We start from the raw sequence: 44,647 nt of genomic DNA, 5'->3' as shown, positions 1-44,647 counted from the left end.
TGCGAACGTGGTCAGCACGCTGACCGACGGAAGCTATACCGTAACGGCTTCTGTGAAAGATGCCGCAGGCAACGACGGTTCTGTTACACACGACGTCACGGTTGATACCGTTGCGCCGGTTCTGACTATCAATACCGTGGCTGCTGATGACGTGATTAACGCCATCGAGAAAGGCGAAGCCCTGACCGTCAGCGGCACCAGCAATGGCGCGGAAGGCAGCACCGTGACGCTGAACCTCAACGGCCAGAACTACACCGCAACGGTTACTAACGGCGCGTGGACGCTGAACGTTCCGGCATCCGACGTTGCGAAACTCGGCGAAGCGGATTATACCCTGACCGCCAGCAGCACCGACGCGGCAGGTAACACCGGCAGCACCACGCACGATGTTCTGGTCGACAGTTCTCTGCCGTCCGTCAGCATCAGCCCGGTGGCGACAGACAACATCGTCAACGCCACTGAAATCAACGCCGATCAGACCATAAGCGGCAAGGTTACCAACGCGGCGGCGGGCGACACCGTCACCCTTACGCTGGGCGGGAAGACTTACACCACGACCGTTCAGGACGATCTGAGCTGGAGCGTCAGCGTGCCTTCTGCGGATCTGAAAGGGTTCGGCGACGGCGACCTGACTATCAGTGCATCCGTGACCAATCAGCATGGCAACACAGGCAGTGCAGATCGCGAGATCAACATCGACGCCGGTCTGCCGGGTCTGCGCATCAATACGGTGGCGGGCGACGATGTGGTCAACAGCATCGAGATCCAGCAGAACCAGATCGTCAGCGGCACCAGCACCGATATCGCGGCGGGAAGTTCAGTCACCGTGACCATCAACGGCGTCGATTATCAGGCGACCGTTGGCGCGAATGGCGCGTGGTCTGCTGCGGTTCCGGCAGCGGACGTGGCGAACTGGCCAGCGGGTGCGTTGAATATCAGCGTGACCGGCACCGACGTGTCCGGCAACAGCGTAACCATCTCGAACAACGTCACCGTGGATCTGAGCAGCGTGGCAATCACCGTCGATACCATCGCGGTGGACGACATGATCAATGCGGCTGAAAAAGCGGCAGACCTGACGCTGACGGGGTCGACGCAAAATGTCGAAGCCGGTCAGACCGTGACCGTGAATTTTGCGGGTCACACCTATACCGCGACCGTCGGCACCGACGGCAGCTGGAGCGTGAAAGTTCCGGCAGGCGATATGACCAGCCTGAAAGACGGCGACGTCACCGCAACCGCCAGCGTTACCAACGTAGCGGGCAATAGCGCCAGCGCAGCGAATACGGCGGAAGTGGATGCGTCGGCACCGACCATCACCATCAACACCATCGCCGGTGACAACGTGCTGAACAGCGCGGAAGCAGGCGCAGATGTGGTGCTGAGCGGCACGTCTACCGCCGAAGCCGGTCAGGTGGTAACCATCACCCTGAACGGCAACGAGTACACCGCGACCGTCGGCACCGACGGCAGCTGGAGCACTTCAGTTCCGGCGGCGGACGCCTCAGCGCTGACTGACGGCACCTATTCTGTGAACGCGACGGTAAAAGACGTGGCGGGCAACAGCTCTTCTGTCAGCGGTTCCATTCTGGTGGATATCACTGCGCCGATCGTCAGCGTGAATACGGTGGCGGGCGACGATGTGATCAACGCGGCGGAACACTCGCAGGCACAGGTGATTACCGGCGGCAGCACCGGCACCCAGCCGGGCAACCTGGTCACGCTGGTGATTGGCGGAGTCACCTATTCCACGGTGGTGGATGCCAGCGGTAACTGGAGTGTCGGCGTTCCGGCAAGTGTGATTAAGGGGCTGGCCTCCGGCGAGAACACGATTTCTGTCAGCATCACCGACAGTGCGGGGAACACCGGCAGCAGCGATCACCTGATCACCGTGAATGCCAGTGCGGTCAGCCTGAGCATCGACACGATTGCGCAGGACGACATTATCAATGCGGCGGAAAAGGGCACCAGCCTGACGATTTCTGGCGGCAGCGACATGCTGGCGACGGGTACTGAAGTGACTGTGGTGCTGAACGGGAAAAGTTATACCGCAGAAGTCGGCGCGAACGGTGCATGGACGCTGAGCGTTCCGTCAACCGATCTGGCGGCGATTGCGGACGGTAATTACACCGTGAGCGCCAGTGCCAGCGATGCGGCGGGCAATACTGCCAGCACGACGCACAACGTGGTGGTTGATGCTACCGCGCCTGCGCTGCTGATCAATCCGGTCACCGCCGATGGCATGCTGAATGCCGCCGAACTGGGCCAGCCGCTGACGCTCAGCGGCACGTCTACCGCGCAGGCGGGTCAGACGGTCAGCGTGACGCTCAACAATGAAACCTACACCACCACCGTGAATACCAACGGCACCTGGTCGGTGAATGTTCCGGCGGACGACGTGGCAGCCCTGAAAGACGGCACGCTGACGGTCACCGCCAGCACCACCGACGTGGCGGGGAATCCGGCATCTGCCAATACCTCAGTGATTGTCGATACGGTTGCGCCAACGCTGACCATCAGCACCATCGCCGGTGATGACATCATCAACACAACCGAGCAGCTGGCGGGTCAGACCATCAGCGGCACCACGTCGGCGGAAGCGGGACAGATTGTCACCGTGACCTTTAACAATCGCGAATACCACGCCACCGTCACTACCGGCGGCACGTGGAGCGTGAATGTGCCTGCGGCGGATTTCAACGGCGCGGCAGACGGCAGTTATACCGTCACTGCATCCGTGAAAGATGTGGCGGGTAATCCGGCGGCGACAGATTCTTCTGTAAGCCTCAGCGGTGCCGTACCTGAAATCACCATCAACACCTTCGCGCAGGACGATGTGGTCAGCGCGGCGGAACACAGTGGTCCGCTGGCGATCACCGGTACCTCAACCGCAGCGGCCGGTTCGACCGTGACCGTGACCCTGAACGGCGTGACGTACACCACGCAGGTGGCAAACGATCAGACCTGGACGCTGAACCTGAGCGCCAATGCCGTGAACGCGCTGGCGGATGGTGAGAATTACAGCATCACCGCGTCGGTCACCAACAGCATCGGTAACAGCGGTTCGGCCAGCCACGACATTGCGGTCGATACCACCGCGCCATCGATGACCATCAGCATTGATTCGGTCAGCGATGACACCGGTCGCAGCACCAGCGATTTCGTGACCAGCGATAACACCATCACGCTCAAAGGCGCGTTGTCTGCGGCTCTGGGTAACAACGAGTCCGCGCAAATCAGCCTGGATGGCGGGGTGACCTGGACCACGCTGACCGTGACCGGAACCACCTGGAGCTACGCGCAGGGAAGCGCGCTGGCGGATGGCAGTTACACCTATAACGTGCGGGTGATTGACGCGGCGGGTAACGTCGGGTCAACGGCGTCGCAGACGGTGGTGATTGACACCGTGGCACCGGACGCCAGCCAGACCATCAGTATCGATGCGATTTCGCAGGATACCGGCCTGAGCAGCAGCGACTTTATCACCAGCGACACCACCATCAATCTGCGCGGCACGCTCGGTGCGGCGCTGGGGGCGGATGAGTACGCACAAATCAGCCTCGACGGTGGCACGACCTGGAATGACGTCAGTATCAGCGGCCTGACCTGGACGTACATCGACGGGCGCACGCTGACCGACGGGGATTACAACTACCAGATGCGGGTGGTGGATCTGGCCGGTAACGTCGGCGCGACCGCCAGTCAGGTGGTCACGATTGATACTACCGCACCGGACAGCAGCAAAACGGTCAGCGTTGATGCCATCAGCACGGATACCGGCCTGAGCAGCACTGACTTCGTGACCAGCGACACCTCGCTGACCGTCACCGGTTCGCTTGGCGCAACGCTGGCTGCCGATGAAGTGGTGCAGGTGAGTGTCGACGGCGGTCTGACGTGGGCGAACGCGACGACGATCGGCACCGGCTGGACATTTACCGATGGCCGCACGCTGACTGACGGTGATTACACCTACAACGTCCGCGTGGTCGATGCGGCGGGTAACGTCGGCGACGTGACCTCGAAAGTGGTTACCGTCGATACCACTGCGCCGGACAGCAGCAAAACCGTGACCATCGACAGCATCACGACGGACACCGGTTCTTCTGCCAGCGATTTTGTCACCAGCGATACCTCGCTGACGGTCAAAGGGTCAATTGGCGCGGAACTGAGTCCGGGTGAAGTGGTGCAGATCAGTATCGATAACGGCGCAACCTGGACCACCGTGACGCTTCAGGGCAGCACCTGGACTTACGTTGACGGCCGCACGCTGACTGACGGGCAGACGCTGTATCAGGTTCGCGTGGTGGATCAGGCCGGGAACGTCGGTCAGACCGCGCAGCAGGTGGTGACGATTGACACCACCGCGCCGACGCAAGTCATCACCATTGAAGCGATCAGCAATGATACCGGCGATTCCGCCAGTGACTTCATCACCAGCGACAATACGCTGACGATGACCGGTTCACTGAGCGCGGCACTCGCGACCGATGAAAGGGCGCAAATCAGCCTCGACGGCGGTAAAACCTGGTCTGACGTGGTGGTGAACGGTCTGGGCTGGAGCTATGACGCAACCGGCACCGTGCTGGCGGACGGCAATTACAACGTGCAGGTTCGGGTTATCGATCAGGCGGGCAACATCGGCACCATCGGCAGCCAGACCGTGGTTATTGACACGCTGAACCCTGAAGCCGTGGCGACCATCGTTCAGTATTCCGATGACGAAGGCGATCGCACGGGTTCGTTCGGTTCCGGCACGTACACCGATGAAACCGCACCGACGCTGAGCGGCACGCTGAGCAAGGCGCTGGCCGATGGCGAAGTGCTGAAAATCTACCGTAACGGCGTGTATGTCGGCGTCGCCACGGTGGTCGGTCTGGCGTGGACCTTCTCCGATTCAGCGCTGGCGGACGGCACGTATATCTATGTGGCGAAATCGCAGGATCTGGCGGGAAACACCACGTCATCCACTGATTTCACCCTGACGGTAGATACGTCGATTCCGACCACGATTGCCACCGTGACGCCGGAATCCACGCAGGATACGACGCCGATCATCAGCGGTACCTTGTCCGAAGCGCTGGGCGAAGGGATGTATGTGCAGGTGGTGGTGAACGGCGTGACCTACACGTCGGAAACCGGCGGCGCCGTGGTGGTCGATCCGCTGAACAACACCTGGTATCTGCAGGTGCCGGGCGCGCTCGGACTGGCAAGTTATGACGTGACCGCGCAGGTCAGAAGCAGCGCAGGTAACGGTAACGATGCCGGCATCAGCACCAGCGCGATAGTGATTTATGCAGAAACGGCGGTGGACACCAGCTGGGCAACCACTGCGGGTGCCACATCGACCAATGCCATGGCTTTCAGCCTGAACAGCGGCGGTTTGTGGAACATTGTCACCGGTATTTCCGATTACACCAGTTCTGGCCTGAACAGTTATACCGGCACCACGCTGACCAACTCACGCGGCAATATCGTGGTGAGCTACACGCTGGCCGATACCGACCGTAACGGCACGTCAGACATTTATGCAACGGAAACCAACTACGGTGGCTATATTCAGGGCAAATGGACGGCGAATACGGATGGCACTTATACCTACGGGCAGCAGGCGATCGGCACGCTGATCTGGTACGGCGGCGTGATTGCTTACGACAAAACCGGTGACGGCTGGGTTGATCTGGCTTACGGCGATGCGGGCGGTGACTCCCGTACTTATCTGGTCAACAACAATGGCGTGGTGACCCCAGACGGCACCAACGGTGCGGCGGGCCTTGCCGGAGTTTCTTATCGTGAAATCTCCGGTGTGGATATCAATAACGACGGTACCGTGGACATCGTTCAGCACACCAACCGCAACGGCGTGTACGCCCTGACGGTGGTGAACAATAACGGGACCGGCACATTGTCGGAAACGCAGAGCATTGCCAACGTGTTTGTGCCAAATGCCGCAAACACCACCACGGCCGTGTCTATGACCTGGGCGGATTTCAACGGCGACGGCCTGATGGACTTGTACATTTCCTCCGGCCTGAATCCGAACGGAACGTACAACTATGGTGGCGCGATTTACTACAACAGCGGGCAGGGAACGTTGCTGACTACGCCAACGGCGGTGGAAACATCGACCACGAACGCAGCGTCAGCCGGTTATCTGTCAGCCGCTGTGGACTGGGACGGTGACGGTGATATGGACATCATCAAGTTCAGCACCTATTCCGGCAGCCAGACCGCCACGTTGTATCTGAACGACGGCACCGGCAAAGGCTGGACAAACAGCGCGCTGGCGTCATCGCTGGTCAACGTAACGGGGATTGCGACCCTCGATTACGACTGGAACGGGACGCAGGATCTGCTGGTATCGCAGGCCAACGGCAAAGTGGTGTACATCGCTAACAACAGCACTATTGCTGACGGCACGGCGATCCACCTGCGCATTCTCGACGGCGAAGGGATGAACGTGTTCTACGGCAACACCGTGCAGCTTTATAACTCTGCCGGTGAACTGGTGGCCTCACAGATCATCAACGCCCAGTCAGGTATCGGTATTAACGATGCCTCGGCGCTGGTGAATTTCTACGGGCTGGATCCGAATGAAACCTATTCGGCAGTGCTGGTACGCAACATCAACGGCGTGTCATCCAATGCGACCTGGAATGACCTGACCGCAGGCGATGGCACCAGCAGCTACTCGTTAACTGCAGATGCGGCAACCGGCGGTAACAGCGGGACGATCACCGGTACCGGCTACAACGACACGTTTATCGCGGAAAGCGGCACCTATGTGTACAACGGCTCCGGCGGCTGGAGCACCACGTCAGACCATGCGACATGGAGCGCCACCGGCGGTCAGGACATCGTCGATTTCCGCAATGCCACCAGCGGCGTCACGGTGGATCTGAGCAGCAGTAACGCGCAGAACACCGGGTTCAACACGTCAACCTTCAAGGATATCGAGGGAATTGCCGGATCGAACTATGACGATGTGTTCACCGGCAGTGCGGGCGATAACGTGTTCGAAGGGCGCGGCGGCAACGATACCTTCAACTTAGGCAACGGCGGGCACGACACGCTGCTGTACAAGTTGCTGGACAGCGCTGACGCCACCGGCGGTAACGGCTCGGATACCATCAACGGCTTTACGGTCGGCACATGGGAAGGCACGGCGAACTCAGACCGTCTGGATCTGAGCGAACTGTTGCAGTCCGGCGGTTATACCGGCACGGGCTCGGCCAGCTACGTCAATGGCGTGGCGACGCTCGATGCCTCGGCGGGCAACATCACCGATTACCTGTCGGTGACCACAGAAGGCAACAATACCGTCATCAAGGTGGATATGGATGGCAGTGGTTCAGCGCAGTCGATGACGACCATCGCCACGCTGAATAACGTGCATACCGATCTGGCGACGTTGCTGGCGAACCATCAGCTGATTGTCGGTTAATCAGTCGCAGAGCGGAGCAGGGAATTACCCTGTTCCGCTTCTGCGGATGGCCTGTTCATGTTCCGGAATGAGCGTGAAGGAAGAATGAATTAGGGAAGAATGAAGATGAAAAAAGAGACCATGTTAGATAAAGGCTACACCGCCTGGCTGAAAGCCATGCTCGATATCGCGAAACACTACCGTCTGGATTATTCAGAAGAACACGTTAAAGCCACCATCGCGTGGGAAATGGGTTCACCGGCTGACGTCGTGCTTGATGAAATGGCAAAAAAGCTCGGGCTGGGACGCGTGACCCGTGATTTGCATCCGCGTGATTTGGATCCGGTCAGTGTGCCGTTTGTGGTCACGCTCGATAACGGCCGGCTGGGTGTGGTGACACATCTGGACGCCAGCGGCCAGTGCGCCGTGCAATTTACTGAAGATAACGGGCTGGAAACCACCCTGACGTCTGAACAACTTTCCGAGCGGGCGCAGAGCATCACGCTGCTGCGACCGCTGCATACCATTCCTGATGCGCGCGTTGATAACTACATCAAACCGTACAAGAAAAACTGGTTCTGGGATCTGGCACTGAAAGACTGGCGTCGTTACAGCGACATCATGCTGGCGTCGATGATTGCCAACTTGCTGGCGCTGGCGGGCATGCTGTTTTCCATGCAGGTGTATGACCGCGTGGTGCCGTCGCAATCTATCCCGACACTGTGGGTGTTATTTGCCGGTGTGATGCTGGCGATCACCTTTGAATTTGTGATGCGCATGGTGCGCGTGCATATTTCGGATGTGGTGGGTAAGCGCGCTGATTTGCGTATTTCCGACCGCGTTTTTGGCCGCGCGCTGCGCATTAAAAACGGTGCCCGTTCCAAATCCACCGGCTCCTTTATTTCGCAAATCCGCGAGCTGGAATCGGTACGTGAACTGATCACCTCGACCACCATCAGCGTGATGGCCGACCTGCCGTTCTTCCTGCTGTTCACGGTGATTTTGTGGATGATTGGCGGTCCGCTGGTGTTTGTCGTGTTACTGGCGCTGCCGCTGTTGCTGATCCCCGGATTACTGATCCAGAAACCACTGGCGAAACTGGCCAGTGAAGGGATGCGCGAATCGGCGGTGCGTAATGCCTCGCTGGTGGAAGCGGTGGAATCTCTGGAAGACATCAAACTCATGCGCGCCGAACAACGTTTTCAGAACCAGTGGAATCACTGCAATGAAGTGTCGGCGGATATCAGTATGCGTCAGCGTTTTCTGACCAGCATGCTGATGACCTGGACGCAGGAAGTGCAGTCCATCGTCTACGCCGTGGTGCTGCTGGTCGGGTGTTATCTGGTGATGAGCGGCGATATGACCACCGGTGCGCTGGTCGGCACCACGATTCTGGCTTCGCGTACCATTGCGCCGCTGGCGCAGATTTCCGGTGTGCTTTCCCGCTGGCAGCAGGCGAAAGTTGCGCGTAAAGGGCTGGATGAACTGATGCAGCGCCCGATTGATCAGGAAGACGGTCAGAAGATGGTCCACAAGGCGCAAATCACCGGCGACTACGCGCTGCATGACGCGGTGTTTTATTACGATGAGGAAGAGAAAGTCGCCAATCTGACCGTTGCAAAACTGCACATCAAACCGGGTGAGAAAATCGCCGTGCTGGGCAAAAACGGGGCGGGCAAATCGACGCTGTTGCAGGTGCTGGCGGGTATGCAGCAGGTTCAGCAAGGGCAGGTGGTGCTCGATAACGTCAATATTAAACAGATTGATCCGGCGGATTTACGCCGTGACGTCGCGCTGCATAACCAGAATGCCAGCCTGTTCTTCGGGTCGGTGCGCGACAACATCACTATGGGACGCCCGCAGGCCACCGATGAAGAAATTCATCAGGCGCTGGTTATCAGCGGTGCGCTGACGTTTGTGCAGCAAAAAGAGAACGGCCTGAATTTCCTCATTCATGAAGGCGGTGTCGGACTTTCGGGCGGTCAGCGTCAGGCACTGTTGCTGGCGCGTAATATCATCACCCAGCCGCAGGTTCTGTTGCTCGATGAACCGACCGCATGGCTGGATGAGATTTCTGAATGGAATCTGATCAATCAGCTCTCCGGCTGGGCAAAAGACAAAACGCTGGTCGTCGCCACGCACCGTCTGGCGCTGTTACAGCTGGTGGATCGCATCATCGTCATGGATAACGGGCGCATTTCTCTCGACGGCAACAAAGACGAAATCCTCAACAAGCATTTCAGGCAAAAAGGACAGGCACCGGCAGCGGCGCAACAGCCCGTGAAACCGCCGGTTAAACAGGAGGCATCATGATGAACGGACGCACATCATTCCAGCGCCAGCAGGCAGAAAAAGCGCTGCCACGCTCCACCCTTCTGGTGTGGGCCTTATCGCTGATGCTGCTGTGTTTTTTCCTGTGGGCGAATTTCTACACCCTGGATGAAGTCACCACCGGCACCGGTAAAGTCATTCCTTCTTCTCACGAGCAGATCGTGCAGTCGCTGGAAGGCGGGATTGTTCACAGCATCGACGTGCAGGAAGGTGAAGTGGTGGAACGCGGGCAGCGTCTGGCGCAGCTCGACCGGACCAAAACCGAATCCGGCGTCCAGGAAAGCGTGGCGCGTTTACATGCCGCGCTGGCGACGGCGGCGCGTTTGACGGCGCAGATCAACAACACGCCGCTGGTGTTCCCGCAAGAGCTGGATGACGAGCCGGAGCTGGTGAAATCGGAAACTGAACTGTATAACTCCAGCCGCAACAGTCTGGAAAAGCAGTTAACAGGCCTGAAACAGGGCGTGACCCTGATCCGTCGTGAGCTGTCGATGACCGTGCCGCTGGTCAAACAGGGCGCGGCCAGTGACGTGGAAGTGCTGCGTCTGCAACGCCAGATTAATGAAATGGAAAGTAAGGCGACCGATCTCGAAACGCAGTATCACGTGCGCGCCGGTGAAGAGCTGGCAAAAGCCAACGCTGAGATTGAAGCGCAGCGCTCGGTGATTTTAGGGCGTAAAGATTCACTGAATCGTCTGGAATTCTTCTCGCCGGTCAAAGGGATTGTGAAGAATATCGACGTCAATACCGTCGGAGGCGTAATCCCGCCGAATGGCAAGCTGATGACGCTGGTTCCGATCGACGATCAGATGCTGGTGGAAGCGCAGATTTCCCCGCGCGATGTGGCATTTATTCATCCGGGGCAAAAAGCCAAAGTGAAGATTACCGCCTATGACTATTCTATCTACGGCAGTTTCGACGGCGAAGTGACCACCATTTCTCCGGACACGATCCAGGATGAAGTCCGCCGTGATGTTTACTATTACCGGGTGAATATCAAAACCAGCGCTAATTATCTGGAAAATAAACACCACGAGAAGTTTTATATTTTCCCCGGCATGATCGCGACGGTAGATATCAAAACCGGCAACAAAAGCATTCTTGATTATCTGCTGAAGCCGCTCAACAAAATGAACGAAGCGCTCAGGGAGCGTTAATCTTCCTTCCCGCCTTCTGAAAAACTGCAGCCTGAGTGCTGCAGTTTTTTTTCATTACTGCGCCATTTCAGCTTCGGCAAGAAACATAAAAACGCGGTCGTCGTTTTACAAAATCCTTTCAACGGGCGTAATTACATGGGTCATGATCTGCTGCTGAAAATGGCGATGGCTGATGATTATCGTGAAAAATGCGCAGGGCGGGAAAATTCCTATAAATAGAAATGAGATCCTGACGGTTAATAATGTTTAACGCAGATAAATCATTGCGTTGGTTTATTTTTATATTAAGATTTACATATTAAATACTTTTTATTTTCAATGTTAAATATAGAATGCCGCCACGTAATTTTAAAATATCAGATCCTGAAGATTATTGTATGACAAGTGTTATGCAATATTATCCGTTTTGTAAAACTTAACTCTTTCAAGGAACCTTATGTCCCTCTCCCGCAAAAAAGGAATTTACCTGTTCAGTGCCCTGATGATGTCAGGAATGACGCTATCTGCCAGCGCAACTGAACCGGCCGCGGCGCCAGTGACGCCATCAGTGACGCCATCAGCGACGGCACCGGTTGTGGCTCCTGCTCCGGCACCCACACCCGCCGTAGATCCTGCATCAGCACCTGTTCCCGCACCAGAACAGACGCCTGAGCCAGTAACCACCAAAGCACCGGCTGCTGAAACAACGTTGCCAACCACTCCGGCAGACACCACGCCTCCGGCACCGGAACCGGCAAAAAATGTCATCCCGGAAGAGGTCACCGCTGAAAGCATTAACGCCGCCGGAATAGCCCCTGCACCGGCGCAGATGCCCGACAGTGAAGAGCAGAAGCGTGCGTATGCCAGCGGTGTCATGCTGGCGCACTTTATCGAAGAGCAGCTCGCTAACCAGAAAAGCCTGCATATCACGCTGAACAAAAATATCCTGCTGGCGGGTATCGCCGATACGTTCGCCCATCAGGGGAAAATGACCGACGAAGATATCCGGGCGACGATGTCCGCGTTTGATGAGCAGGTTAAAGTGCTGACGCAGGCGCAAAACGAGAAGAAACAGGCGGAAGATAAGGCCTACGTTGATGCGTTTGCCAAACGTGAAGGCGTCAAAAAGACCAGGCAGGGTCTGCTGTATTTCATTGACAATAAAGGGGAAGGCGCTGCGCTGAAAGACACCGATACCGTACAGGTGAACTACAAAGGGGTGCTGGTCGATGGCACGGTAGTGGACGCGCCGAAAATCGATAATGCCTACGAGGTTTTCCGCGTGGCCACTATGCCGCCGGTGCTGCGCGACAGTGTGAAACTGATCCGCAAAGGGGGACAGATTACCGTGGTGATCCCACCGGCGACGCTGGAAAAAACCAAAGACGCCAGGGGTGAATCGCCGCTGAATAACGTCGTGATTTACACCATTTCCGTGGTTGATGTGAATCAGTCTAAATAAAATTTTCGTTCTTTAAGCAACGGGACCCGCAGGCCCCGTTGCTGGTGTTCAGCCAGCAGAATCAGTGATGCACAGCAATATACCGTTCGTACTTCGCCGGTTTTAGCTGGCTGAGATCCACCAGCACCAGACCATCAATACAGTTGTTGAATTCCGGATCACTGCCGAAATCAATGAACTGCACGCCGCCGCTTTCACATAGTTCTGAATACTGCTTATACAGCGCCGGAATACTGCATCCGAGATTGGTCAGTAAGCGCTTCAGACGTAGCAAATCTTCCTGATAATCGTCGCCGCAAAACTGTGCCAGCACATCGGGCAGCGAAGCCGGATACGGGCGGCGCGAAGTTGCCAGCGGTAACGCCGGTGCGAAATACAAACGATAAAATGCCACCAGCAAATCGCGTGCAGGCAGCGGCATGCCGCCGGAAATCGACACCGGACCAAACAGATAACGCGTCTGCGGATATTTCGCCAGATACGCGCCAATGCCAAGCCACAGGTAATCCAGCCCGCGTTTGCCCCAGTAAGCGGGCTGAATAAAGCTGCGTCCGAGTTCGATGCCCTGCGCCAGAATCGGGTCCATCTGATGGCCGTACTGGAACAGACTCTGACTGTAAATTCCGTTCAGTCCTTTGCTGGCGACCTGATCGGCGGTCGGGATAAACCGGTAAGCGCCGACGATTTCCAGCGCCTGCGGATCCCATAAGACCAGATGATAATAATCGTCGTCGTAGCCATCGAGATCACGGCGGCGACCGCTGCCTTCACCGACGGCGCGGAATGCAATTTCCCGCAGACGCCCCAGCTCGCGCAGAACGGGGACGTAATCCTCGCCGTGACGACGATAGAGATAAATCATTTTGCCGTCCGGCGTTTTGCCCAGCACTTCACTGGCTTCCAGCGCGTGTTTCAGTACGGCGCGATCTTCCGCACGGGCAATTGAGGTTTCAGTGTGGAACAGCCCCGGTTTGCCTGCGCCGAGGCGGTAAAGATGTTTACGAAAACGCGCCGCCAGATCGCCCGCCTGCATTTGTCCGTCGTGCCAGCTGGAATACGGAATGCGTGCGCCGATTTTCAGCGTCAGACTGTTGCCGCGCTGGCCGAACATTTCATGCACCAGCAACAGCGTACTGAGCGGGCGGTAAATCATCGACGTAAGATAAAACAGCGCGCTGTTGCTGCCGCTGATATGTACCGGGACCACCGGCGCACGGGCTTTGGCGGCCAGACGGATAAAACCGGTGTGCCATTTGCCGTCGCGCACGCCTTTGGAACTCATGCGGGAGACTTCACCCGCCGGGAACACAATCAGCACGCCCTGATTTTCCAGATGTTCCTGCATCTGTGTCACCTGATTGCGCCGCGTGCGGTTGCCCATATTGTCCACCGGGATCATCAGGCTGCCGAGCGAGGACACCAGCGACAACAGCTGATTCGCCACCACTTTGACATCCGGACGCACCGACGCCACCGCGTGCAGCAGCGCCAGACCGTCGAGCGTACCAATCGGATGGTTGGCGACAATCACCACCGGGCCGTAACTCGGGATTTGCTCGCGGTCACGTTCCGTCAGTTCACAGCGAATAGTAAAATGCTCCAGCACCTGCTCGGCCATATCAATCCCTTTCAGGTGCTGATACTGACCGGCAAAGCGGTGAAATTCTTTTTCGCGGAATAAGATTTTTAACAGACGGCGTTGCCAGGAAGGGGTTTTGTGCTGCGGGTCGAGATCCTGAAACAGGGTATCCATGCTGAACATAGGATGTCCTCCGGTTGAAGTCTCCCGACCATAATCAGGGCGCATGACAGTGATGTGTCACTTTGATGGCAGTACGGGGAAGCGTGAATAAAACAGCGGTTCAATTTGTTGCGAAAGTCATCAATTGCTAATAAAGTCAAAGACTCATTTACGGCTTCGCAACATGCCTGAACCTTCTTCGTGAGACACGAATTTCCATGCCTGAACCTGCTTCGCCCGACCTTGCTGCGGTCAGCCCGTCTAAGACCACGCTGCGAATTCTCTCCATTCTGGTGTTCAACTTTGCCAACTATCTGACCATCGGCCTGCCGCTGGCGATTTTGCCGGGTTACGTCCACGAACATCTTGGTTACAGCGCGTTCTGGGCCGGGCTGGTGATCAGCCTGCAATATTTCGCCACGCTGCTGAGCCGTCCGTATGCCGGGCGTTATGCCGATAAAATCGGGCCGAAGAGGGTGGTGATGTTCGGGCTGAGCGGTTGTCTGCTCAGCGGCGTGTTTTATCTGCTGGCGCTGGGATTTGATGCGTCACCGGCGGTCAGCCTGGCGTTGTTGTGTGCCGGAAGGATATTACTGGGCGCAGGGCAAAGTTTTGCCGGAACCGGCTCAACGCTGTGGGGCATCAGCGTGGTAGGTTCGCTGCATATCGGCAAAGTGATTTCGTGGAGCGGCGTGGTGACGTATGGCGCGATGGCCATTGGCGCACCGCTCGGCGTGCTGATTTTTAGTCTCGGCGGCCTGACGCTGCTGTCGGCCTGCATCATTCTGGTGGCGCTGGCGGCGTTAATCACCGCATGGCGCAAACCGCCGGTAACCGGCACTGCGTCTGCGCAAATTCCGTTCCGTCAGGTGCTGGGCAAAATTCTGCCGTACGGCATGATGCTGGCGCTGGCGTCCACCGGCTTTGGTGTGATCGCCACCTTCATCACCCTGTTTTACGCCGCCAAAGGCTGGTCGGGCGCGGCGTTCTCGCTGACTTTCTTCAGCGTGGCGTTTGTCGGCATGCGGTTGTTACTGCCCAACAGCATTACGCGTTTTGGCGGATTGCAGGTGGCGCTGGCCTGTTTTGTGGTGGAAATCGCCGGGCTGATGATGGTGTTTTTCGCCCCGACCGCGTGGGCTGCGATGGCCGGTGCGTTTATTACCGGCGTGGGATTCTCGCTGGTGTATCCGGCGCTGGGCGTGGTGGCGGTGAAGAAATTGCCGCAGGAAAATCAGGGCAGCGCGCTGGCGACCTATTCGGCGTTTCTGGATTTATCTCTGGGAATTACCGGCCCGCTGGCCGGTGTGCTGATGGCGCAGGCCGGGATTGATGCGATCTATCCCGGCTCGGCTTTGCTGGTGTTTATCGCGATGGCGCTGGGTCTGCGGTTGCTGTTACGTCAGCCCTCGCCGGAAACCAGCGCCTCTGTCAGTACCGATTAAACCGCCTGCCGGAGGCCTCGGATGCGCCCCATATGCAGCGTATCCACCAGCTCGCCGTCACGCAGGGCGTAGCACGGGCTGAGGCCTTCAACGCTGAAACCGAACTTTTTGTACAGCCCGATAGCAGCCTCGTTATCGGCATAGACCGTCAGTTCGACGCGGGTCACGTGCAGCCATTTGTCGCATAACTCAAGGGCAGCTTCGATAAGCTTGCTGCCGACGCCTCGCCCCTGAAATTGCGTATCCACACCAATCCCGAACGTTGCCACATGGCGGCGTCGCCACGGCTGCTCGACCATTAAGGTCAGATTGCCGACCAGTTTACCGTCGATGCACGCCACCAGCGCGAACCGGCCGGGCGCGGCATTAGCAAGCCGGTCTTCCCAGAGCGTGGCGGGCGGATAAGGTAGTTGTAGTGTGTCGCTGTAAACAGGAACCTGAGCGTATAGGTGCTGAAGCGCCTCTGCATCTGCGGCTTCAGCGTGACGAATGACTATTTCGCTCATGGCGACACTCCTCTTTTTGTGGTTACTGTTTGAATATCCTCTACATTTATCAGGAATAGGAAAACTGTCAATTGAATGTTTGGTGAAAAAAAATGCTTTACAAGTGCGAATGATAATGATTATTATTGCCATGCGTTCCGGGGATGGCCTCACACCAAGGTCAAACGGGTCCCCATGAATGCACGACATTGCTCACATTGCTTCCAGTATTACTTAGCCAGCCTTATGCTGGCTTTTTTTTTCTTCATATTTTGAGCTGTGGATGCGTTGGCTGCGCTCGCTTGCGCGTTGCTGCGACTCAAACTATCTCGAAAAACTCCTTAGTTCCTCAGGCTATTAGCCGTCAGGCAAGGATCATATTCTGCTGCCATATCACCCGATCTCCGGCGGGTGGTTGGGCGATGACGGTGCTGCCGGATAAGCGGTTATTGAGGAACATCAGTGAGCTGGCCGGTTGTGCAGTGACGTCGGTGAAATCGAACGTTGCCTGCGTCAGGGTTGAGGAAAGAATATCGATTTGCTTTGGCGCAGTGCCGGAAAGCGTGAAGCCGACCTGATTAAATTGCGAAGCCTGAACCGACAGCGTGGAAGATTTCAGGATCACCGGGGCAGACTGTGTGGCGGCGTTAAACGTGCAGCGCACAAAATTTACAGGCGCGGTGCTGTCGAATGCGTGTCCGCTAATAGCGTTGAACACCGTATCGGTAAAGGTAATAGCAGCCGTCACGTTGTTTCGCACCACCGGCGCACCGTCTTCCAGAAATGAAAACTGGCACTGACGAATGACGTTCGGGCGCGCAGCGCGTTGCGAGGCCTGACTGATAATCAGCGTGCCATCGGCGGTGCAGCCGGTCATCTGCAAACCGTCGGCATTGACCCACAACATCCCGGACTGCGGGATGGCCTCGTTGGTGATCACCACCAGATCTTCCAGTGTCAGTTCACTCACGCCGGAGCGGGCGACAAACCACGGGCAGACGTGCTTACGCACATTGATACGTTTGGCGCTGCCTCCCCAGGTGACGCCGGAATTGGCAAAGGTCATCAGGCCGGAATTACCGGTATAAGTGAGATCGTGTTCGTACTGACCGTGGGTGACGAACGGGCCTTTTTCCGCGCTTTGTCCGCTGGCATGACAATTCTCGACCAGGCAATACGCCGACGCCGTGAAATCATTTAAATGCCGTGCATTTGCTACGCTGCAATCACTGACATGGCCGTACAGACAATAGATTTGCTGTGTCAGATATCCGGCACCGCCAAAGGCCGTATTCGGCGGATTGATGAGAGAGCATTGCTGCGTCAGATAATGGGTATTCCAGCGGCGCATCACCACCGGCCAGAAAGAACCCGTTGAGTGGATCCCCTTCACGTTGGCATATACCGCGTATTCAAACGCCACCGGATGACTGCCGGTGATCTGATCATCTCCCGCCCCGGAGAACTGCATATTTTTAACAGTAACGAATTCAACTGGCTCGACTTTTTGCCAGCTGATCACCCTGCCAGCCAGAAGTTCCCAGCCGTTGTAATAGCCAATCTGGATATGTGTGCTGTCAGGAATAGCGATGATTTCCACCAGCTTTTGCAGCTCGCGTTCCGCCGCGCCTTTCACCGGCGTAACCTCCACCGCGTACCAGTCGCCCACGCTGAACAGTGATGAATCGGCAACAGGGAAGATATCGGTCTGTTCCTGCAACGTTTCTGTCAGCGTGAAGGTGACAGGCGTGCCGGTGACAGTGCCCTGGAAAAACAGCACGGCGGCAAACGGGTCATTGACCGGTGCGCTGGCAATGCCGGTGGTGAAAACGCGGTTGTTCTGGAAATCCAGGGTGATGTCAGAACGTGTGAAATGATGGCGGCGCTGAAAGAGCAAATCCGTAAACGCCAGAATCTGGCTGATTTGCGGATCATTCACTAACGCATCCAGCGCATCGTCAGCGGGTTGATCAGCATTAAGAATGCCGAAAGTGCGGAAATCGCCCACGCCCTGATGGATCAGACGCCAGCGGCCATTGGCCGAATGGTCAGAACTGATCACTGTGCCGTTATTGGCGGGCAGAACGCAGTTTTTGTCCCAGTGATAATGACCGCCGCCGCCGTCACCGGCCTGAAAATAACCATTAACGAAGACATTATGATCCAGACGTATTTTATGATTCTTCAGTGCGGATACAGAATTGAACGTTTTCATGGAGGATTCCTTATGAGGCTCAGGGGTGAGCCACTTTATTTTGTTATACCTCCGTGTTTTCAACCACAATATGCGGCCCTGTACTGGCTGGCACAACAGAGGTGGTATTTATCAGGATGTTATTCTGTTCGATAAAATAAGAGGGGCGGGAGAATGCCTTATCTGAAAATAACCGTCTGCCGTGCGTGAATGTCACGTGATGTGCCTGATAATGATTAATACCGCTGGCGACCTCAATATGAAGCTGCTCGTCACCCGTCACTTCAGTTTGCAATGGCCTAGCCGCCAGGTCACGGGATGGTCGCCGGTGCGCGAAAGTAAAGGCCGGGACATGTGATCGCCGGCCAGCGTGGAATCGCCATTAATCACGATTTTCTGCGGTCCATCTGCGGTTAAAATAAGGGAAACATTTTCAAGACGGCAGGCGTTAAAGTTAATTTCTTTATTTTTAATTAACAGCGAAACATCTTTGTCCGTTCCTTTGAACTGGCAATGGGAAAAATAGACCAATGAACGACCATTAATGGAATTACGGGCTTCAGCCGCCGCATGAGAAACAATAAACGGATCGTCCGGTGCCAGATTACTGATCGTGGAATCATGACGCGGATCCAGCACAAATCCGCAGTTTTCAAACACGTTCATTTTGATACTGCGCCGGCTGTTTTGCAGTAATGTCAGCTCTCCGCTGACACTGCAGTTTTGCACCGTCAGGCCGTCACAGTTGAGGCGCAATATACCGAGATTATCCTGTTCCGCATTCCGGTGAATGCAGACATCCGTTAAGGTCAGATCCGTGACATGCGTGTCTGCGGTCAGCATGGAACAGCGGTGTTGGTTGATGACAATCCGTGCTGCCGACTGGCCCCAGGCTTTGCCGGAATTGGCCAGCGTCAGGATGCCGGAGTTGGCCGTGAAGTGCAGATCATGTTCATACTGACCGTGTGTCACGAAAGCACCGGAACTGTCACCGTTGCTGTGACAGTTCTTTACCACGCAGGAAGAGCTGGCGGTCAGATCGTTAAGATGTCGGGCATTAGACGTTGTACAGTCGCTAATCACGCCATACTGGCAGTAAATTTGTTGGGTCAGATACCCTGCGCCACCCCAGGAAACCGAAGGCGGGTTGGTCAGCGAACAGTGTTCTGTGCGAAAGAAGGTATTCCAGCGGCGGAAAATAACCGACCAGAAGGTGCCCTGCGCGTGAACGTTAATGACATCGCAATAAATGGCATATACCAGCGCGACGGGCTGGGAACTGTTATTAGCCAGCTGCCCCTCTTCGACATATTGCATATTCCGGATACAGACATTTTCAACCGGCGTGACTTTTCGCCAGTGCAGATGACTTTGTTCCTCCAGCACCCAGCCGCTTCTGTAATTAAGCCGGATATGTGTTTCATCAATCTGTTCTGTCACCTGCACCAGCCGTTGTATTTTTCGCTCTCAGTGGCCGGTTAGCCTGGCCGATTCCAGGCAATACCACTGGCCGACAGGATATAAGTCGCTGTCCTCTACCGGATAGATTTCTGATAATAAAGGCAAAGGCTCCCGGAGAACGGATACAGTGGTTTGCTCTTCAGCCAGACCTGTGAAAGAAAAAATAGCGGCAAGATAATTATTTTTGGGGTCAGCCAGTATTTCCAGCCCCGACGCTGTCACTGTGTGGTTATTAAAATCAAGGGTGATATTCGAGCGATTAAAGCGGTGGCGTGACATGAAGTTCAGCGAGGTATGGGCTTCAATCCGGTGAATAAGCGGATCATTGACCATCGCATTCAGTGCCGCATCTGCCGCGTTCTGTCCGTTAAATATGCCGAACTGGCGAAAGTCCATGACGCCGTTATGTAATTGCAGCCAGCGGCCTTTAGCAGATTTAAGCGAAGAAATGACGGTGCCCTGATTGGCTGTCTTCTCGCTACCTGCATCCCAGTAAACCAGCTTTGGCGCGCCATCCCCGGCAAAGTGATATCCCAACACCACGGCGCAGGTCCGGTCAGCAGGCGCAGAGAAGTTTCTTAACGCCATAATGTTGCTCGCGCTAATTATATTATCCGAATTAATTTCAACGGATTTAAATAATCCGGCCGAGACGACCCCACCGGTTATTCCCGCGATCAACTCGCGGCGGTTAATCATGATAATTCCCGGAAAACAGACGTCACATCAGCGTTCCTGAATATGTTCAATATTTGAGTATTGTACTGATGAGTCATTAAGCAACTTACGGGAGAACAATTTGCCTTAATTTTCTTCAAATCCTTTGGAATCCGTTGCCTGCAATTGTTCATATTTTTTGAACAGAGGAGTGAAGTTTTTACGCTTTCTTATTCTCAGCCGTTGACTAGACTAGAGAAAACATTGAGGAGAGTTGAACATGATCTACTTACGTAAAGCACAAGAACGCGGTCACGCAAGTCACGGCTGGCTGGAAAGCTGGCATACCTTCTCTTTTGCCGATTATTACGATGCGAACTTTATGGGATTCTCCGCGCTGCGGGTAATCAATGAAGATTTCATCGATGCGGGGCAGGGTTTTGGTAAGCATCCGCATAAAGACATGGAAATTCTGACCTACGTGCTCGACGGCACCGTGGAACACCAGGACAGCATGGGCAATAAAGAACAAATCCAGGCCGGTGAGTTCCAGATAATGAGCGCCGGTACCGGTGTGACGCATTCCGAATACAACGGTAACAGCGACCGTAAACTGCACCTGTATCAGATCTGGATTATTCCAAATCAGAAAGGGCTGGAACCGCGTTATGAACAACGCATGTTCGATGCGCCGCAGGGTCGCCAGCTGGTGCTTTCTCCGGATGCCCGTGAAGGTTCGCTGAAAGTCTTCCAGGATATGGAATTGTCCCGCTGGGCGCTGAAAAAAGACGAACAGTCTGTTTATCAGATTCAGGCTGAACGCCGCGTGTGGATCCAGGTGGTGAAAGGCACGGTTTCCGTTAACGGCCAGAAAGCCGGGGCGAGCGATGCGCTGGCGATCTGGGATGAAACGGCGCTGTCGGTTCACGCAGACGAAGACAGTGAAATCCTGCTGTTTGACCTGCCGCCGGTCTGATAACAGGCAAGTCAAAAGCGTAAGGCGATGCAATGGCATCGCCTTTTTTGCGTCCTGATTTCGTTATTTAAAGCTGACGTTAATGCCGATATTGCCCTGATAACCTTCCTGTTTACCGTCAAAACCCCGCAGATAATTGGCGCTGGCATACAAGGCTGCATTTTTGCTCAGCGTCGCAGTGATCCCTCCGCCCGCTTTCCAGGTACTTTGCGTGAAGTCAGGCGAAATACGGGTACTGGCGATAGTGACCGCGGGGGCATCGCTGAATGTCGATACCGCATCAAGGTTCAGGTACGGCGTAATGTTCGGCTGATCCACCTGCGGCAGATGGGAAAGTCGCACACCGGCCCGTGCCTGCACGCTGTTGTCAGTGGTTTTTTCTACCGAGGCTATCCCGTCGTTGAAGCCTTTCATGTGCAGATACTGATAAATCACCTGCGTCTGAGGTTCGAGTCGCCAGCTTTGGGTTATCGCCAACGGAATGCCGCCTTCGGCTGACAACGCCACCCCGTAGCCGTCCTGTTTAGCCTGCGTTTCACTCTGGAATTCGGTGTGGTAATCGGTGACTTGCCCGACGAAATCCAGATACGCGCCGCTGTCGGTCTTCACGGTGTAATAACCGCCAATGCCGTAAGCATCGGTAGACACATCTCCGGTATCGGTGGATTCACCCACCAGCCCGCGGGCGCTGTCCGAGCTGTTGGTTTTCTGATCCCCCAGCGAAATCATTATCCCGGCATGCACATTATTCCCGCGCGGTGTCTCATCCTGATACAAATCCTTGCCGATCTGGATATAACGGATGTCGCTGTCAAAACTGAAGCGTCCGATATCGTAATTATCATGCGCCCCGCCGATGCGGGCCCATGTGCCATCCTGAGCGCGTTTGACGCTGTCGCCGGTACGTTCGTGATAAGACCCCATTGAGCTAAAACCGTACTGCCGGTTAAGGAAGGGCGCGGCTATGTAACCCACGACATCCGTCCGGTAGGCGATCACTGGTTTAGGTATCGGTGTCGGTGTCGGTTGCGGTGTAGGTTCTGGTGCCGGATCAGGATCAGGCACCGGTTCCGGCGGCGGCACCGGCTCCAGATAAGTGCGCAAATACCAGTCTTTTGACGAACTGCTGCCGCCTTTATAGAGATAATAATCGTAGGCCCCGGCACTGACTTTTCTCAGCAATTTCAGTGACGATGTGTCATCGCCATCCACCTGCACCAGACGGATCCCGTCGCCTGTTGTCAGCGCGCCGCTGCCCCCGACATTACGCACCAGCACGCCAAATTGTCCGCTCGCGTTACCCTGAACATGCAGTGAATCGGTGGGGGAATTATCGCTGCCCAGTTGCGTGTTGAAATTCAGCGAACCGTTGCCGGAAAGCGTGCTGGCGTTAAGAGTGTGGAATTGCCCCTGCTGCGGTTGAGTGAAGTTCAGCAGACTGTTATCCATAGATAAATTAGTGAGTACTGAATCGCCGGTCAGATTCCACACCGACTGGTTATTCAGCGTCAGTGAGGAGAGATTTTGCACCGCGCCGGTCAGCACGGAGCCATCCAGCGTGACATCGGTTTTCGCCGTGGTCGCATTGATAATATTGCCGATAATCTGGCTTTTGCCGCTGACATTCACCGTGCTGGCACCGTTATCGGCAAAAGTCATCGCTGCATTAATCCCTAAAACGAGGGAAGCATTGTCGATGATCACCTGGGCAGCACCGTCGTAAATCTTACTGATCCCGACATTGCCACTGTTGATGGTCGCATTATCAATGCGCACTTTTTGCACCTGATCGGCTGTCATGGGGTCGGCATTCAGCGCCAGGCCGACAGAGGCGTTTCCAGGGGTGGAAATAAGCAGTCCGTCTGCCAGTGTCAGATCGTTGGCACCATTAATTGTTACGCCATTTGTTGCAGCCGCTTGTGTGGTAATGGAACCGCCGCTGACTTGCACCACGCTGTCGTTTTGCACCATCAGACCGTTGCTGTACTGCCCTAATGTGTGGATATCAACGTTCTTCATTTGCAAATTACCGAACGTCACTGCCACTGCATTACTCTGATCACTGTCCGTCACGATGGTTCCGCGATCATAAGTAACATTTGAAAAACGGTCAGCAGACCCGTCGATACTTATCCCCTCACGAACCTGAGACAAAATTGACGTATTCAGTAATGTGGCATCGGCATTGTTGATAGCTATTGCAGAACTGCTGGACATTCCCCCAAGATGATTAACGGTCAATCCCGTGGCATTCAGCGTTGCGCCCGTATTGACTTCAACGGCATTATCCGCATTATTGGCATTAATTGTGGTGTTAAGCATATTTGCCGTGGCATTCTCATTAATCACCAGTGCGGCACTATTTGAATTAATCGTTGCCTCGTTGATATTTAATACACTTCCTGTGTCCTGAACAGTGATGGCGTGAGAAATACCGGATGACGTGCTGTTGTGATTAATGACGGAATCTTTTCCGATATTAATTATCCCGCCATTTTGAGCAATGAGGGAGGAACTAAGCTGGCTGCCCGTTGCGTTAAACTGGTTGGCGAGTACAGTCAGTTCTGCGCCATTATTCACCATTATTCCATATTTTATCAACGGGTTATCCGCGACAATATTTTCGTTATCCTTTGTGGATAAGGTCAGCGTTTGATTGTTCGTGAGTAATAGCGGCAAAGAGTAATTTGCCGCACTGGCACTCATGATGGCTATATTTTGCAGACAGCACGCCAGCAGGATAAATCGGGTTATTTGACTGTATTTAAACGCCGGCATCGGGCATTCCTCAAAGAAAACAGGTAATGAATGCCGGACAATGTATTCAATAATCCTCAAACGATAAAATCATTCGATATCAATTTTTAACAGAACGCAGGCAATGATATTAATCGGATTTAGTTTTTATTTATGACACCGTAAAATATTTTATTGATATGTCATTTCATGCTGTAGTGATAATTGTTATTCGTTTTCTCTGTAGCGACACTTTTTTCCTGCGCGAATGACATTTGCTCAAAATGTGAAACATTTCACATCGCCGGACAATCTCCGTGAAATTTTATGAACAGGCTCGCACATTTTCCCGGAAACCATGGAAACCGGTTTCCATAACGCCTCAAATACCCTCAGCAAGCAGAAACGGGCAGAACATAAATCATCTGGGAGTGAAGCAAAATGAAAAGAATCATGCTTTGTTGTTCGGCGGGAATGTCGACCAGTTTATTAGTACGCAAAATGAAAGAAGTAGCGGCAGAGCGCGGCGAAGAAGTGCAGATCGACGCGTTCGGAGCCAGCGAGTTTGACGAAAAATTCCGTGATTATCAGGTCGTCCTGCTCGGGCCGCAGGTGCGTTATATGCAGGCTGATTTATCCAAAAGAGCCGCAGAATTCAATATTCCGGTAGAAACCATCAACATGATGGATTACGGCATGCAGCGCGGCGACAACGTGCTCGACTTCGCTTACGGCCTGATCGCACAGGAAGGAAGCCGCGTATGAGTGGCCTTTATCAGGCGATGGTTAACGTCATCGAAAAACACATCACGCCACTGGCGGGCAGCGTCGGTCAGCAACGGCATGTGATCGCCATTCGTGACGGGTTTATCGCGGCGTTGCCTTTCATGATTATCGGCTCATTCATGCTGGTGTTTATCTTCCCGCCTTTCTCGCCGGACACCACCTGGGGTTTCGCGCGCGGCTGGCTGGATTTGTCGCTGAAATACCGCGAGCAGCTGATGCTGCCGTGGTATCTGAGCATGGGCGTGATGACATTTTTCATCTCGGTGGGCATCGGCGCAAGTCTCGGTAAACACTACAAACTCGACCCGATCATGACCGGCTTGCTGGCGTTTATGGCGTTCCTGCTGGTGGCGGCGCCGTATCATGACAAACAAATCTCGACGCAATATTTCTCCGGCGAAGGCATTTTCACTGCGATCCTGACGGCGATTTATGCCGCTGAAGTGTATGCGCTGCTCAAACGCCGCAACATCACCATCCGTCTGCCGAAAGAAGTGCCGACCGGCGTGGCGCGTTCGTTTGAAATTCTGATCCCGGTGGTGGTGATTGTCGCCACGCTGCATCCGCTGAACCTGTTTATTCAGTCCACCACTGGCATGATTATTCCTGAAGCCATCATGCACTTGCTGGCACCGCTGGTTTCCGCATCCGATTCTTTGCCGGCAATTTTGATTTCGGTGTTTATCTGTCAGGTGCTGTGGTTTGCAGGCATTCACGGTGCGCTGATTGTGACCGGCATCATGAACCCGTTCTGGATGACCAATCTGGCGCTGAACCAGACGGCGTTACAGAACGGCGAGCCGCTGCCACATATCTATCTGCAAGGATTCTGGGATCACTATCTGCTGATTGGCGGCGTCGGTTCGACCCTGCCGCTGGCGATCCTGCTGCTGTGCAGTAAGGCCGTGCATCTGCGCACCATAGGCAAGATGGGCGTGGTGCCGAGCTTCTTCAACATCAACGAACCGATCCTGTTTGGTACGCCGATTATCATGAATCCGGTGTTCTTCCTGCCGTTCACTTTGGTACCGATGCTGAACGCAATTTTTGCGTATACCGCCACCAAACTGGGCTGGGTCGCGCAAGTGGTCTCGCTCACACCCTGGACAACGCCTGCGCCCATTGGTGCGTCATGGGCCGCAAACTGGGCATTCAGTCCGGTAATTATGTGCCTGTTCTGTATGGTGTTATCAGCCGTAATGTACTACCCGTTCCTGAAAGCCTATGAACGTACGTTGCTGAAACAGGAAGCGGAAAAAGCCACGGCACAAACGGCGGGCAATGCCGTGCCGGCAAACAGTTAAACAGCCAAATAATTCAGTTAAAAACGTAAAGCTAACGGACAGCGAGGATGACAATGAAATACGCATTTCCAAAAGAATTCTGGTGGGGCAGTGCCAGTTCAGCGCCGCAGACGGAAGGTGAAACCCTGAGCCACGGCAAAAGCGCGACGGTGTGGGATCACTGGTATTCACAGCAGCCGACACGTTTCCACAACGACGTGGGTCCGCAGGATACCTCGACGTTTTATAAAAACTGGCGCGAAGACATTGCTCTGCTGAAACAGCTGAACCACAACACGTTTCGCACGTCGATTTCCTGGGCGCGTTTGATCCCCAACGGACGCGGCGAAGTGAATCAGGAAGCGGTCACGTTTTATAATCAGGTGATCGACGAAATGCTGGTGCAGGGCGTGCAGCCGTTTATCAATCTGTTCCACTTTGATATGCCGATGGCGATGCAGGAAATCGGCGGCTGGGAAAACCGCGACGTCGTGCAGGCTTACGCAAAATATGCCGATACCTGTTTTGAGTTGTTCGGTGACCGCGTGAAGCACTGGTTCACCTTCAACGAACCGGTGGTGCCGGTGGAAGGCGGCTATCTGTATGACTTCCATTACCCGAATGTGGTGGATTTCAAACGTGCCGCCACGGTGGCGTATCACACCATGCTGGCGCATTCTCTGGCGGTGAAAGCCTATCGTGCCCGCAATACCGGTGGTGAAATCGGCATCATTCTTAACCTCACGCCGTCTTATCCGCGCTCGCAAAATCCGGCAGATGTGAAAGCCGCCAATATTGCGGATCTGATGTTTAACCGCAGTTTCCTCGATCCGGCGCTGCGCGGTGAATATCCGCAGGAGCTGGTGGAATTGCTGAAAAAACACGATCAGCTGCCGGTCTGTCAGCAGGGCGATAAAGAACTGCTGCAACAGGGCGTGGTAGATTTACTCGGCATTAACTATTACCAGCCGCGCCGTATTCAGTGCCGCGACAGTATGGTCAATCCGGAAAGTCCGTTTATGCCGGAATGGTTTTTCGATAACTACGTGATGCCGGGCCGTAAAATGAACCCGCACCGTGGCTGGGAAATCTACGAGCAGGGCATTTACGACATCCTCACCAATCTGCGTGAAAACTACGGCAATCCGCGCTGTTTCATTTCTGAAAACGGCATGGGCGTGGAGCATGAACTGCGCTTCGAAAAGGATGGCCGGATTGACGATGATTACCGCATTGAGTTCGTCAGCGGACATCTGAAATGGTTGCACCGGGCATTGCAGGAAGGCAGCGGCTGTCTCGGCTACCATATGTGGACATTTATTGACTGCTGGTCATGGATGAATGCCTATAAAAACCGGTATGGTTTCATCCAGCTGGATCTGGAAACCCAAAAACGCACAGTGAAGAAAAGCGGCGAATGGTTCGCGGCGGTGTCTAAAAACAACGGTTTCGACTAACACAAGGAAAGACATGGCAAACATTAACGACGTTTCGCGGCTGGCGAAGGTGTCGAAAGCGACGGTGTCCCGTGTTTTGAGTGGCAGCCGCGGTGTGAAAGAGGAAAGCCGCCTGGCCGTAATGCAGGCGGTGGAAACACTGCAATACAAACCGAGCGTGATTGCGCAGTCGCTGTCGACCCAGTCTACCGGCTGTATCGGCGTGATTTGTGCGACGGAAAACATTAACCAGTCCACCGGTTATCTGCACGCGCTGGAAAAAGAGCTGCGGCTGAATCAGAAGTATTTGCTGTTGCGGTTTGCCACCGACGCCGCAAGCCTTACGCATTCCGTGGACGAAATCGGGCGCGGTCTGTGCGATGCGATGATTGTGATTGGCGCGCGATTTGCGTTGCCGGCATTGCCTGAAAACGTCATCACCATTGATTGTCTGGATGCGGATTCAGCGCGCAGTATTCATTTTGACCGCAGCTTTGCGGCCGAAACCGCCTGCCAGTATGTGCTCAAACAAGGGCGCAGACAGATTGCGCTGATCAATACGGAGAGTCATGAAACTGCCGGGCAAATCTTGCAGGGATATCATCTCGCGCTGGAGAAATTCCTGCTGCCTTATGACCGGCGGCTGGTACACAGCGGCGGACAGGCATTGTCGCAACTGCTGGCACAGAACGTGCCGTTCAACGCGCTGCTGGTGCCGGACGATGCCACCGCGCAGGACGCACTCCGTCAGCTTGCACAGCACGGGCGTGCCGTGCCTGAAAATGTGATGGTATTCAGCCTCGACAGCACGCTGCCGCCGGGTGTTTCTGCCGTTCCGGCAATTGCCTATCCGCTGGAAACACTGGCACAACGTGCGATGGCGTTACTGACCGGTCAGTTTTCCGCAAACCTCCGCGCACCGGTTCGCGGTCAGCTTTCCCTGCCATCCTGACAAACCTCTCATGTCGCGCAGCAACGGATATCCGCCTGCGCGATTGTTTGCTAACATCACACTCTGATCCCTTAACCTTTTCAGCGGCACCATCTCATTGATGAATATCAAGAAAAAAAGACCCGTACTCCAGGATGTTGCCGACAAGGTGGGCGTCACCAAAATGACGGTCAGCCGTTATTTGCGCAATCCTGAACAGGTTTCCGGTGCGTTGCAGGAAAAGATTTCTGCGGCGCTCGATGAGCTGGGTTACATCCCCAACCGCGCACCGGATATTCTTTCCAATGCGAAAAGCCGCGCCATCGGCGTTTTGCTGCCGTCGCTGACCAACCAGGTGTTCGCCGAAGTGCTGCGCGGCATCGAAAGCGTGACCGATATTCACGGCTACCAGACCATGCTGGCGCACTACGGCTACAGCCAGGAGCGCGAAGAACAGCGTCTGACCTCGCTGCTTTCCTACAATATCGACGGGCTGATTTTGTCCGAACGCCATCACACGGCGCGTACGCTGAAGATGATTGAAGTGGCCGGTATTCCGGTGGTGGAAATGATGGACTGCGTATCGCCGTGCGTCGATCTGGCGGTCGGGTTTAACAACTTTGAGGCCGCCCGCCAAATGACCCAGCAAATTATCGCCCGCGGCCATCGGCATGTGGTGTATTTCGGCGCGCGTCAGGACGAACGTACGATTATCAAACAGCAAGGTTACGAGCAGGCGATGCGCGAATCCGGGCTGAAGCCTTACAGCGTGATGACCAGCCGCTCCTCGAGTTACAGCGCGGGCGCGGAATTACTGCGTCAGGCGCAAAAAGACTGGCCGAAAATCGACAGTATTTTCTGCACCAACGATGACCTTGCGGCGGGCGCATTCTTTGAATGCCAGCGTCAGGGACTGAAAATCCCTTCACAAATGGCGATTGCTGGTTTCCACGGTCACAACATGGGACAGGCGATGGAACCGCCGCTGGCAAGCGTACTCACGCCGCGCGAAAGAATGGGGCAGATTTCCGCCGAACGCCTGCTGGCGAGATTACGCGGCGAAGAAGTAGTGCCGAGGATGGTGGATGTCGGATTTACGATATCTGCGGGTGGAAGTATCTGATCTTTTACTCCTTCCCCTCTCACGAGGGGAAGGCTGGGATGGGGTGTGGGTTTTGCAGATGACAGCGCTGCCATTAAAACCCCCTCCCGACCTCCCCCTTCGCAGGGGGAGGAGAAAGTCTTACTTCTGTACTGTCTTCAGTGCTGCAATACAACGATCCACCACACCTTCAAACTTGTGATCGATATTCACGCGCAACACATCCGGTTCATCATCGCCCGGTTCTTCGAGGGCATCGAACTGGCTGCGCAGTAAATCGGTCGGCATAAAATGTCCGGCGCGGGCTTTCAGGCGGTCGGCAATCACGTCAAAACTGCCTTTCATGTAGATGAACACCATGCCTTCGTTGTCTTTACGCAGCGCGTCGCGGTAGCGGCGTTTCAGCGCAGAACAGACAATAATGCCGGTTTCATTTTTATGGCGCAGGCTGTAAGCCGCGTCGTTCAGGCGCAATAACCACGGCGCACGGTCGTCGTCGTTGAGTGGCGTGCCGCTGGCCATTTTCTGGATATTGGCGCGGGGATGAAGATCATCGCCGTCGATAAATTTCGCGTTAATTTCACGGGCCAGTGCCGCGCCGACGGTGGATTTACCGCTGCCTGACACGCCCATCAGAATGATGCTTTGTCCTGCCATAAGTATGATCTCTATCCCAAAATGAACATTTTGACTGCGTAGTGAGTCCTAATATTAGCATGTTACCGGTATCATGATACCGGTAACAAATGGAGATGTGACTAATATCACAAAGGAATGCACTGCTGTTTTAGCGGTCGCGGTCTGTACCCGTTGCACTGTTAATTCCTACAACATGTTGAAAATTAAAAACAATGCGTCACCCGGTTTTTAGCCATACCGCAGTGACAGCATGAGGGGAAAGAATATGCCATTAGTTATTGTAGCGGTGGGTGTCGCACTGCTGTTGTTACTTATGATCCGATTTAAGCTTAATGGCTTCATTGCACTGATCCTGGTCGCGCTGGCGGTGGGTATCATGCAGGGAATGCCGGTCGACAAAGTCATCACGTCGATCAAAAACGGGGTAGGCGGCACGCTCGGCAGTCTGGCGCTGATCATGGGCTTCGGTGCCATGCTCGGAAAAATGCTGGCGGACTGCGGCGGTGCGCAGCGCATCGCGACCACGCTTATCGAAAAGTTTGGCCGTGAACACATTCAGTGGGCGATTGTGCTGACTGGTTTTATCGTCGGTTTTGCGCTGTTCTATGAAGTCGGCTTCGTGCTGATGCTGCCACTGGTATTTACCGTGGCGGCGGCGGCGCGTCTGCCACTGCTGTATGTCGGTGTGCCGATGGCGGCTGCATTGTCCGTGACGCACGGTTTCCTGCCTCCGCACCCTGGCCCGACAGCGATTGCCACCATTTTCCATGCGGATATGGGCAAAACCCTGCTGTATGGCTCACTGCTGGCGGTGCCGACGGTCATTCTGGCCGGTCCGGTGTATGCGCGTTTCCTGAAAGGGATCGACAAACCGGTTCCGGAAGGCCTGTTTAACCCGAAAACCTTCACGGAAGAAGAGATGCCTGGCTTTGGCGTCAGCGTCGCGACGTCACTGGTGCCGGTCATTCTGATGGCATTCCGTGCGGTCTGCGAAATGATCCTGCCGAAAGGCCATCCGGTACTGGCTTACGCTGAGTTCTTTGGCGATCCGGTAATGGCCACGCTGATTGCGGTACTCATCGCTATCTTCACCTTCGGCCTGAACCGCGGTCGTAAGATGGATGAAGTGATGGCAACCGTCAGCGATTCCATCAAAATCATCGCCATGATGTTGTTAATCATCGGCGGTGGCGGCGCGTTCAAACAGGTGCTGGTGGACAGCGGTATTGAAAAATACATCGCCGCCCTGATGCACGGCAGCAACCTTTCGCCAATCCTGCTGGCGTGGTCAATTGCGGCAGTGCTGCGTATCGCACTGGGTTCTGCTACCGTTGCCGCGATTACCGCGGGCGGCATTGCTGCGCCACTGATCGCGACCACCGGCGTCAGCCCTGAACTGATGGTGATCGCCGTCGGTTCCGGCAGCGTGATTTTCTCGCACGTCAACGATCCGGGTTTCTGGTTGTTCAAGGAGTACTTCAACCTGAGCATCGTCGAAACCTTTAAATCCTGGTCAGTGCTGGAAACCATCATTTCCCTGTGCGGCCTGGGCGGATGCCTGTTGCTGTCGATGGTCGTCTGACGACAGATTGTTAGCATAAAAAAGGCGAGCCGCGTGGCTCGCCTTTTTTACATCATTTTAAATTGTTTTAAGCGTCTGGATAATTTGCGGATTCAGTTCCAGCATTTTCAACAGTTTCAATGCTGCGCCATTTGGCAAACGCTTTTGTTGTTCCCATGCCTGCACCAGCGAGGGAGAAACACCAAGCAGCCGGGCGAACTCATCCTGTTTAACACCTGCTTTTGTGCGAATTTGTTTTACTTCAGGCATGGAAATACGCGTGATATGCGCAGGTGCCATCCCACCTTTACGGATCGCGATCATTTCTTCAGCGGATTGTCGCAATTCTTCAAAGAATTCTTTCGTCATGGTCTATCTCCTGTGTCACGACAGACTTCGTACAATGTTTTTCAAAATCGATTTTTCGCTTTCCGTCAGAGAATCTTTCTCACTCTTGGGATAAACCAGCAGCATGTAAATCTGACCATCAGCGCACAGGTAATAATAAATCGCCCGCACACCTGCACTTTTCCCCCGACGATGGTTACCCCAGCGGACTTTTCTGCAACCGCCCGTCCCGACGATCAAAGCCCCTGCATCGGGATAATGCGTGAGGTATTCCTGAAACTGGCGATATTCCTCCTCAGTCAGCAGCTCTTTGCATTTGCGGCTAAAAGTCGGGGTTTCGATAAACTCCAGATATTCCATATGACTCATTCCATGACTCAAGATGGCAGGATAATACTCTCACAGGGTAAGAGTTCAACGCGAGGTTTTTCTCGTCAGAAACGAAAAAGGCGAGCCACGTTGCTCGCCTTTTCGTTTCTTCTGTCGCTAAATCTTCAAATACGCCCTGATTCCATCGAGGAACATCTGCGTTGAGAGCATGACCAGAATCAGGCCCATCAGGCGTTCGAGGGCGCTGACGCCTTTGTCGCCGAGCAGTCGCAGGAACAAATTCGACAGCAGAAGAATGGCCATCGACAGGCCCCAGGCGATGAACAGGGCCAGCGTTAAGTGGCTCATCTGATTCGGATACTGGTGCGAAAGCAGCATCAGCGTGGCGAGAATCGACGGACCGGCCACCAGCGGGATCGCCATCGGCACGAGGAAGGGTTCTTCACCGGCAGGCAGGCCGCTGCTGCTTTTCTCTTCCGACGGGAAAATCATTTTGATAGCAATCAGGAACAGAATGATACCGCCGGAAATCGACACGGTTTCGGTGCGCAGATTCAGGAACGACAGGATTTTTTCACCGGCGAACAGGAAAATCAGCATCAGGATAAGCGCGATCAGCATTTCGCGCATCAGCACCACTCTGCGACGTTTCGGGTCGAGATGTTTTAAGACCGACATAAAAATCGGTAAGTTGCCCAGCGGATCCATAATTAAAAACAGCAAAATGGTTGCTGAAATCATTTCGGTCATAACTACCTCAGAAAAAATGCCTGTTATAAGTTGCGCTGCTATTAAAGGCTGCACTATTGATTAAATTCACTTGCCACTTCTACTACATTTTGTAAGGTGGTAGACCCGCGCGTTAACGGGGCACAGTGCATCAAAACAGGCACTCGCTTAGTGCAAACGCGCGTTCAGGCTGTTTTAAGCAGTTATCACCCTCAGGGCAGGACAGATATTATGAAAAATGTAGGTTTCGTTGGCTGGCGTGGAATGGTTGGTTCTGTACTCATGCAACGTATGATTGAAGAACGCGATTTCGACGCTATCCGTCCGGTATTCTTCTCCACCTCTCAGCACGGTCAGGCCGCGCCTTCTTTCACGGGTCAGTCTGGGACCTTGCAGGATGCCTATGATCTGGACGCACTGAGTGCGCTGGACATTATCATCACCTGTCAGGGCGGCGATTATACCAATGAAATCTATCCTAAGCTGCGTGAAATCGGTTGGTCCGGCTACTGGATTGACGCAGCTTCCTCTCTGAGAATGGAAGATGACGCGATAATCATCCTCGACCCGGTCAACAGCGCCGTGATCCATCAGGGTATCGACAAAGGTATCAAAACCTTTGTGGGCGGTAACTGTACCGTCAGCCTGATGCTGATGTCGCTCGGCGGCCTGTTCGCCAATGACCTTATCGAATGGGCATCTGTCGCCACCTATCAGGCGGCATCCGGCGGCGGCGCGCGTCACATGCGTGAACTGCTGACCCAGATGGGCATGCTGCATAACAGCGTGGCGAAAGAGCTGGAAAACCCGGCATCGGCGATTCTGGATATCGAACGTAACGTCACTGCGCTGACCCGCAGCGGCACATTGCCGACCGATAACTTCGGTGTTCCGCTGGCAGGCGGTCTGATCCCGTGGATCGACAAACAGCTCGATAACGGCCAGACCAAAGAAGAGTGGAAAGGTCAGGCGGAAACCAACAAAATTCTCGGCACTTCCAGCATTATTCCGGTGGATGGCCTGTGTGTCCGTATCGGCGCGCTGCGCTGCCATAGCCAGGCATTCACCCTGAAGCTGAAAAAAGACGTGTCGATTCCAGAAATCGAACAGATGCTGGCATCGCACAATGACTGGGTTCGCGTGATCCCGAATGACCGTGAACTGTCGATGCGCGAACTGACCCCAGCGGCGGTAACCGGCACCATGAACACGCCGGTGGGCCGTCTGCGTAAACTGAATATGGGGCCGCAATATCTGTCGGCGTTCACCGTCGGTGACCAGCTGCTGTGGGGCGCGGCAGAACCTTTACGCCGTATGCTGCGCATCCTTTTGTAAGGTGAAAACTGCCCTGTTTTCTTTGTAAATATTTCCCCCGCGGGACACCAGCACGGTGTCCCGTTTTTATTTAAGCCTTCAATAACTTCCGCCGTTTCTCTCCCCGTCCGCAGCGCTTTTTACTGTATTTTTCTTTTTCAAAAATTTGTCCATATTTGAACTCCTTAACGCCCTGCCTTTTTTAATCTTTGTCTATGCTTAGTAGAAGAGCTCTGCCTTTTTGAGAAGCGGAATTAGAGACTTATTTGGAAATTGTGAACACAGGCGCACTGGCGCATTTTTTGGCAAAACTGAAGTACCGCCAGATCACAATGCAACGATAAAAAGGGGAGCACACTTAACTTACGGTCGTATTGAATATCTGAATGATTTTATTTGATTTATTGATTTAATTAATCATAGGACGAAATGCATGTCTGTACTTCCCGATCAGCACGTCATTAATCAAATTATATCTGGCCACTACGCTGATCCTTTTTCTCTTTTGGGAATGCATTCTGTCGCTGCCGGGCTGGAAGTACGTGCCCTGTTGCCGGATGCCGATCAGGTCTGGGTTATTGATGTAGAAAAAGGCAAGCAGGTGGCAGAACTGCGCCGTTATGACGAGCGCGGTTTCTTTGTCGGCCTGATCCCACGTCGTAAAAATGCGTTCCGTTACAAGCTGGAAGTCCGCTGGGGCGAGGATCGCCATGTGATTGACGACCCGTACCGGTTCGGCACGTTGTTGCAGGAGCTGGATATCTGGCTGCTGGCAGAAGGCACGCATCTGCGGCCGTATGAGAAACTCGGTGCGCATCCGCAAACGCTGGACGATGTCGAAGGCGTCAGTTTCGCGGTCTGGGCACCGAATGCCACCCGGATTTCCGTGGTGGGTGAATTCAACTTCTGGGATGGCCGCCGTCACCCGATGCGTCAGCGCCGTGAAAACGGCATCTGGGAATTATTCATTCCTGCCGTCCGCGAAGGTCAGCTGTATAAATTTGAAATTATCGACTGCCGTGGCAATGTCAGTCTGCGTGCCGATCCTTATGCCTTTGAGGCGCAGATGCGTCCGGACACCGCCTCGTGCGTGCGTAAATTACCGGATGTTGTGCCGCATTCAGAAAGCAGAAAGAAAGCAAATGCGCTGAATCAGCCCGTTTCTGTCTATGAAGTGCATCTGGGTTCCTGGCGTCGTCATACCGATGACAATTTCTGGCTCAGCTATGGCGAGCTGGCCGAGCAGTTAGTGTCCTATGCCAAATGGATGGGCTTCACGCATATCGAACTGATGCCGGTCAACGAGCATCCGTTCGACGGTAGCTGGGGTTATCAGCCGCTGGGTATGTACGCGCCGACCCGTCGTTTCGGCACGCCGATGGAGTTCAAAGCCTTTATCGATGCCGCGCATAACGCCGGTCTGAATGTGATCCTCGACTGGGTGCCGGGGCATTTCCCGAGCGATGCCTACGGGCTGGCGCAGTTCGACGGCACCGCGCTGTACGAATATGCCGATCCGCGCGAAGGTTATCATCAGGACTGGAACACGCTGATTTATAACTATGGCCGCCATGAAGTGCGTAACTATCTGGCCGGCAATGGTTTTTACTGGATTGAACGCTTCGGCATTGACGGTCTGCGCGTTGATGCCGTGGCGTCGATGATTTACCGCGATTACAGCCGTAAAGCCGGCGAGTGGATCCCCAATTATTACGGCGGCCGCGAAAACCTCGAAGCTATTTCTTTCCTGAAATACACCAACCATACGATTGGCAAGGAACTCGGCGGCGCAGTGACGCTGGCCGAAGAATCGACTGATTATCCGGGCGTCACCATGCCGCCGGACGCGAACGGACTGGGCTTCCATTACAAATGGAATCTGGGCTGGATGCACGACTCGCTGACGTATATGCAGCTCGATCCGGTTCACCGCAAATACCACCACAATCTCATGACGTTTGGCGTGCTTTACGCCTACAGCGAGAACTTCATGCTGCCGCTTTCGCACGATGAAGTGGTACACGGTAAAAAATCCCTGCTGGATAAAATGCCCGGCGACGTCTGGCAGAAGTTTGCCAACCTGCGCGCCTATTACGGCTTTATGTGGGCGCATCCGGGCAAAAAACTGCTGTTTATGGGTGGTGAATTTGCGCAGGGGCGTGAGTGGAATTTCGACGCCAGCCTCGACTGGCATCTGCTGGACGACGCGACCGGCTGGCACAGCGGCGTGCAGCATCTGGTGCGCGACCTGAACCTGACGTATCAGGCCAACGCACCGCTATATGAACTGGATTACAACCCGCGTGGCTTTGAATGGCTGGTGGTCGATGACCATGAAAACTCTATTTTCGCCTTTGCACGTCGCGACGAAAACGGCGGTGAAATCATCGTTATCAGCAATTTCACGCCGGTGCCCCGTGAGCACTATCGCATCGGCATTAGCCGCCCTGGCCGTTACCGTGAAATTCTTAACACCGATTCGCATTTCTACCGTGGCAGCAATGTCGGCAACGGCTGCGACGTTTACAGCGAAAACACCGGTCATCATCAGCGTGAACATTCCATCAGCGTAACGATCCCGCCGCTGGCGACGGTCTATTTGCGAAGGGAGGCGTAATGAAACAGCTCGCGACCGGTCAGCCCGCGCCTTTTGGTGCGCATCTCAGAGATAACGGCGTCAATTTTTGCCTGTACTCCGCGCATGCGGAGAAAGTGGAATTATGTCTTTTTGATGAGACCGGCAGCGAGCAGCACCTGCCTTTACCGGGGCGCACCGGAAATCTCTGGCACGGTTTTTTGCCCGACGCCAAAGCCGGACAGCGTTACGGTTACCGCATTTACGGACCGTTCGACCCGAAAAATGGCCATCGTTTTAACCCGAAAAAAGTGCTGATTGATCCCAGCGCACGGGCCGTTGACGGTGTGCTGCATGACAATGCGCGCTTTACCGGCGGCACTGACGCACCGGACGATAAAGACAGCGCCGTGGTTGCGCCAAAATCTGTCGTCGTTGCCGGGAATTTCGACTGGGGCGATGACAAACCGCCCGCAATACCCTGGGGCGAAACGGTGATTTACGAGGCGCATGTACGCGGCCTGACCCGCCAGCACCCGCGTATTCCGGCGGCCATTCGCGGCACCTACGCCGGACTGGCGCATCCGGTCATGCTCGAGTATTTACAGCATCTGGGCGTGACGGCGATTGAGCTTTTGCCGGTGCAACATCATGCCGATGAGCCGCGTTTGCAAAAACTGGGGCTGAGTAATTACTGGGGCTACAACGTGCTGGCGCCGTGCGCCGTGGACCCGCGTTATGCCAGCGGACAGGGCGGTGTGTCAGCGCTGAATGAGTTTAAATCGGCGGTTAAAGCCCTGCATCAGGCCGGTATCGAAGTGATCCTCGACGTGGTGTTCAATCACAGTGCTGAGCTGGATATCGACGGGCCGTTTATCTCGTTTCGCGGCATCGACAATGCCAGTTATTACTGGCTCAACGAAGACGGTTCCGATAACAACATGACCGGCTGTGGCAACACGCTGCGCCTGATGGACGACGAAGTCATCGCCTGGACAATTGACTGCCTGAATTACTGGGTGCGTGAATGTCACGTCGATGGTTTCCGTTTTGATTTAGCCACCGTTCTTGGCAGAACGCCGGAGTTCAGCCCGCAATCGCCGCTGTTCAACGCCATTAAGCAGGATGCCGTTCTCTCACAGGTCAAACTGATTGCAGAACCCTGGGATATCGGCACCGGCGGCTATCAGCTCGGCAATTTCCCGCCCCCGTTTGCTGAATGGAGCGATATCTGGCGCGACGATATGCGTCAGTTCTGGCTGCACGGCGATATTTCTCTCGGCCAGTTTGCCGGACGTCTGGCGGCCTCCGCCGACAAATTCAATCCCGCACAGCGCGAACCCTGGGCCAGCGTAAATATGCTGACGGCACACGACGGTTTCACGCTGCGCGATCTCGTGAGTTTTAACCAGAAACACAACCAGGCCAACGGCGAAGAAAACCGCGATGGCCACAATGAAAATTTCAGCCAAAACCACGGCGAAGAAGGGCTGGAGGCGTCTGCACACGTTCTGCAACAGCGCCGTCTCAGTCAGCGTGCTTTGCTGGCGACGCTGTTTCTGTCACAGGGCACGCCGATGTTGCTGGCCGGTGACGAGCAGGGTAACAGCCAGTCGGGCAACAACAACGCCTATTGTCAGGACAATCCGCTGACCTGGCTCGACTGGGAAAATGCCGATGAAAGCCTGACGGCCTATACCTCTGCGCTGATTGCCCTGCGCCGGAAAATTCCGGCACTGACGCAAAACCGCTGGTGGCAGGAAGGCAGTGAAGATGTGCAATGGCTGAATCAACAGGGGCAACCGATGAGCCCCGGCGACTGGGAACAGGGGCCGCAGCAATGGCTGCAAATCTGTCTGTCTCAGCGCTGGTTGCTTATCGTCAATGCTTCGCTGCACGAGGTTGATTTGCAGCTGCCGCCGGGAAACTGGCAGCCGGTTGCACCGTTCAACAGCGTGCTTTTTGATGAGGAACCCCGGCGTGTCATGGAAGGCTCGCAATGGCGGGCAGCAGCAAAAAACCTCTGTGTCCTACAAGATTTCACTCCACAGAGCCGGTCATTATAAAAACAAAGGAGTCAGATATGGCGACATTAGACAACCGGGACCCGGTCATGCTGGCACGACAGTTGCCGCTGAAATCCGTGGCGTTAATCCTTGCCGGGGGACGTGGTTCAAGACTGAAAGATTTGACCGCAACCCGGGCTAAACCCGCCGTCCACTTCGGCGGGAAATTCCGCATCATTGATTTTGCCCTGTCGAATTGCCTGAACTCCGGCATTCGCCGCATCGGTGTCATTACGCAATATCAGTCGCACACGCTGGTTCAGCATATTCAGCGCGGATGGTCTTTCTTCAATGAAGAAATGAACGAGTTCGTGGATTTACTGCCCGCGCAGCAACGCCACAGCACCGAGCACTGGTACAAAGGCACCGCCGATGCGGTGTATCAGAATCTGGATATTATCCGCCGCTATAACGCCGAATTTGTGGTGATCCTGGCGGGCGATCATATCTACAAAATGGACTACTCGCGGATGCTGATCGACCATGTGCAGAAGGGCGGTGAATGTACCGTCGCCTGCCTGGAAGTGCCGCGCGCTGAGGCCAGCGAGTTCGGGGTTATCGGCGTCACTGAGGATTATCACATCACCAGTTTCGTCGAAAAACCGAAAGACCCGCCAGCGATGCCCGGCAATCCCGATATGGCGCTGGCGAGCATGGGCATCTACATTTTTAATGCGGACTATCTGTTTCGTATGCTCGAAGAAGACATGGCCAGTGAGGAATCCAGCCATGATTTCGGCAAAGACCTGATCCCGAAACTGACCCGTCAGGGCGTTGCCCGTGCGCATCCGTTCGGACTTTCCTGCGTAACGCAAAACGATGACGCGCCGCCGTACTGGCGTGATGTCGGTACGCTCGACGCCTACTGGCGCGCTAATCTGGATCTGGCGTCAGTCACGCCGGAGCTGGATATGTACGACCGCGACTGGCCGATCCGCACGCACATGGAGCCATTACCACCGGCCAAATTTGTGCAGGATCGCTCAGGCAGCCACGGTATGACCATGAACTCGCTGGTGGCTGGCGGCGTGATTGTCTCCGGTTCAGTGGTGGTGCATTCGGTGCTGTTCCCGCGGGTACGCGTTAACTCTTTCTGCAACATTGATTCGACGATTATTTTGCCGGATGTGAACGTGGGGCGTTCATGCCGCTTACGTAAATGCGTCATCGACCGCGCCTGTCAGATCCCCGAAGGCATGGTGATTGGCGAGAACGCGGATGAAGACAGCCGCCGGTTCTATCGTTCCGAAGGCGGCGTGGTGCTGGTCACGCGCGCGATGCTGGCGAAACTATAAACAGATATTAGAAAGCACGACTTTTCGTCATCCCGGTATTGCCGGGATGACCGGGATAATCAGGAGCGCGAATGCAGGTTTTACATGTTTGTTCCGAGCTGTTTCCGCTGTTAAAAACGGGCGGCCTTGCTGACGTCGCCGGTGCACTGCCCGCCGCTCAGATTGCGGAGGGCGCGGATGTCCGCGTGCTCATTCCAGGTTTTCCTGATGTCAAAAAAGGACTGGGAGAAACGCAGGTCATCGGCACGCTGGCGACCTTTGCCGGGCATGTCACCCTTTCACTGGGTTACTTTGATGGCGTGGGTATTTATGTGATTGATGTGCCCGGTTTGTACGATCGCCCCGGCAGCCCGTATCACGATCAATCGTCTTTTGCCTACCCGGATAACCATCTGCGCTTTGCGTTGCTGAGCTGGATGGCCTGCGAGCTGGCACTGAATTTTGACCCGCACTGGAAGCCGGATATCGTCCATTCTCACGACTGGCACGCCGGGCTGTGTTCCGCCTATATCCGCGCCCGAAACGCGCCGGTACGTACCGTGTTTACGGTGCATAATCTGGCGTTTCAGGGGCTGTTCTTCGCACATCATCTCGATGAACTTTATATCCCGCGCGAATTCTTCCAGATGCACGGGCTGGAATTCTACGGCCAGATTTCTTTCCTGAAAGCCGGTCTGTTCTATTCCGACCATGTCACCACCGTCAGCCCGACCTACGCCAAAGAGATTACCCGGCCGGAGTTTGGTTACGGCATGGAATCGCTGCTGCTGGAGCGTGAAATGCAGGGGCGGCTGACCGGTATTCTTAACGGCGTCGATGAAGCCATCTGGCAGCCGCGCGACGACGTGCTGCTGTCGGCGCGTTACGACGCTGATGATTTGCGATCCAAAGCGGTCAACAAAGCCTATCTGCAACGGGCGATGGGGCTGGATGTGGATGATTCGCGTCTGGTCTTCGCGGTCGTCAGCCGCCTGACCAGCCAGAAAGGGCTGGATCTGGTGCTTGAAGCCTTGCCGGATTTACTCGAACGCGGCGGTCAGCTGGCGCTGTTAGGCGCGGGTGACGCGGTGTTGCAACAGGCATTCCTGGCGGCAGCGGCGGACAATCCGGGGCAGGTCGGCGTGCAGCTCGGTTATCACGAAGCGTTTTCCCACCGCATCATCGGCGGGGCGGACGTCATCATGGTGCCGAGCCGTTTCGAGCCGTGCGGATTAACCCAACTTTACGGACTCAAATACGGCACCTTGCCGCTGGTACGTCGTACCGGCGGGCTGGCCGACACGGTAGTCGATTGTGCGCTGGAAAATCTGGCCGACGGAACTGCCAGTGGTTTTGTGTTTGAAGAAGCAACGGGGAAATCGCTCGGAAATGCGATCCGCCGCGCATTTGTTTTGTGGAGCCGTCCTAAGCACTGGCGACACGTACAACAACACGCCATGGGTATTGATTTTGGCTGGAAGGTGGCTGCACAGGAATATCTCACCCTGTATAACCGCCTGATGTCCTGACCCCTGAACGCAGCTAATTTGATCGGGAATGTAACGTTATGACTTCACCGTTTAATTACAACTCACCGACAGTCAGTGTCGAAGCGCTAAAGCATTCGATTGCCTATAAACTGATGTTTATTATCGGCAAAGATCCGTCCATTGCGACGCAACATGACTGGCTGAACGCCACGCTGTTTGCGGTTCGTGATCGTATGGTGGAACGCTGGCTGCGTTCTAACCGTGCGCAAACTTCACAGGACGTCCGGCAGGTTTATTACCTGTCGATGGAGTTTCTGATTGGACGAACCCTTTCCAATGCGTTGCTGGCGATGGGGATTTACGACGATCTGAAAAGTGCGCTCGATGAAATGGGCTTTGATCTTGAAGAACTGATCGGCGAAGAAAATGACCCGGGTTTAGGCAACGGTGGCCTCGGACGGCTGGCGGCGTGTTTCCTCGATTCGCTGGCCACGCTGGCGCTGCCGGGACGCGGTTACGGTATCCGCTACGAATACGGCATGTTCGCGCAAAGCATCATCAACGGTGAGCAAAAAGAAGCGCCAGATTACTGGCTGGAATACGGTAATCCATGGGAGTTTCAGCGTTATAACACCCGCTATAAAGTGCGTTTCGGCGGACGTGTACAGCACGAGGGCGTCAAAACCCGCTGGCTGGAAACCGAAGAAGTCATTGCCTGCGCTTACGATCAGGTGATTCCGGGTTACGACACTGATGCCACCAATACCCTGCGGTTGTGGGGCGCGCAGGCGAGTAACGAAATCAATCTGGGTAAATTTAATCAGGGCGATTACTTTGCGGCGGTGGAAGATAAAAACCATTCCGAAAACGTGTCGCGCGTTCTGTATCCCGATGACTCGACCTATTCAGGCCGCGAGCTGCGGTTACGCCAGGAATATTTCCTGGTGTCGGCGACCGTGCAGGACATCCTCAACCGCCATTACACCACGCACCATACTTACGACAATCTGGCCGACAAAATTGCTATTCACCTCAACGATACGCACCCGGTGCTGTCGATCCCTGAGCTGATGCGTCTGCTTATCGACGAGCATAAATTTGAATGGAAAGACGCGTGGGAGACGGTGTGTCGGGTGTTCTCTTATACCAACCACACGCTGATGAGCGAAGCGCTGGAAACCTGGCCGGTAGACATGATCGGCAAGATCCTGCCGCGTCATCTGGAGATTATTTTCCAGATTAACGATCACTTCCTCAAAGAAGTGGCGGAGAAAATTCCCAACGATAACGGCCTGCTGTCACGCGTTTCGATAATCGATGAAGGGAATGGCCGCAAAGTGCGGATGGCATGGCTTGCGGTCATCGCCAGCCACAAAGTCAACGGCGTGTCGGAGCTGCATTCCGAGCTGATGGTGCAGTCGCTGTTTGCTGATTTTGCCCGCGTTTATCCGGATCGTTTCTGCAATAAAACCAATGGCGTGACGCCGCGCCGCTGGCTGGCACTGGCCAACAAACCGCTGTCGGCGGTGATTGATGATGCCATCGGCCAGACCTGGCGTTCTGATCTCAGCCAGCTGGCGGAACTGAAACAGAATCTGGATTACCTGAGTTTCCTGCAGGCGATCCGCAAGGCCAAGCTGGACAATAAAAAGCGGCTGGCGCTGTATATCGCCCAGAAACTGAACATTGTGGTGGATCCGAAAAGCCTGTTCGACGTGCAGATCAAACGCATCCACGAATACAAACGTCAGCTGATGAACGTGCTGCACGTCATCACCCGTTATAACCGTATTCTGGAAGAGCCGGACGCCGAGTGGGTACCACGCACGGTGATTTTCGCCGGTAAAGCGGCATCGGCCTATTACGCCGCCAAACAGATCATCCGGCTGATCAACGACGTGGCGACGGTGATCAACAGTGATCCGCGTATCGGCAACAAACTGAAGATCGTCTTCATTCCCAACTACAGCGTCAGTCTGGCACAGCTGATCATTCCGGCGGCGGATCTTTCCGAGCAGATCTCGCTGGCGGGTACTGAAGCGTCTGGTACCAGTAACATGAAATTTGCCCTGAACGGCGCGCTGACTATCGGTACGCTGGACGGTGCCAACGTCGAAATGCTCGAACATGTGGGTGAGGACAATATCTTTATCTTCGGCAATACCACGCCGCAGGTCGAGGAACTGCGCCAGAAAGGTTACAACCCGCATACCTATTTCGAGCAGGACGCTGAACTGCATCAGGTGCTGACGCAAATCGCCACCGGCGTCTTCAGCCCGACCGAGCCGAAGCGCTACACCAACCTGTTCGATACGCTGGTCAATCTCGGTGATCACTATCAGGTGCTGGCGGATTACCGCAGTTATGTCGATACGCAGGATAAAGTCGATGAGCTGTATAAACTGCCGGAAGAGTGGACGCGCCGCACGTTGCATAACATCGCCAACATGGGCTATTTCTCTTCGGATCGTACCATTCAGGAATACGCCGATGAGATCTGGAATATTAAGCCGGTGAAGTTGTAGAGCGGGGATAAAGGTGGGACTTTCAGCTCCTCCCCCTTCGCAGGGGATTCAGAAGCGACTTCAATCAGCACCCTCCCCTGTGAAGGGGAGGGTTGGGGTGGGGTATTAAGGTCAAAAACAAAATGTTAAGTGTGCATAAGCACTTGTTTTGTCTGTTAAACCCCCTCCCGGCCTCCCCCTTCGCAGGGGGAGGAGCTAACTAATTTAAGATGCC

General features: G+C 54.8%; 28 protein-coding genes and 2 pseudogenes (1 of these 30 only partly in view). 19 read left to right on the top strand and 11 right to left on the bottom strand.

Annotation, left to right across the window (positions count from 1 at the left end):
* Positions 1-7: 7 nt before the first annotated feature.
* From ACJY2G_RS15795 to ACJY2G_RS15775, 5 genes and pseudogenes are all read left to right on the top strand, one after another.
* Positions 8-5,161 (top strand): annotated as a pseudogene (locus ACJY2G_RS15795) (beta strand repeat-containing protein); the annotation flags it as partial.
* 540 nt (positions 5,162-5,701) lie between these two features.
* A pseudogene (locus ACJY2G_RS15790) lies at positions 5,702-7,441 on the top strand (beta strand repeat-containing protein); the annotation flags it as partial.
* Positions 7,442-7,546: 105 nt separating this feature from the next.
* Positions 7,547-9,733, top strand: coding sequence for a type I secretion system permease/ATPase (locus tag ACJY2G_RS15785; protein WP_430320442.1), 2,187 nt, complete (start codon positions 7,547-7,549; stop codon positions 9,731-9,733).
* Positions 9,733-10,908 carry an HlyD family type I secretion periplasmic adaptor subunit gene (locus tag ACJY2G_RS15780; protein WP_113877249.1) on the top strand — a complete coding sequence of 392 codons (1,176 nt, stop codon included), beginning with the start codon at positions 9,733-9,735 and terminating at the stop codon, positions 10,906-10,908. Before ACJY2G_RS15785 ends, ACJY2G_RS15780 begins: the two co-directional genes overlap by 1 nt.
* A 436-nt stretch (positions 10,909-11,344) precedes the next feature.
* Positions 11,345-12,349, top strand: coding sequence for an FKBP-type peptidyl-prolyl cis-trans isomerase N-terminal domain-containing protein (locus ACJY2G_RS15775; protein ID WP_430320441.1), 1,005 nt, complete (start codon positions 11,345-11,347; stop codon positions 12,347-12,349).
* Positions 12,350-12,410: 61 nt separating this feature from the next.
* Here ACJY2G_RS15775 and ACJY2G_RS15770 read toward each other — a convergent pair whose 3' ends face one another.
* Entirely contained in the window at positions 12,411-14,111 is a 1,701-nt protein-coding gene (locus ACJY2G_RS15770; RefSeq protein ID WP_120162650.1) for a lysophospholipid acyltransferase family protein, read from the bottom strand.
* 197 nt (positions 14,112-14,308) lie between these two features.
* Between ACJY2G_RS15770 and ACJY2G_RS15765 the strand changes: the two genes are divergently transcribed.
* The gene (locus ACJY2G_RS15765; protein ID WP_113877242.1) at positions 14,309-15,535 is read left to right on the top strand and encodes an MFS transporter; all 1,227 of its coding nucleotides are present in this window, start codon (positions 14,309-14,311) and stop codon (positions 15,533-15,535) included.
* Here ACJY2G_RS15765 and ACJY2G_RS15760 read toward each other — a convergent pair.
* The 4 genes from ACJY2G_RS15760 to ACJY2G_RS15745 all read right to left on the bottom strand — a co-directional run bounded on the left by ACJY2G_RS15760 (position 15,532) and on the right by ACJY2G_RS15745 (position 20,374).
* Entirely contained in the window at positions 15,532-16,041 is a 510-nt protein-coding gene (locus ACJY2G_RS15760) for a GNAT family N-acetyltransferase (protein WP_113877241.1), read from the bottom strand. The genes ACJY2G_RS15765 and ACJY2G_RS15760 overlap by 4 nt on opposite strands.
* Before the next feature lie 343 nt (positions 16,042-16,384).
* A complete protein-coding gene (locus ACJY2G_RS15755) occupies positions 16,385-18,235 on the bottom strand; it encodes a hypothetical protein (RefSeq protein ID WP_430320440.1) in 1,851 nt (616 codons plus the stop codon).
* Between the two features lie 258 nt (positions 18,236-18,493).
* A complete protein-coding gene (locus tag ACJY2G_RS15750) occupies positions 18,494-19,654 on the bottom strand; it encodes a hypothetical protein (RefSeq protein ID WP_430320439.1) in 1,161 nt (386 codons plus the stop codon).
* Positions 19,655-19,681: 27 nt separating this feature from the next.
* Positions 19,682-20,374: a hypothetical protein gene (locus ACJY2G_RS15745; protein ID WP_304485993.1), complete on the bottom strand. Its 693-nt coding sequence runs from the start codon at positions 20,372-20,374 to the stop codon at positions 19,682-19,684.
* Positions 20,375-20,612: 238 nt separating this feature from the next.
* Here ACJY2G_RS15745 and ACJY2G_RS15740 point away from each other — a divergent pair, with 238 nt between their 5' ends.
* On the top strand, positions 20,613-21,308 hold the full coding sequence (locus ACJY2G_RS15740) for a pirin family protein (RefSeq protein WP_112289204.1): 696 nt from the start codon (positions 20,613-20,615) through the stop codon (positions 21,306-21,308).
* A gap of 63 nt (positions 21,309-21,371) precedes the next feature.
* On the opposite strand, the gene ACJY2G_RS15735 is transcribed toward ACJY2G_RS15740, so the two are convergent.
* Positions 21,372-24,086, bottom strand: coding sequence for an autotransporter family protein (locus ACJY2G_RS15735; protein WP_439291917.1), 2,715 nt, complete (start codon positions 24,084-24,086; stop codon positions 21,372-21,374).
* A 399-nt stretch (positions 24,087-24,485) separates the two neighbouring features.
* On the opposite strand from ACJY2G_RS15735, the gene ACJY2G_RS15730 reads away from it, so the two are divergent.
* The 5 genes from ACJY2G_RS15730 to gntR all read left to right on the top strand — a co-directional run bounded on the left by ACJY2G_RS15730 (position 24,486) and on the right by gntR (position 29,603).
* Positions 24,486-24,809 carry a PTS sugar transporter subunit IIB gene (locus ACJY2G_RS15730; protein WP_112289202.1) on the top strand — a complete coding sequence of 108 codons (324 nt, stop codon included), beginning with the start codon at positions 24,486-24,488 and terminating at the stop codon, positions 24,807-24,809.
* Positions 24,806-26,134: a PTS sugar transporter subunit IIC gene (locus ACJY2G_RS15725; RefSeq protein ID WP_159281879.1), complete on the top strand. Its 1,329-nt coding sequence runs from the start codon at positions 24,806-24,808 to the stop codon at positions 26,132-26,134. Before ACJY2G_RS15730 ends, ACJY2G_RS15725 begins: the two co-directional genes overlap by 4 nt.
* A gap of 53 nt (positions 26,135-26,187) precedes the next feature.
* Complete coding sequence (locus ACJY2G_RS15720) at positions 26,188-27,570, top strand: glycoside hydrolase family 1 protein (RefSeq protein WP_430320437.1); 1,383 nt, start codon at positions 26,188-26,190, stop codon at positions 27,568-27,570.
* Between the two features lie 13 nt (positions 27,571-27,583).
* A complete protein-coding gene (locus ACJY2G_RS15715) occupies positions 27,584-28,501 on the top strand; it encodes a LacI family DNA-binding transcriptional regulator (protein WP_120162643.1) in 918 nt (305 codons plus the stop codon).
* A 106-nt stretch (positions 28,502-28,607) separates the two neighbouring features.
* Positions 28,608-29,603, top strand: a complete 996-nt coding sequence (gene gntR, locus ACJY2G_RS15710) for a gluconate operon transcriptional repressor GntR (RefSeq protein ID WP_430320443.1) — start codon at positions 28,608-28,610, stop codon at positions 29,601-29,603.
* A gap of 120 nt (positions 29,604-29,723) precedes the next feature.
* Here gntR and ACJY2G_RS15705 read toward each other — a convergent pair whose 3' ends face one another.
* Complete coding sequence (locus ACJY2G_RS15705) at positions 29,724-30,239, bottom strand: gluconokinase (protein ID WP_120162642.1); 516 nt, start codon at positions 30,237-30,239, stop codon at positions 29,724-29,726.
* A gap of 247 nt (positions 30,240-30,486) precedes the next feature.
* On the opposite strand from ACJY2G_RS15705, the gene gntT reads away from it, so the two are divergent.
* Positions 30,487-31,803: a gluconate transporter gene (gene gntT, locus ACJY2G_RS15700; protein WP_112289197.1), complete on the top strand. Its 1,317-nt coding sequence runs from the start codon at positions 30,487-30,489 to the stop codon at positions 31,801-31,803.
* A 57-nt stretch (positions 31,804-31,860) separates the two neighbouring features.
* Here gntT and nadS read toward each other — a convergent pair whose 3' ends face one another.
* The 3 genes from nadS to ACJY2G_RS15685 form a co-directional block, all read right to left on the bottom strand.
* Positions 31,861-32,151, bottom strand: coding sequence for a NadS family protein (nadS, locus tag ACJY2G_RS15695; protein WP_430320436.1), 291 nt, complete (start codon positions 32,149-32,151; stop codon positions 31,861-31,863).
* Between the two features lie 15 nt (positions 32,152-32,166).
* Positions 32,167-32,490, bottom strand: a complete 324-nt coding sequence (locus tag ACJY2G_RS15690; RefSeq protein WP_112289195.1) for a hypothetical protein — start codon at positions 32,488-32,490, stop codon at positions 32,167-32,169.
* A 126-nt stretch (positions 32,491-32,616) separates the two neighbouring features.
* On the bottom strand, positions 32,617-33,210 hold the full coding sequence (locus ACJY2G_RS15685) for a YhgN family NAAT transporter (RefSeq protein WP_430320435.1): 594 nt from the start codon (positions 33,208-33,210) through the stop codon (positions 32,617-32,619).
* 210 nt (positions 33,211-33,420) lie between these two features.
* Here ACJY2G_RS15685 and asd point away from each other — a divergent pair, with 210 nt between their 5' ends.
* From asd to glgP, 6 genes are all read left to right on the top strand, one after another.
* Positions 33,421-34,524, top strand: a complete 1,104-nt coding sequence (gene asd, locus ACJY2G_RS15680; RefSeq protein ID WP_113877229.1) for an aspartate-semialdehyde dehydrogenase — start codon at positions 33,421-33,423, stop codon at positions 34,522-34,524.
* A 412-nt stretch (positions 34,525-34,936) separates the two neighbouring features.
* On the top strand, positions 34,937-37,120 hold the full coding sequence (gene glgB / locus ACJY2G_RS15675; RefSeq protein ID WP_113877228.1) for a 1,4-alpha-glucan branching protein GlgB: 2,184 nt from the start codon (positions 34,937-34,939) through the stop codon (positions 37,118-37,120).
* Positions 37,120-39,144: a glycogen debranching protein GlgX gene (glgX, locus tag ACJY2G_RS15670; RefSeq protein ID WP_430320434.1), complete on the top strand. Its 2,025-nt coding sequence runs from the start codon at positions 37,120-37,122 to the stop codon at positions 39,142-39,144. Before glgB ends, glgX begins: the two co-directional genes overlap by 1 nt.
* A 17-nt stretch (positions 39,145-39,161) precedes the next feature.
* Complete coding sequence (gene glgC, locus ACJY2G_RS15665; RefSeq protein ID WP_113877226.1) at positions 39,162-40,439, top strand: glucose-1-phosphate adenylyltransferase; 1,278 nt, start codon at positions 39,162-39,164, stop codon at positions 40,437-40,439.
* 71 nt (positions 40,440-40,510) lie between these two features.
* A complete protein-coding gene (gene glgA / locus ACJY2G_RS15660) occupies positions 40,511-41,947 on the top strand; it encodes a glycogen synthase GlgA (RefSeq protein ID WP_112289190.1) in 1,437 nt (478 codons plus the stop codon).
* A gap of 38 nt (positions 41,948-41,985) precedes the next feature.
* A complete protein-coding gene (glgP, locus tag ACJY2G_RS15655) occupies positions 41,986-44,433 on the top strand; it encodes a glycogen phosphorylase (RefSeq protein WP_120162640.1) in 2,448 nt (815 codons plus the stop codon).
* Positions 44,434-44,637: 204 nt separating this feature from the next.
* Here glgP and glpD read toward each other — a convergent pair whose 3' ends face one another.
* A protein-coding gene (glpD, locus tag ACJY2G_RS15650) for a glycerol-3-phosphate dehydrogenase (RefSeq protein ID WP_112291928.1) crosses the window boundary here: on the bottom strand, positions 44,638-44,647 show its end. It continues 1,502 nt past the right edge of the window; 10 of the gene's 1,512 nt are visible here — the last part of the coding sequence; the start codon falls outside the window, past its right edge — the gene reads right to left on this strand; the stop codon is at positions 44,638-44,640.

Origin of the sequence: Rahnella sp. ATs2, from assembly GCF_051851855.1 — a bacterium.
Taxonomy (GTDB): domain Bacteria; phylum Pseudomonadota; class Gammaproteobacteria; order Enterobacterales; family Enterobacteriaceae; genus Rahnella; species Rahnella variigena.
The sequence above is the reverse complement of the archived record's forward strand: the minus strand, read 5'-3'. Positions and strand labels throughout refer to the sequence as shown.

Bases quoted from the DNA above. Each gene is read 5' to 3' on its own strand.
- ACJY2G_RS15785 (WP_430320442.1), top strand. From the start codon at position 7,547: ATGAAAAAAGAGACCATGTTAGATAAAGGCTACACCGCCTGGCTGAAA.
- ACJY2G_RS15780 (WP_113877249.1), top strand. From the start codon at position 9,733: ATGAACGGACGCACATCATTCCAGCGCCAGCAGGCAGAAAAAGCGCTG.
- ACJY2G_RS15775 (WP_430320441.1), top strand. From the start codon at position 11,345: ATGTCCCTCTCCCGCAAAAAAGGAATTTACCTGTTCAGTGCCCTGATG.
- ACJY2G_RS15770 (WP_120162650.1), bottom strand. From the start codon at position 14,111: ATGTTCAGCATGGATACCCTGTTTCAGGATCTCGACCCGCAGCACAAA.
- ACJY2G_RS15765 (WP_113877242.1), top strand. From the start codon at position 14,309: ATGCCTGAACCTGCTTCGCCCGACCTTGCTGCGGTCAGCCCGTCTAAG.
- ACJY2G_RS15760 (WP_113877241.1), bottom strand. From the start codon at position 16,041: ATGAGCGAAATAGTCATTCGTCACGCTGAAGCCGCAGATGCAGAGGCG.
- ACJY2G_RS15755 (WP_430320440.1), bottom strand. From the start codon at position 18,235: ATGAAAACGTTCAATTCTGTATCCGCACTGAAGAATCATAAAATACGT.
- ACJY2G_RS15745 (WP_304485993.1), bottom strand. From the start codon at position 20,374: ATGATTAACCGCCGCGAGTTGATCGCGGGAATAACCGGTGGGGTCGTC.
- ACJY2G_RS15740 (WP_112289204.1), top strand. From the start codon at position 20,613: ATGATCTACTTACGTAAAGCACAAGAACGCGGTCACGCAAGTCACGGC.
- ACJY2G_RS15735 (WP_439291917.1), bottom strand. From the start codon at position 24,086: ATGCCGGCGTTTAAATACAGTCAAATAACCCGATTTATCCTGCTGGCG.
- ACJY2G_RS15730 (WP_112289202.1), top strand. From the start codon at position 24,486: ATGAAAAGAATCATGCTTTGTTGTTCGGCGGGAATGTCGACCAGTTTA.
- ACJY2G_RS15725 (WP_159281879.1), top strand. From the start codon at position 24,806: ATGAGTGGCCTTTATCAGGCGATGGTTAACGTCATCGAAAAACACATC.
- ACJY2G_RS15720 (WP_430320437.1), top strand. From the start codon at position 26,188: ATGAAATACGCATTTCCAAAAGAATTCTGGTGGGGCAGTGCCAGTTCA.
- ACJY2G_RS15715 (WP_120162643.1), top strand. From the start codon at position 27,584: ATGGCAAACATTAACGACGTTTCGCGGCTGGCGAAGGTGTCGAAAGCG.
- ACJY2G_RS15705 (WP_120162642.1), bottom strand. From the start codon at position 30,239: ATGGCAGGACAAAGCATCATTCTGATGGGCGTGTCAGGCAGCGGTAAA.
- gntT (WP_112289197.1), top strand. From the start codon at position 30,487: ATGCCATTAGTTATTGTAGCGGTGGGTGTCGCACTGCTGTTGTTACTT.
- nadS (WP_430320436.1), bottom strand. From the start codon at position 32,151: ATGACGAAAGAATTCTTTGAAGAATTGCGACAATCCGCTGAAGAAATG.
- ACJY2G_RS15690 (WP_112289195.1), bottom strand. From the start codon at position 32,490: ATGGAATATCTGGAGTTTATCGAAACCCCGACTTTTAGCCGCAAATGC.
- ACJY2G_RS15685 (WP_430320435.1), bottom strand. From the start codon at position 33,210: ATGACCGAAATGATTTCAGCAACCATTTTGCTGTTTTTAATTATGGAT.
- asd (WP_113877229.1), top strand. From the start codon at position 33,421: ATGAAAAATGTAGGTTTCGTTGGCTGGCGTGGAATGGTTGGTTCTGTA.
- glgB (WP_113877228.1), top strand. From the start codon at position 34,937: ATGTCTGTACTTCCCGATCAGCACGTCATTAATCAAATTATATCTGGC.
- glgX (WP_430320434.1), top strand. From the start codon at position 37,120: ATGAAACAGCTCGCGACCGGTCAGCCCGCGCCTTTTGGTGCGCATCTC.
- glgC (WP_113877226.1), top strand. From the start codon at position 39,162: ATGGCGACATTAGACAACCGGGACCCGGTCATGCTGGCACGACAGTTG.
- glgA (WP_112289190.1), top strand. From the start codon at position 40,511: ATGCAGGTTTTACATGTTTGTTCCGAGCTGTTTCCGCTGTTAAAAACG.
- glgP (WP_120162640.1), top strand. From the start codon at position 41,986: ATGACTTCACCGTTTAATTACAACTCACCGACAGTCAGTGTCGAAGCG.